58 protein-coding genes and 3 pseudogenes (2 of these 61 cut by a window edge) are annotated in these 55,630 nt (G+C 58.2%); 24 read left to right on the forward strand and 37 right to left on the reverse strand.

Translation table 11 applies throughout. The annotated features are described in order from the left end of the window. Nucleotides 1–918 carry the 5' portion of an ACR3 family arsenite efflux transporter gene (arsB, locus tag E3374_RS12510; RefSeq protein ID WP_135306281.1) on the reverse strand. Its footprint begins 249 nt before the window's first position, so 918 of the gene's 1,167 nt are visible here — the first part of the coding sequence; it begins with the start codon at nucleotides 916–918; its stop codon lies beyond the left edge, outside the window. Next, entirely contained in the window at nucleotides 911–1,309 is a 399-nt protein-coding gene (locus E3374_RS12515; protein ID WP_135306282.1) for an ArsR/SmtB family transcription factor, read from the reverse strand. Before E3374_RS12515 ends, arsB begins: the two co-directional genes overlap by 8 nt. Nucleotides 1,310–1,451: 142 nt before the next feature. Between E3374_RS12515 and E3374_RS12520 the strand changes: the two genes are divergently transcribed. Continuing rightward, nucleotides 1,452–1,871: a RidA family protein gene (locus E3374_RS12520; protein ID WP_135306283.1), complete on the forward strand. Its 420-nt coding sequence runs from the start codon at nucleotides 1,452–1,454 to the stop codon at nucleotides 1,869–1,871. A gap of 285 nt (nucleotides 1,872–2,156) precedes the next feature. On the opposite strand, the gene E3374_RS12525 is transcribed toward E3374_RS12520, so the two are convergent. Continuing rightward, nucleotides 2,157–2,642: a hypothetical protein gene (locus tag E3374_RS12525; RefSeq protein ID WP_121513335.1), complete on the reverse strand. Its 486-nt coding sequence runs from the start codon at nucleotides 2,640–2,642 to the stop codon at nucleotides 2,157–2,159. Then, a complete protein-coding gene (locus tag E3374_RS12530) occupies nucleotides 2,635–3,507 on the reverse strand; it encodes a ParA family protein (protein WP_128904668.1) in 873 nt (290 codons plus the stop codon). Before E3374_RS12530 ends, E3374_RS12525 begins: the two co-directional genes overlap by 8 nt. 493 nt (nucleotides 3,508–4,000) lie before the next feature. Here E3374_RS12530 and E3374_RS12535 point away from each other — a divergent pair, with 493 nt between their 5' ends. Further along, nucleotides 4,001–4,675 carry a helix-turn-helix domain-containing protein gene (locus E3374_RS12535; protein WP_136689351.1) on the forward strand — a complete coding sequence of 225 codons (675 nt, stop codon included), beginning with the start codon at nucleotides 4,001–4,003 and terminating at the stop codon, nucleotides 4,673–4,675. Beyond that, complete coding sequence (locus E3374_RS12540; protein ID WP_136689352.1) at nucleotides 4,672–5,367, forward strand: nucleotidyltransferase family protein; 696 nt, start codon at nucleotides 4,672–4,674, stop codon at nucleotides 5,365–5,367. The genes E3374_RS12535 and E3374_RS12540 overlap by 4 nt, the downstream gene beginning before the upstream one ends. An 84-nt stretch (nucleotides 5,368–5,451) precedes the next feature. Here E3374_RS12540 and E3374_RS12545 read toward each other — a convergent pair whose 3' ends face one another. Together E3374_RS12545 and E3374_RS12550 are read right to left on the reverse strand one after the other, a co-directional pair. Next, nucleotides 5,452–5,724 carry a hypothetical protein gene (locus E3374_RS12545; protein ID WP_136689361.1) on the reverse strand — a complete coding sequence of 91 codons (273 nt, stop codon included), beginning with the start codon at nucleotides 5,722–5,724 and terminating at the stop codon, nucleotides 5,452–5,454. A gap of 157 nt (nucleotides 5,725–5,881) precedes the next feature. Beyond that, nucleotides 5,882–6,316 carry a TRAM domain-containing protein gene (locus E3374_RS12550; RefSeq protein WP_136689353.1) on the reverse strand — a complete coding sequence of 145 codons (435 nt, stop codon included), beginning with the start codon at nucleotides 6,314–6,316 and terminating at the stop codon, nucleotides 5,882–5,884. Nucleotides 6,317–6,415: 99 nt separating this feature from the next. Here E3374_RS12550 and E3374_RS17455 point away from each other — a divergent pair, with 99 nt between their 5' ends. Then, nucleotides 6,416–6,766: a hypothetical protein gene (locus tag E3374_RS17455; RefSeq protein ID WP_211194969.1), complete on the forward strand. Its 351-nt coding sequence runs from the start codon at nucleotides 6,416–6,418 to the stop codon at nucleotides 6,764–6,766. Nucleotides 6,767–7,031: 265 nt separating this feature from the next. Here E3374_RS17455 and E3374_RS12560 read toward each other — a convergent pair whose 3' ends face one another. After that, on the reverse strand, nucleotides 7,032–7,664 hold the full coding sequence (locus E3374_RS12560; protein ID WP_248299483.1) for a hypothetical protein: 633 nt from the start codon (nucleotides 7,662–7,664) through the stop codon (nucleotides 7,032–7,034). Nucleotides 7,665–7,825: 161 nt separating this feature from the next. Next, the gene (locus E3374_RS12565; RefSeq protein WP_011222394.1) at nucleotides 7,826–8,674 is read right to left on the reverse strand and encodes a hypothetical protein; all 849 of its coding nucleotides are present in this window, start codon (nucleotides 8,672–8,674) and stop codon (nucleotides 7,826–7,828) included. A 112-nt stretch (nucleotides 8,675–8,786) separates the two neighbouring features. Between E3374_RS12565 and E3374_RS12570 the strand changes: the two genes are divergently transcribed. Both E3374_RS12570 and E3374_RS12575 read left to right on the forward strand, forming a co-directional pair. Next, entirely contained in the window at nucleotides 8,787–10,211 is a 1,425-nt protein-coding gene (locus E3374_RS12570; RefSeq protein ID WP_235007261.1) for a hypothetical protein, read from the forward strand. 371 nt (nucleotides 10,212–10,582) lie between these two features. Next, nucleotides 10,583–11,626 carry an argonaute/piwi family protein gene (locus tag E3374_RS12575; RefSeq protein ID WP_049938490.1) on the forward strand — a complete coding sequence of 348 codons (1,044 nt, stop codon included), beginning with the start codon at nucleotides 10,583–10,585 and terminating at the stop codon, nucleotides 11,624–11,626. Nucleotides 11,627–11,643: 17 nt separating this feature from the next. Here E3374_RS12575 and E3374_RS12580 read toward each other — a convergent pair whose 3' ends face one another. Beyond that, a complete protein-coding gene (locus tag E3374_RS12580) occupies nucleotides 11,644–12,207 on the reverse strand; it encodes a hypothetical protein (RefSeq protein ID WP_136689356.1) in 564 nt (187 codons plus the stop codon). A 218-nt stretch (nucleotides 12,208–12,425) separates the two neighbouring features. Between E3374_RS12580 and E3374_RS17895 the strand changes: the two genes are divergently transcribed. The 8 genes and pseudogenes from E3374_RS17895 to E3374_RS12610 all read left to right on the forward strand — a co-directional run bounded on the left by E3374_RS17895 (nucleotide 12,426) and on the right by E3374_RS12610 (nucleotide 26,114). Further along, entirely contained in the window at nucleotides 12,426–12,560 is a 135-nt protein-coding gene (locus tag E3374_RS17895; protein WP_006169676.1) for a hypothetical protein, read from the forward strand. Further along, nucleotides 12,557–15,847: an ATP-binding protein gene (locus tag E3374_RS12585; protein ID WP_136689357.1), complete on the forward strand. Its 3,291-nt coding sequence runs from the start codon at nucleotides 12,557–12,559 to the stop codon at nucleotides 15,845–15,847. The genes E3374_RS17895 and E3374_RS12585 overlap by 4 nt, the downstream gene beginning before the upstream one ends. Then, complete coding sequence (locus E3374_RS12590; protein WP_011222497.1) at nucleotides 15,844–16,461, forward strand: DUF7680 family protein; 618 nt, start codon at nucleotides 15,844–15,846, stop codon at nucleotides 16,459–16,461. Before E3374_RS12585 ends, E3374_RS12590 begins: the two co-directional genes overlap by 4 nt. A 15-nt stretch (nucleotides 16,462–16,476) precedes the next feature. Next, nucleotides 16,477–16,686 (forward strand): annotated as a pseudogene (locus tag E3374_RS17900) (DUF1156 domain-containing protein); the annotation flags it as partial. Between the two features lie 540 nt (nucleotides 16,687–17,226). Next, nucleotides 17,227–19,374 (forward strand): DUF1156 domain-containing protein, encoded by a 2,148-nt coding sequence (locus E3374_RS12595; RefSeq protein WP_248299486.1) that lies wholly within the window; start codon nucleotides 17,227–17,229, stop codon nucleotides 19,372–19,374. Beyond that, a complete protein-coding gene (locus E3374_RS12600) occupies nucleotides 19,375–23,013 on the forward strand; it encodes a DEAD/DEAH box helicase (protein ID WP_136689358.1) in 3,639 nt (1,212 codons plus the stop codon). 178 nt (nucleotides 23,014–23,191) lie between these two features. Next, nucleotides 23,192–24,220: pseudogene (locus tag E3374_RS12605) on the forward strand (Cdc6/Cdc18 family protein). A 637-nt stretch (nucleotides 24,221–24,857) separates the two neighbouring features. Beyond that, a complete protein-coding gene (locus E3374_RS12610) occupies nucleotides 24,858–26,114 on the forward strand; it encodes an orc1/cdc6 family replication initiation protein (protein ID WP_004594472.1) in 1,257 nt (418 codons plus the stop codon). A 454-nt stretch (nucleotides 26,115–26,568) separates the two neighbouring features. Here E3374_RS12610 and E3374_RS12615 read toward each other — a convergent pair. The 3 genes and pseudogenes from E3374_RS12615 to E3374_RS12625 all read right to left on the reverse strand — a co-directional run bounded on the left by E3374_RS12615 (nucleotide 26,569) and on the right by E3374_RS12625 (nucleotide 28,574). Continuing rightward, nucleotides 26,569–27,166 (reverse strand): annotated as a pseudogene (locus tag E3374_RS12615) (hypothetical protein). Nucleotides 27,167–27,259: 93 nt separating this feature from the next. Then, nucleotides 27,260–27,583 carry a hypothetical protein gene (locus tag E3374_RS12620; protein WP_004594473.1) on the reverse strand — a complete coding sequence of 108 codons (324 nt, stop codon included), beginning with the start codon at nucleotides 27,581–27,583 and terminating at the stop codon, nucleotides 27,260–27,262. A gap of 172 nt (nucleotides 27,584–27,755) precedes the next feature. Beyond that, the gene (locus E3374_RS12625; RefSeq protein ID WP_004594474.1) at nucleotides 27,756–28,574 is read right to left on the reverse strand and encodes a hypothetical protein; all 819 of its coding nucleotides are present in this window, start codon (nucleotides 28,572–28,574) and stop codon (nucleotides 27,756–27,758) included. A 227-nt stretch (nucleotides 28,575–28,801) separates the two neighbouring features. On the opposite strand from E3374_RS12625, the gene E3374_RS12630 reads away from it, so the two are divergent. Together E3374_RS12630 and E3374_RS12635 are read left to right on the forward strand one after the other, a co-directional pair. After that, a complete protein-coding gene (locus tag E3374_RS12630) occupies nucleotides 28,802–29,473 on the forward strand; it encodes a helix-turn-helix domain-containing protein (protein WP_049909607.1) in 672 nt (223 codons plus the stop codon). Beyond that, entirely contained in the window at nucleotides 29,470–30,165 is a 696-nt protein-coding gene (locus E3374_RS12635) for a nucleotidyltransferase domain-containing protein (protein ID WP_103992930.1), read from the forward strand. The genes E3374_RS12630 and E3374_RS12635 overlap by 4 nt, the downstream gene beginning before the upstream one ends. A 124-nt stretch (nucleotides 30,166–30,289) precedes the next feature. On the opposite strand, the gene E3374_RS12640 is transcribed toward E3374_RS12635, so the two are convergent. From E3374_RS12640 to E3374_RS12655, 4 genes are all read right to left on the reverse strand, one after another. Then, a complete protein-coding gene (locus E3374_RS12640; RefSeq protein WP_136689359.1) occupies nucleotides 30,290–31,219 on the reverse strand; it encodes an ArdC-like ssDNA-binding domain-containing protein in 930 nt (309 codons plus the stop codon). Nucleotides 31,220–31,306: 87 nt separating this feature from the next. Then, nucleotides 31,307–31,654, reverse strand: coding sequence for a hypothetical protein (locus E3374_RS12645; RefSeq protein WP_089649951.1), 348 nt, complete (start codon nucleotides 31,652–31,654; stop codon nucleotides 31,307–31,309). Between the two features lie 71 nt (nucleotides 31,655–31,725). Further along, nucleotides 31,726–32,727 carry a DUF6610 family protein gene (locus tag E3374_RS12650; RefSeq protein WP_011222476.1) on the reverse strand — a complete coding sequence of 334 codons (1,002 nt, stop codon included), beginning with the start codon at nucleotides 32,725–32,727 and terminating at the stop codon, nucleotides 31,726–31,728. A gap of 123 nt (nucleotides 32,728–32,850) precedes the next feature. After that, nucleotides 32,851–33,066: a hypothetical protein gene (locus E3374_RS12655; protein WP_089649990.1), complete on the reverse strand. Its 216-nt coding sequence runs from the start codon at nucleotides 33,064–33,066 to the stop codon at nucleotides 32,851–32,853. A 131-nt stretch (nucleotides 33,067–33,197) separates the two neighbouring features. Between E3374_RS12655 and E3374_RS12660 the strand changes: the two genes are divergently transcribed. Further along, the gene (locus tag E3374_RS12660) at nucleotides 33,198–33,404 is read left to right on the forward strand and encodes a heavy-metal-associated domain-containing protein (protein ID WP_049938502.1); all 207 of its coding nucleotides are present in this window, start codon (nucleotides 33,198–33,200) and stop codon (nucleotides 33,402–33,404) included. Here the strand turns inward: E3374_RS12660 and E3374_RS12665 are convergent. Further along, nucleotides 33,401–35,677, reverse strand: a complete 2,277-nt coding sequence (locus tag E3374_RS12665; RefSeq protein WP_103992929.1) for a heavy metal translocating P-type ATPase — start codon at nucleotides 35,675–35,677, stop codon at nucleotides 33,401–33,403. The genes E3374_RS12660 and E3374_RS12665 overlap by 4 nt on opposite strands. Nucleotides 35,678–35,808: 131 nt before the next feature. Between E3374_RS12665 and E3374_RS12670 the strand changes: the two genes are divergently transcribed. Further along, nucleotides 35,809–36,408: an ArsR/SmtB family transcription factor gene (locus E3374_RS12670; protein ID WP_136689360.1), complete on the forward strand. Its 600-nt coding sequence runs from the start codon at nucleotides 35,809–35,811 to the stop codon at nucleotides 36,406–36,408. Here E3374_RS12670 and E3374_RS12675 read toward each other — a convergent pair. Continuing rightward, on the reverse strand, nucleotides 36,355–37,176 hold the full coding sequence (locus E3374_RS12675) for a sulfite exporter TauE/SafE family protein (RefSeq protein WP_103992928.1): 822 nt from the start codon (nucleotides 37,174–37,176) through the stop codon (nucleotides 36,355–36,357). The genes E3374_RS12670 and E3374_RS12675 overlap by 54 nt on opposite strands. Nucleotides 37,177–37,279: 103 nt before the next feature. Here E3374_RS12675 and E3374_RS12680 point away from each other — a divergent pair, with 103 nt between their 5' ends. Then, a complete protein-coding gene (locus tag E3374_RS12680; RefSeq protein WP_011222470.1) occupies nucleotides 37,280–37,687 on the forward strand; it encodes a CopG family ribbon-helix-helix protein in 408 nt (135 codons plus the stop codon). A 3-nt stretch (nucleotides 37,688–37,690) separates the two neighbouring features. On the opposite strand, the gene merA is transcribed toward E3374_RS12680, so the two are convergent. Beyond that, nucleotides 37,691–39,145: a mercury(II) reductase gene (gene merA, locus E3374_RS12685; RefSeq protein WP_103992927.1), complete on the reverse strand. Its 1,455-nt coding sequence runs from the start codon at nucleotides 39,143–39,145 to the stop codon at nucleotides 37,691–37,693. Between the two features lie 78 nt (nucleotides 39,146–39,223). Here merA and E3374_RS12690 point away from each other — a divergent pair, with 78 nt between their 5' ends. Further along, nucleotides 39,224–39,568: a winged helix-turn-helix transcriptional regulator gene (locus E3374_RS12690; protein ID WP_089649946.1), complete on the forward strand. Its 345-nt coding sequence runs from the start codon at nucleotides 39,224–39,226 to the stop codon at nucleotides 39,566–39,568. 101 nt (nucleotides 39,569–39,669) lie between these two features. Beyond that, on the forward strand, nucleotides 39,670–40,224 hold the full coding sequence (locus tag E3374_RS12695; RefSeq protein WP_089649945.1) for a peroxiredoxin: 555 nt from the start codon (nucleotides 39,670–39,672) through the stop codon (nucleotides 40,222–40,224). A gap of 42 nt (nucleotides 40,225–40,266) precedes the next feature. Here E3374_RS12695 and E3374_RS12700 read toward each other — a convergent pair whose 3' ends face one another. The 7 genes from E3374_RS12700 to E3374_RS12725 all read right to left on the reverse strand — a co-directional run bounded on the left by E3374_RS12700 (nucleotide 40,267) and on the right by E3374_RS12725 (nucleotide 44,688). Continuing rightward, nucleotides 40,267–41,427: a hypothetical protein gene (locus E3374_RS12700; protein WP_240728576.1), complete on the reverse strand. Its 1,161-nt coding sequence runs from the start codon at nucleotides 41,425–41,427 to the stop codon at nucleotides 40,267–40,269. Nucleotides 41,428–41,593: 166 nt separating this feature from the next. Next, nucleotides 41,594–42,136 (reverse strand): hypothetical protein, encoded by a 543-nt coding sequence (locus tag E3374_RS12705; protein ID WP_200820959.1) that lies wholly within the window; start codon nucleotides 42,134–42,136, stop codon nucleotides 41,594–41,596. Then, nucleotides 42,133–42,798, reverse strand: coding sequence for a hypothetical protein (locus E3374_RS12710; RefSeq protein ID WP_103992925.1), 666 nt, complete (start codon nucleotides 42,796–42,798; stop codon nucleotides 42,133–42,135). Before E3374_RS12710 ends, E3374_RS12705 begins: the two co-directional genes overlap by 4 nt. After that, nucleotides 42,795–42,926: a hypothetical protein gene (locus E3374_RS17905; protein ID WP_268806888.1), complete on the reverse strand. Its 132-nt coding sequence runs from the start codon at nucleotides 42,924–42,926 to the stop codon at nucleotides 42,795–42,797. The genes E3374_RS12710 and E3374_RS17905 overlap by 4 nt, the downstream gene beginning before the upstream one ends. Then, on the reverse strand, nucleotides 42,926–43,612 hold the full coding sequence (locus E3374_RS12715; protein WP_103992924.1) for a DUF6166 domain-containing protein: 687 nt from the start codon (nucleotides 43,610–43,612) through the stop codon (nucleotides 42,926–42,928). Before E3374_RS12715 ends, E3374_RS17905 begins: the two co-directional genes overlap by 1 nt. A 78-nt stretch (nucleotides 43,613–43,690) precedes the next feature. Then, complete coding sequence (locus E3374_RS12720; protein WP_103992923.1) at nucleotides 43,691–44,245, reverse strand: DUF6166 domain-containing protein; 555 nt, start codon at nucleotides 44,243–44,245, stop codon at nucleotides 43,691–43,693. Beyond that, on the reverse strand, nucleotides 44,242–44,688 hold the full coding sequence (locus E3374_RS12725) for a hypothetical protein (RefSeq protein ID WP_011222459.1): 447 nt from the start codon (nucleotides 44,686–44,688) through the stop codon (nucleotides 44,242–44,244). Before E3374_RS12725 ends, E3374_RS12720 begins: the two co-directional genes overlap by 4 nt. A 137-nt stretch (nucleotides 44,689–44,825) precedes the next feature. Between E3374_RS12725 and E3374_RS12730 the strand changes: the two genes are divergently transcribed. Then, nucleotides 44,826–46,190: a restriction endonuclease gene (locus tag E3374_RS12730; protein WP_011222458.1), complete on the forward strand. Its 1,365-nt coding sequence runs from the start codon at nucleotides 44,826–44,828 to the stop codon at nucleotides 46,188–46,190. A gap of 36 nt (nucleotides 46,191–46,226) precedes the next feature. Here E3374_RS12730 and E3374_RS12735 read toward each other — a convergent pair whose 3' ends face one another. The 10 genes from E3374_RS12735 to E3374_RS12780 form a co-directional block, all read right to left on the reverse strand. Then, nucleotides 46,227–47,177 carry a helix-turn-helix domain-containing protein gene (locus E3374_RS12735; protein WP_103992922.1) on the reverse strand — a complete coding sequence of 317 codons (951 nt, stop codon included), beginning with the start codon at nucleotides 47,175–47,177 and terminating at the stop codon, nucleotides 46,227–46,229. A 44-nt stretch (nucleotides 47,178–47,221) separates the two neighbouring features. Next, nucleotides 47,222–47,806, reverse strand: a complete 585-nt coding sequence (locus tag E3374_RS12740; protein WP_011222456.1) for a hypothetical protein — start codon at nucleotides 47,804–47,806, stop codon at nucleotides 47,222–47,224. Between the two features lie 82 nt (nucleotides 47,807–47,888). Further along, on the reverse strand, nucleotides 47,889–48,284 hold the full coding sequence (locus tag E3374_RS12745) for a DUF7567 family protein (protein WP_011222455.1): 396 nt from the start codon (nucleotides 48,282–48,284) through the stop codon (nucleotides 47,889–47,891). A gap of 72 nt (nucleotides 48,285–48,356) precedes the next feature. Continuing rightward, nucleotides 48,357–48,722: a DUF7568 family protein gene (locus E3374_RS12750; protein ID WP_011222454.1), complete on the reverse strand. Its 366-nt coding sequence runs from the start codon at nucleotides 48,720–48,722 to the stop codon at nucleotides 48,357–48,359. A gap of 6 nt (nucleotides 48,723–48,728) precedes the next feature. Beyond that, a complete protein-coding gene (locus E3374_RS12755) occupies nucleotides 48,729–49,229 on the reverse strand; it encodes a PX domain-containing protein (RefSeq protein ID WP_011222453.1) in 501 nt (166 codons plus the stop codon). Nucleotides 49,230–49,337: 108 nt separating this feature from the next. Next, nucleotides 49,338–49,760: a hypothetical protein gene (locus E3374_RS12760; RefSeq protein WP_011222452.1), complete on the reverse strand. Its 423-nt coding sequence runs from the start codon at nucleotides 49,758–49,760 to the stop codon at nucleotides 49,338–49,340. A 120-nt stretch (nucleotides 49,761–49,880) separates the two neighbouring features. After that, entirely contained in the window at nucleotides 49,881–52,244 is a 2,364-nt protein-coding gene (locus E3374_RS12765) for a heavy metal translocating P-type ATPase (RefSeq protein WP_011222451.1), read from the reverse strand. Between the two features lie 59 nt (nucleotides 52,245–52,303). Further along, nucleotides 52,304–53,053 carry a helix-turn-helix domain-containing protein gene (locus E3374_RS12770; RefSeq protein ID WP_004594502.1) on the reverse strand — a complete coding sequence of 250 codons (750 nt, stop codon included), beginning with the start codon at nucleotides 53,051–53,053 and terminating at the stop codon, nucleotides 52,304–52,306. Between the two features lie 61 nt (nucleotides 53,054–53,114). Next, nucleotides 53,115–53,399 (reverse strand): hypothetical protein, encoded by a 285-nt coding sequence (locus E3374_RS12775; RefSeq protein ID WP_004594503.1) that lies wholly within the window; start codon nucleotides 53,397–53,399, stop codon nucleotides 53,115–53,117. A 37-nt stretch (nucleotides 53,400–53,436) separates the two neighbouring features. Then, nucleotides 53,437–54,099, reverse strand: a complete 663-nt coding sequence (locus E3374_RS12780; protein WP_103992921.1) for a DUF6735 family protein — start codon at nucleotides 54,097–54,099, stop codon at nucleotides 53,437–53,439. Nucleotides 54,100–54,283: 184 nt separating this feature from the next. Between E3374_RS12780 and E3374_RS12785 the strand changes: the two genes are divergently transcribed. Next, complete coding sequence (locus E3374_RS12785; RefSeq protein WP_211194970.1) at nucleotides 54,284–54,601, forward strand: hypothetical protein; 318 nt, start codon at nucleotides 54,284–54,286, stop codon at nucleotides 54,599–54,601. A gap of 6 nt (nucleotides 54,602–54,607) precedes the next feature. On the opposite strand, the gene E3374_RS12790 is transcribed toward E3374_RS12785, so the two are convergent. Continuing rightward, the gene (locus tag E3374_RS12790; protein ID WP_089649931.1) at nucleotides 54,608–55,447 is read right to left on the reverse strand and encodes a hypothetical protein; all 840 of its coding nucleotides are present in this window, start codon (nucleotides 55,445–55,447) and stop codon (nucleotides 54,608–54,610) included. A gap of 106 nt (nucleotides 55,448–55,553) precedes the next feature. On the opposite strand from E3374_RS12790, the gene E3374_RS12795 reads away from it, so the two are divergent. Next, nucleotides 55,554–55,630: the 5' portion of a DUF1889 family protein gene (locus E3374_RS12795; protein WP_089649930.1), read on the forward strand. The gene runs 691 nt beyond the window's last position; the window shows 77 of its 768 coding nt (coding positions 1–77); the start codon lies at nucleotides 55,554–55,556; its stop codon lies beyond the right edge, outside the window.

Below are 55,630 nucleotides of genomic sequence, written 5' to 3' on the forward strand. Positions count from 1 at the left end.
CGAGTAATCCGCGCCGATGCCCCTACCCATCCCGAAGCTGACGAGGAACATCACGACGAAGTAGATCGTCAGCGGGACGGCGATCAGGAGGACGTCACCGGGCGAGGCGACGATGTTCTCGCCTTGCGTGGCGAACATCACGATGACCGTAAAGAGGAGCGCAACGAGCGTGACTGGGTCGATCTTGGGGACCAACGTCTCGTCGTACCACTCCTCGCTCTTGGCTCGCGTGCCGATGTACCGCGTGAGGAACCCGCCGATGAACGGGATGCCGAGGAAAATAACGATCGCCTGGAACACCTGCATCGGCGTCACATTGAACGTCTCGATGCCCGCGACGAGCGTTTCCATCCCGAGCAGTGGCGGGAGGAATAGCCCGAAGAACCAGACGTAGACACCGTACGTGACGATCTGGAAGAGGCTGTTGAACGCGACCAGCCCAGTCACGTACTCCGTCGAGCCTTCTGCGAGTTCGTTCCAGACGAGGACCATCGCGATACAGCGGGCCATTCCGATGAACACGAGGCCGAGGAAGAACTCGGGACGAGCAGGCAGGCCAGGCACGAGTCCACTGAAGAAGATCACAGCGAGTCCGAACATAAGCGTCGGGCCGATCAACCAGTTTTGAATTAGGCTTAGTCCGAGCACACGCCAGTTGCTGAACACGGCCCGCAGTTGGGAGTAGTCAGCCTTCGCCAGCGGCGGATACATCATCGCGATGAGGCCGATTTCGACGAGATGGAAGTCCTGAATCGGCTGGGTTACCGACGGGGCGACGAATCCGAGTCCCACGCCGACGGCCATCGCACCGAGAATCCAGACGGTGAGGTACTTATCGAGGAAGTCCATCGACCGCGGGTCGCCACAGCTCTCACAGTCGCAGTTCGGCCCATGGTCGTGAGCATCGACGTTACTCATCGGTCACGCTCCCCTCGAGGACAGTGATAAGCGCGACAGCCCGGTTTGTTGCACGGTACTTCTTCCACCGGCCATCTTTTCGGCCCGAAACGAGTCCTGCATCGAGAAGTTTCGAGAGCGCGTGGCTGAGCCCGCTCTCGGTCACGTCGACGACCGCATTCAGTTCACAGACGCAGAGTTCCTCTTGTGCGGCAACGAGCACACGGACGAGCGTATATCGTGTCTCGTTGGAGAGTGCTGAGAGCACATCGAGTTCAGCGTTCACCTGCGCTGTCCCGAGTGCTGCTTCGAGGGTGCTGAGTTCGTCGAGGCGGCGCTCAACATCCTCGTTGCGACACTCCCCGAGTTCATCATCGAGATAGCGGCGAAGTCGTTCTGTAGTTTGTGCCATCAATATCGACTTGAGTAGATTCTCAATTAATTGTTGCGGTATAGCCGAGGTATTGTTCACTCAAGCGCCTCACAGTGCGGTGGTGCTCGAGAATCGAGAACAGACGGAAAACATTATACTTGAATATACTCTAAATCAAAATATGGAGGCGAACTCAGTGACCGAATCACAGCTAAGTCGTGCCAGTGAGAGTAGCCGCAAGCAGCGTGACGGAACAAAATTTATCGGCGGCTATGGCAAGAAAACGGGAGATTCGGACCTCCTCTTCATCGAAGGCCAACTGCCGGAGGATGGAGACCGGATCGCGAGCGATGCATCCCCTGTGCGTCAGCTCGAATTGTGTTTAGGAAACCTCGAAACCCAGCTTGAACGGCACGGGAAAGAAATGAGTGACGTTCTGCAGCTCACCCTGTATCTCGCTGAGATGGATGCATACGAGCGTGTGAATGACGCCTATGAGCAGTACTTTGATGAGACGTATCCAGCCCGAACGACGATCGGCGTCTGTGAACTGCTCGGCGATGCTGCAGTTACCGTGGATGCCGTCGTCGCCATCGAATAGAGCCGAGAGGTCGTTGCAGCTACCTTCACGGATAAGTTGGATCAGATAAACGGGCGATGTTCGCCACCGGTTTCATCCCGCCCAGTATCTGCCCAATTCTATACCAATAGAGTCGAGCGGAACCGTATGCATTGAGACTGCCAGTCTCAACTGTTGCGCGACCGCCGTTCGGACCCGGTTCTGAGAATAATCGCAAGACTGCAAGCAGATAGCTTGCTACACAATCTGCATAATGTACAATGCGCACAAAATTTGAATGGTGAGGAAAATCAGCCAAATCCAATGTTAGTCGTTCGTAGCTTGCTCGCTCAGCATCTCAACAACTTCCTGAACACGTTCCTCATCGGCTTCGATACCACGCTCCCGGAGGATCTGGAGGGCAACCTCATCACCGTGGTCCGCAATTACCCGGAGACACGCATCTTGAAACTCTCTTCCCTCAAACTCGGGAACATCAAACATAGAACACGCAGCAGTTACCGATGATCGCATCCGGGTGACGCCATCCCACGTGTCCTCCCGGACATAGAAGCCGTGCATATCGGTCTCATCAAAGGAGAAGGCCGGTCCACCGGTGGATTCGTCCACATCCTCCTCATCCTGCTCAGGAATGGACTCAGTCTCCGACTCTGTGTCCTCAGTAGTTATCTCTTCATCCGGTTGCGGTTCATCCTGGGCGTCAGTACGTTCGTCGTCATCCGATTCGGCTCCTTCCTCCGTTTGTTTGAGCTGTTCAGCGACGTCCCCGAAACGGTCGTCCTCATTAGGCATGGCTGTGTTCCTCCACGAGGTCCGCTAAGTGATCGAAATTCGGGATCTGGTCGCAATCTTCGTCGAACTCCGAGACCGGCATTCCTTGCTTGAACGCGCGAGAAATCGCGGTCCGTTCGCGAATCCCTGGCTTCGGAATACTATCGATGGTGCGTTCCGAATCATCGAGGGCATCGAAGATCTCCGGGTCCACACGAGCGTACTCGGGGACGAATGAACCGAACTCCCGGTTGAGATTTTCAACGAGAGTCCGATGCTCGTTGCGTTGTCCCATTGTTTCGCGAATCATATTCGGAGTGACTGCGAGGATATCCAACCCGATATTCTGCCGGATTGGGGAGATCTGGCGTTCAATCATCTTATTGAGGCCGTTGATCGAGCCAGCACGCGGGATTAGCGGGATTATGACGCGCTGGACGGCGATGAGGGCATTGTCGGAGAGTTTCCCACGGCCGCCTGCGGCATCAATTATCACGTAGTCGTATCCGTTTTGAATGAGCGGATCGACGACGTTCCGTCGAAGCTTCACGTCTGCGAACCGTTCGTCCTTCAGCCTCGTCTCGACGTTCTCGAGCTCGTTACTCGACGGGAGTAGGTGAACGCCGAAGTCCGTCTCGATAAGCAGGTCTTCGGGGTCCTCACCATCGATAAGGGCGTCACCGAGGTTCGCATCTCGGTCGTACGCATCGTCGTATCCCAACTGGGTCGTCATGTGCCCGTCCTTATCCAGATCCAATAGTACCGTCTCATGGCCACGAGCAGCGAGTCGATCAGCGATGTTGAGCGCGATCGTGGATTTCCCTACCCCTCCCTTGAGCAACGAGACAGCTGCTCCGGGGAGCCCTTCAAACTCGTCAGCACTCATAGCTCAGCACCCCGTAAGAAGCGGATTTTGTACATTTTGTAGGTAATGTACATTGGGTAGATGTTGAAGGTTGCGCGAGTTTTGTCGATAATGTACGTTTTGCACTGGTCATACGCGGTCAATGATGCTCGTCCATCTTAATTCTGTGCCAGACAGATTGCGTACGCCATCTACACAATCTACATTTTGTACATTACGTAGATTGTTGGCACAATCTCAATTGGCATAATCACCGTCGACCCTACGCAATCTACATAATTTAGATAATCAGCATTTCATACGCATTCATCACAATCTTTGCCACCCACACGAACCAATTGAAGAAGCCCAATTTACATTATCTACATTATTCACATTATGCAGATTGGCTATGAGATCTACATTCTTCAGTCATTCAATGGGAGAGTCCCGAGTGATAGAACTCAGACAGAGCCGTTCTACCCCGTCTTCTAGTAAGACCTTTAGCTGTTACCGGATTATTGGTAACTACCAGATGTATGAGGTTCTCGACGACACGGCGGCACAGACTATCCTCGCCATCGAGAGTGGTGACTCCATCCGCCGTGTCGCCCAACACCTCCACACGCCCTACGAGACAGTGAGACAGGCCGTCAATCGGCTGGAAGAGGCAGGCTACGTTTCCTATGATGACGGCCTCACTGTAGTCGACGAGCGCGTACGCGACGCAGCGCTCGAGCTCGTCGCTGCCAGCGCTGGCGTCAGTCCACCCTCCATCGAGGAAACATACGTCATCCCACAATTCGGTGACTGGCCGTTCGCGTTCACGCGGATCGACGCCGTCTACGTGTGGACTCAGGGCGGCTACCAAGTCGGTCGCGAGCCCAACGACTATCCACTGTTCCTGGCTGTTCGTGAGCAGGACGTCGACGCCTGGGAGGGGTTCTTCGAGTCCTTCGACCTCCCGACCGCATTCGAACGACAGCCCCGAGACGAGCTTAGCGGACCGCTACAGATGGTCCTCGAGCCACGCGCGTCACTCGATATCGAGCACGTCGAAGGGTACCCGGTGATACCGAGAGCAGAGACGATCGAGTACATGCGCGAGAACTACGCCCAGTTCCAGTCGGCGCTGGCGATGCTCGACCGGATGTACGAGGACCTTGACCTCGGCGTCACGTATCGAGAGACCGAACGGGCGCAGCCATGAGCTTCAACAACCGAAGTGACGCGCTCATCGAACTGCTCGAGGAGCTCACCAAAGAGGGCCACGAGTACGTTCTTGTTGGCGGCTACGCTGTCTCAGCATTCAATGCTCGCTTCTCCACGGACCTCGATATCGTCGTCGCGCCGGATTCCAAAGCTGACTTCGTCGAGTTCCTCGAACAGCGGGGATTCGAGAAAACGGACAGCCACGCCAAAGAATGGTTCTACGACACCGAAGTAATCGAGTACGAGAAGCGGCTCACGCCGCAGCAGCCGATCGGCTTCGATCTCCTGGTGAACGGACTCGCGTGTCGCCAGACGGAGGCACAGTGGTCGTTCGACTACCTGTACGACCACAGCCACCAACAGGAGGTGAGCGGAGGCACAGTGACGACGACAGCCAGAGTGATCGATGGGGCCGTCCTCGTGGCGGCAAAGCTCCACAGCGGCAGAGAAACGGACCTTCGGGACGTCCTGGCGGTCGCAGAAGAGAGCGACCTCAACGCTGTCACGCCTCACCTTCGGCGAGGGGACGACGATGCGCTACGGGAGCAGCTTGAGCGTGGACTGGAGATCATAGAGAGCGATGAACTCAAGCACGGGTATCGGAGTGACTTCGGGGCCTCAGCAGTCTCAGAAGAAACGGTCACCGCTCTCCAAGAGTATCTGTCTGCACAGATTAACCACCTGAGCTGAAGCGGTCGGGACCCCCTTGATCGGAAATGAAGATAGGGTCCTTCAGCGGTGCTTGCAGTCAGTCAAAAAATTGGAGGGGCGGTGTCAGTCGACCGTCGCTAACACACGGACATCCGTAGCTGAGTGTCGTTCCCGTTCAGTACGAGCACCATGCTCGCGGAGGAACTCATCAATACGGTCGGCAAGGGACTCCGCGTCCTCTCTATCAACGTGGACGATCAGCGTCGGATGTTCCTCGTCGCTGTTCTCAATCACGAGCGAGACATCCTTGAATTCGTCCGGCTGTCTATACGCCTCAAACTCATCGGCGACCTGGTTGGCCAGGTCGTCGAGTACCTCAATCGGTTCCTTTGTCATAGATTGTATTTCGGCTTTGGAAGGTTGTGTCATCGCGAGCGCGTGAAGAAAACGTGACGTGACTTTCAGAACCACCTCCATCAGACAAACGCGAACGGAGCCTTCTCACACCGATGGTTTACCGAGAAGAAGACCGATCCGCAGAAGGGACAACAGGTTAGAGTGCTCGCGGATCGCTATCGACAATGCTCGCAAACGCGACGTTCTCCTGAACTTGTTCGATTTCGACTGTTGGCTCGTCGCCGGGCTGAGCGCCGGGAACGATCACGACGTACCCCCGTTCGACTTTCGCAATACCGTCTCCTTGATCACCGACGGTTTCGATTGTCACGTCGCGCACTTCTCCCTCATCAACAGGAGGACCAGATGAATCATGGCTCGTGCTCCCCTGAGAGGCGGGATGCCGTGGGGCCTGTGGAGATGTTGATTCAGCTTCGGAGGAGGAATCAAGGAGAGCGATGCGGTACGTTTCATCACCGGTCAGCGCCCCGTGCTTGATCTCACTCGGAGGAATCTCGATGACGAAAGTGCCATCCTCCTCCTTAATTTTCGCAGTGAAAAGCGAACACAGGGAGTCTGATATTTCTACCATAACTGGGTTTGATACTGGATACAATTAATCGGTCTCTTTGAGAAGGAGCGAACTGGATCAGCTGTCCTCAGCTGGTTCTTCCCAAGGAATGTCTCGCTTATGGACTACAGCGAGCTTCGAGTCGTCATCATCTTCCATTGCACTGAGACCACGCTGGACGAGAGTGTGAACCTGCCCAGCAGACTCCGGGAACGAAAATTGGTCATCCTCCGCATCAGCACGGAGTTCCAGATAATGGAGGTACAACCTGAACGTCGTATCTGCTCCGATAGGCCACCAAATCGTCCCTATCTGCTCATCTACCTGATTGTCCCAATGCTCTATGAGTTCACGGATATCGTCGACGAGCTCCTCCCCAGAAGTGCGAAGGCGGAGGGAGTATTCCCGATCCCGCTCCATATCTTCGATTATATCCTGAAGGAAAGGCTCAGCCTCCAAGGCGGTAGGTGAGGTCTGATCCGCTTTTAGAAGGTGTTCTAACGCCCGAATTTCTTCACGCCGAGCGGCTACAGCGTATGCGACATTGTACTTGTCCTCGGGGAAGATTTCGTGCTGACTCGGTTGCTGTGCCTGAGGGACAGTATCCCCGGTGGATGAGCTAAATAAGGTGTCAAAGAGTCCCATACGCTTCGTCCGGACGGCACCCATAAGTACTTCCTGTCAGAGTGGACCTCAGCTCCGGCGACAGTGTACCTTCTAACCAGTCGTTGCGTAATCAGAGGATCTCGTGTGAATCCTGACCGACCTGGGAACGCGTATGAAACTCATCCAAAATATAGAGGATTGAAACATCAAATAATGACGTCAGCTGTTGCTGATATCGGACAATGTCTTTCTTATCTCCGGTCACAATACGCTGAAGCACATCGCGTTCTGCAAGCCCTATGGCGTCAAGAAGCCACTGAGAGTCTACTGGAGGTATCCGGGACTCTCGAATTCCGATGTGCTCCTTGACTAGACCGCGAGCGCGCTCCTGATTGTCATAAGTTGACGACATGACGTGGACAGCATCCATTAGTGCGTCTTTCCGCTCCTTTGCGTCGTGGAGAACACGATCTCGAAGATCTTCGACACACCGTTTCGCATTCCGTGGGGTGATTTCACGCGAGGAGAAGTAGTCCTGGAAGTGTCGAACAAAGTGTGGCTTGGCCTGACTTCGAACCTCAATATTATCGAAGAAAATCTCTAAGATCCTCTCAAAGGAAAGCCCATCGTAGCGCTGTAAATCGATTTCTCGGTTGTACATTGGGATATTATCCTCGACGTTCTCTTGAAAGTCTTCAAGAACGGTCCCGAACACGCCATCGGTATCGTCAGAGTCAACCTGTAGCTGATCGGGGTCAGACACAACTCGAGGCGCTCCTTGTGGACGGCTGCAATACTCGTAGATCACAAACTCACTCGTGAAGAGCGTGTTATGACCGTCTAGGATACGCTCTGCTTCTACGGCCCACCGATCGTGAGAAAACGTGAGTCCAATGAGGACGTTAGTGTCTACGAAGTATCGAGTCATTGGCCCGGATGGAGATCTTCGTGCGCAATTCCCCGGCGTTCAAGAATCGGAGCAACAAGTTCGTCAGCTGCACTCCGTTCAGATTCGAGTTCAGTCGGTAATCCAGAAAATTTCGCATCAAGGTCTTCCTCTTCGAATTCGTCAAGTTTCTGAATCGCAGAACTCCGAGCCTCCTCAAACGAGGTTATACCGAGGTTCCCACGAACCTCTTCCGGAGACATTCCCTGGGCATGCCGTTGAGCAAGCTCAAGTGCAAAGATACGCCAGAACGTTACATTCACCGTCATCAATCTGGAGGGATCAGGAGAATGCGAATGGAGTTCTCGAGTGACCGCGTTATACCACTTGATTAGTGGTCGATCGTACTCCGGAAATCGGTCGTTTGGAAATGATTCAAAAGTGTCGTGGACGGAGCTGAGTACTGATTCTCTGCTTGGGTCAACCTCAAAGAAATCGTGGTACTCCGTATGTAACGTTCGTATTTTCTTATCTAGCTCCCGAAAATCCCGCTGAACCTGATACGGCGCATCATCATACATTCGGTCTGTGAGCCATTCTAATCCATGTTCGTAATATTCAGAGAGAGCCTCTGAGACAACAGAACGTAGGCGATCTTCAAGTCCGGGCTCGTTAATACTCGCTGAGGGGACAGTCGAGGGCGTGGCTGGAGAGACAGTACCAAAGAGATACCAATAATACGGGATCGAGATATCCAGATTTCGCTCGGCAGATTTGACGTCAATACGGTAGAGGAGCTTGTGAAGCGACTTTTTCGGTAACGCATCCGCGGCCCCACGTTCGCGATTGAGGAGGCGCAGAGTCGTTCCCAAGTCCTCGCGATTCATTATCTCCAATATATACCGCTCGTTTTATAGAAGTACCGTCGGATCCCACTAGACTATCCAACGACTGAGGGAAAAGTAATTCACACGAGACTTCCTTGTAACGAGATACAACGTGCCCATCTACAATCTATATAAAGAGCGGGAAGGGACGGCGAGACGCGGGGAGGACTATAAGGAAGTCGTCATCGAGTACATGGAAGGGCTGAATTACATGGTCGAACGGGATTCAGCCTTCCACTCTACGCTTGACGATATTCAGTTTGTGAACAAAGCTACGGGCGATAAAGTGGTAGCCGAGGCAAAAGCGTATTCCACAGGCCTCAGCCCGAACGATTTTAGAGACGAATTGGCCCGGTATTTCCTCGAATATATCAAACAACCCCAACCCCACCGGTTTGATTTCTATATTTTTACGGAGACACTTTCTAATGACCAGCTCTGGAAAGCCCTGTTCGATCGTGATGTCACCGATAATCAGAAACTGGTCGACTTCTACGAAAAGCTCAAAGACAGCGTTAACGATGAGGTCGTAGATCGGCTAGATGATACTGATGTAGATGAGTTCCGAGATTTTGCTATCGATACCCATGTTTTCGTAGGTACATACGACGACCTCCGTCAACAAGCTCATCAGCTCGAGAAAACAGAACGGTTCCAGTACGAACCATATCTTCATTCGTATGAACCGGTTTCTGAGGAAACAGAATATGCGACGAATCTGTTTCAGGTAACCCGCTACCCAGAGACACTGTACATCATAGAGACGACAGAGGAAGCCGAATCTGCTCGCGTCTATAATTACAACAACGAAGCGTTCCCCATCAAGCTTCACGAGCGGAAATTATATTCGCTCGTTCATCCGGACCATCTTCCGGGGTCTACTCGTCATTACATACACGAGGACCGTTTCGAAACGCGAGAGTTCGAGAAGTTCCTCCGAACGCGGGCTCAAGAAGAGGAGCGTGAAAACATCGTAAGATCCCTTCTCAGGGGGATTTTCACTCTCGTTGCAAGAGATAACGATTGTCTCATCGACCGTGAGAAGGGAACAACCGTATACCCGGAACTGGATCGCAGACAGCACGGTACCGAACGAAAACTAGGTCGATCCTGGGTTGCAAAGGAGTTAGACTCCTACCCCGATGTCATCCACCGCGGTGTCAAAGTACGAGTACGGCGCTATGCGGGAGAATACTACTACGTTCTGCTACCCACACAGGTTTTCACTTCAGATGGTCGTCGACCTGTAACAGGCGAGCGTAAATCGCGGCTCCAAAACGACTTCTCGCCAAATCGTTTCCACGCCCAGAATAGTAAGTACGACCGCCAGCTGCGTGTCTGGGAAGAGCTGCTGATGTCCGATCAGACTCAGCTTGATCGATTTATGGGTGAAAAGATACCCGTCGTAAAGGAACTCGAAGTAACCAGAGTTGACTCGCTTTCCCTCAATGTCCGCCCGCCCAAAGACGGAGACGAACGTGATGAGCTCATCGAGTCAGCTTCTGATCTCGAAAACACAGGTGGAATTGAACAATGACGCCCCAAGATACCCCGTTCACGCTTCGTCACCTCGAGGAGCCAGAGATTCAGTTTGAAGGAGGTACTGAAACCTCTCCCAAACGAGGCCTTATCAGATATGGTCCACGCCTCTATGAGGAAGGACACCATACAATCAAACTCGGGATTATCGGCGATCGAGATTCAATCCGCCGGTTGACCGAACTACTTCATGATATGGAGGTCGGGATCCATCCAGGAACAAGTGATAATCCGTGGCAGGTTCCCTATCCCGGGCTAGGTAAGAGTTCCCCGCTCAATCTCTCTATTAATGCAAAAAAGGGCTGGAGACGCCAAATTCGTCGACGAGACATCCAATCTGTTACGAGTAAATCGACCCCCAGAGATCGGATGGAGCGATTCCTGAAGCTAGTGCAGAAAGACATAGAGATAATCGAACGGGATTCGGTTCAGCCGAACGCAATCATCGTCTGTATTCCGCAAGAAGTGATGGACGCGTGTACTCCTGAGAACCAAGACCATGCGCGAATCCAGTCGGAAGGTTCTGATCTGCGAAATCGAATCAAGCTGATCGGGATGGAGGCTCGAATCCCCACACAGCTAATTAAGCCATCCACACTTGCGATCCGTACTGACCGACAGCGAGCATCTCGGGCCTGGAATCTCACAGTTGGACTTCTATACAAGTCTCAACGAGGGCATCCCTGGAAAACTCGGCAGATCGAAGATGGGCACTGCTACGCAGGGCTCTCGTTCTACAGAGAGCGAGACGAAGGAGATGATGTAATTCGAGCTGCTCTTGCTCACGTCTTTCACGGACGGGACCATATTATCCTTCAGAGCGATCCACTCCCGGATATCACCGAGGACGAGAATGGGTCTCCCCACCTCTCATATGAGGCGGCTAGACAGGTAGGTGAGCAGATTCTGGAATACTACGAAGCTCAGAAAGGGACACGTCCCAGCCGGTTCGTCCTTCATAAGCCATCTGTCTTCTGGGAAGAAGAACGTGAAGGGTTGCTTGATGCCACAGACGGTGTTCGCGATTTAGATCTAGTCTGGGTTCGTAGGCGGCCAAAGGTCAGGTTGTTCCCACCTACGGATTATCCCGCCATGCGGGGAACCCTCCTGAGCGTCCCTGATGACGACGTCCACTATCTCTATACATCCGGATATGTCCCGGAAGAGACGACCTATCAGGGGAGTGGAGTACCATCACCGATTGAGATCCGACCTGACGAGATTTGTGAGACACCCTCGTTAGAGATCTGTAAGGAGATTCTCTTTTTCACAAAACTCGACTGGAATACATCGGACTACGCAATTCGGATGCCAGCAACCGTGAGTGTTGCAAAGCGTGTCGGTACAATCCTATCCGAAGTAGATACTGAGTCCATTTCAGAGGTTCGGCCACAGTATTTCTACTATATGTGAATCGGTGAGTGAGAGGCTTATTCGTCTGAATCAGAGATTGGATCTAGCTGATAACCAGCAGACCGCAGAAATTCGCGGATATGCTCAACCTCCTGCTTCTCTTCAGGGGAACTCGTCCCGAGTAGTTCTTCAATTACCTGCTCTCCATTCTCATAGAGAGTAATTGATTCATTGAAGGGGGTGTTCTCAAGTGGATCTCGTCGCTCATCAATCACGATCGGCTGCCACCCGCCCTGGTACTGGTATCGGTAGAGGGTGATAGTGCGGACGGTGTCTTCGTCGACGAAGAAGCTCGTTTGTTCGCGTTTGCTGGCGACCGCGAACTTCCCGCTGTCGAGATCCGCAGCAAAATCCTCGAAATTGTGGAACTCAGCAGGAACCGGCCCATCGACGACGTGAGTGATAATTCCCGGCCAAGTAAACCCATAGACACGCTCGAAGAAGCTGACACCATTGTCGTCGGGAGAATCAAACACGAGGAGAAGATCGCCCAGCTGGAGTTCTGTACCTGCTACGCTGATATGCGACGAATATGGATAGGCGTCGCCGTCGTCGAGGACTTCGATATCGGGCTTCGGCATATTGTCCGAGTCTGATCGGAGCTACAAAGAGATGGCTAATAGTTGGTGGATTGGATGTCAGATTGGCCAGAGGGGCGTATCATAGTCGAACTCCAGACCTGTTACACTAAACTCCTCTTTAAAATACCAAATGACTAAGTCAACTGTCTGTATACACCCTGATAACCTACTATGCAGGAAACTCAGGGAAGTGGACATTTCGTGATACAATTATGCCGATGATACGGGTACAGGACTGGACGAAAGAACAGCTAGAGGAGATCAAGGACGAGGAAGACCACACGTCCCTCGATTCAGTAATCAAGACGCTCCTCAAAGAACGCGCCAACGAAACTACCTCTACAAACGAATGAGCGATACGCCCACAACCACCGGCACGACGAATCGACCGCCGAGTATTTTCGACTCTTGCGAACCTCGCCAGGACGTTCTCACCGGCGAACTCGCCGAGGACCAATTCGCGGCTAGCCTCGCGGACGTCGCCCACAGCGACGACGCTCCTAATGTCTACGCTGACCCTCGACTCTTCTTCGAGAAAACCTACCCCACTAGCGGTCTGCAGGAGCTTCTCACTCGTCTCGCAACCCGTTTCGTCGGCGCACATAACGACGACTACACCGGCACGAACGGCATTCTCCGACTCGACACCAGCTTCGGTGGTGGGAAAACCCACAACCAGATTGCCGCGTATCACCTCGCAGAATCGCCGAGTGCTGTCCCCGATCTGTCTGACTTCATCCTCGACCAAGACATCGCCGACGAGTATACTGACGCCGCCGCACTCGGTCTCGACGTCAACACGGCTGTCTTCGTGGGTACACACGTCGACGCCGAGGACGCTCGCTCGAACTACGACGACCCTGACGCCCCCGCGACGAAGACGATGTGGGGCGAAATGGCCTACCAGCTGTTCGGACGAGAAGGCTACGAGTTCCTGCGCGAAAACGACGAGAACCGAACGCCTCCAGGAACAACCAAACTCGAGCGGCTCTTCGAGCGGAACGACAATCCGTCGCTCATCCTCATCGACGAAATCGCCGCATATCTCGAGCAAGCTGCCGCTGTCGAAATCGGGGATTCGACGCTCGCCAAGCAGACGAATACCTTCCTGATGTCGCTGCTGTCCGCGACGCAGAACAACGACAAGGTCACTGTTGTCCTCAGTATCGCGGACACCGCCTTCGCCGACCAAGCCGAAGACGTCCGTGGTCTCGTCTCCGAGACCATCTCTGAGTTCAACAGTATCAGCGACCGTGTCGAGGGCTCCATCACGCCGACGGAGGACAACGAAATTGCGGCTGTCCTGCGACACCGCTTGTTCGAGAGTGTCGCCGAAGATGGGCGCGATGCGACTGTTGATGCCTACATGTCTCTCTACACGGGTGATCGTGACTCCTACCCCGACAGTGCGACGAACCCGGAACACCGAGACCGCCTCGAAGACAGCTACCCGATTCATCCGACGGTCATCGATACACTCACAGAAGAACTGGACTCCCTCCCGTCGTTCCAGCGCACTCGTGGTGCGCTCAAGCTGCTCTCCCGCGCAGTCTACCGCCTCTGGCAGCACCAGAGCGACTACCAAGAACGCCACTTCGTCCGTCTGTTCGATATGCATCCCTCCGACGGGGACGTCCGTTCGACGCTTCTCCGGCTGTTCTCGTCGGTCGACATGGACTTCGAGGCCGCAATCAAAGCCGACATCTTCTCGGAAGATGGCACGGCGAACGCAGAGGAAGAGGACCGGAATTGGGTCAAGAACGGACACCCCCCACTCGGAACACATCTGACGACGGCAATTCTCTGGAAAAGCATCGTGAAGGGGGCCGACGGACGCGGGACTACACGCCGGCCTCTTCGACACGCGATTGCCAACACCGAAGTCGAGCTAGCGCACTACGACGACGCGCTCAATAACCTCCTTGGAGAGGGACGTCGGTCTGCGTGTTTCTATCTGCACGGAGACAACGGTGAGAAAATCCAGTTCAAGTCAGAGCCGAACCTCACGAAACTCATCGATTCTGTCGTCGAGCAGTTGCAAGATGGGCTCGCACGACGGCATCTCGAGGAAGCCCTCGACGAGGCACTCGGTCAGGGTAGTTTAAACGTGATTGTCGGACCGGAAGAGCCACACGAGATCCCGGATACGGCCGACGAAGCGCATCTGTGCGTGATGGACTTCGATACGGTCACCATCACGGACTACGAGACCGTCCCCGAGGCAATCCAAACGCTGTTCAAGAATACAGCATCGTCGAGTGGCGGACAGAAGACGCCACGGGTGTTCAAGAACAACGTCGTCTTCCTCGCGGCGAGCGCGAACGACGTGACCGACGCGAAGCGGACCGCAGAGCGCGTCGCTGCCATCAAACACATCCAGAATAATCTCGGCGACCAGTACGAGCTCAACACCGAACAGCAGGACAAGCTCGGTGAACGCCTCGATAGCGCGAAGGGCACGCTCGATCAGGACATCAAAAAGGCGTATACGCATCTCTACTTCCCGACTGGAGATGGCCTGGCTCATCGGAACGTCACCACCGACAGCACCATCCATCAGAGTGTCATCGAGAAGCTCGATGAAGCAGGCGCGATCATCCCCGAAGGAGAGGACGCCTACGGTGTTGACTGGTTCGAGGCGACGATCTGGAACGTCGGCTCGGCCTCGATGACGACGAGAGCAATCGAAGAACAGTTCGGGAAACGCCAGGATGCTGAGATTCTCCTGTCACCCATCCCACTGCGAAAGACGATCGCCCAGCTCGTCCGTGAAGACGGGTACGCCTACTGGGACGAGGAGCAGAAGACCGGGTACTACACGCCCGAGACGACCCTCACGGCAACCGATCACGAGCTCGACGACGCGAAGAATCTGCACGCGGGGCTCAGCTATCAGGACGTGAAGCTCTCGCAGTCGCACACACTCTACACCTCGCTCGATGAGCTGGTCGACGACGTCGGGAGTGAAATCGACTGGGAGGAACCCGACGAAGACGAAGAGCAAGAGGACGAGACTACTGACGATGATGAGGAGACTGGCGGCAGTAGTGGCGGCGGTTCAGGTGGCGATGACGACCCTGAGCCGTTCAGTAAACTCATCGAAGTTCGCACCTCTGAGCCCGCACACGTCTCTCGGGCCCTGCAGGAAATGCGGGCTGACATCGCGGATGAGCTTACCAGCGCTCGCGAGGAGTACGACGGACACCCTGACGAACTGACGCCCATCGTCGAAGGCGTCTGGATCCATCTGGACGGGGCTGATGCGTGGAAGGGCGCGTGGTTCACTGCGAACAAACTCAGCAACGATGAGGACTTCGCAGAGGACACGACGATGGACTTCGATTATGAAGCCAACGACGGAGCCGACTCGAAATCAGAGTTCGAAGTCGATTTCAATGGACGCCCGGAGGTCTTTGCGAGCCACCTCAGATTCAACATGGAGCCGGAAGATCTCGCGAATCCGGATGGCGGTCGTACCGCTGAAGCCGAGTTCGCGATTGAGTTCGACGAGGGCGATGACCGTCTCTATGGCGACACCTTCGACCTCCTGGACGAGCTCCTCGCGGTCGACAACGCATTCACCGTCACGATGCACACGCAGATCCGTGTGATCGAATCCAGCGAGGTGACTCAAGTATGAGCCAGGGCATCGCCGAGGGGAATTCGTTCGCCTTCACCACCGGCGCCTACGGGAATCGACCGACGTTCGTGTTGACGCGTGATCGGGTCGACGACCAGCACGAAATCACGCTCTACGAGCTGGCGCCCCGTGATATCGCGACGGCTCGACGAGAACGGTTCGAGAGAGTGCAAAAAGCGGTAAGCGTCTCAGTACGTGAACTGGAGGAGGCCATTGTCGGCGACCGTTCTCCGTCCGAACTCCCCGGGGCAGATGACGCAGCGTACGATTGGGATGACTGGTGTGCGATTCGTATCGCGACGTTACGCGGCGGGGCGTTCAACGAGGTTAGTTTCCTCATCGAATCCACCTTCCGTGAGCTGAGTCTTGATCCCGAGACCGTCTGTACAGGCGACCCCGCAAGCGTCAGTCTCCCCGAAGCGGCCGGTGTTCGGCTTTCGATCGCGTTCCGTGCGATGAAGCCAATGCGACGCCGGGACCGTCTTCGTGAAGTCGCAAAGGGAATCGACCAGATGAGCCTGGGTGAATGCTACTACTGGCACGCTAAGGCTCGCTCGCCGTCCTCGCCCAGCGGTACGAAAGCACTTCGCGTTTTGCTCGCCGACCACATCTAACGAGATTTCGATATTATGAGCGACTCCCACACGACATCCGAGACCGAATCTGAATCTGACGACGAGTACACCTCGCTGGCAATCGAGGGCGAACTTCCCCTGAAGGCAGTGGGGATTGAGAATCTCAAGGAAGCGAATCCGAAGCACATGCCGCCGCACCGGTACATCCACCCGTGGTTCGCTCGCCGCCCCACCCCTGCGGCTCGTCTGGCGATTCTTGGATCGGTAATGGAGGAGGGAACGAGTGCGGATGAACTGCTGTCGCTGATGCAGATCGGGCCAGACGGTCTAGAAGAGAACATCAGCGAGTACGTTCAAGAGCGCAAGACGACTGAAGGACAGCGTGACGGGACACTCGGCGAGTGGTACGGCTATCCGAGACCGTTCACACAGTCTCCGACCGAAGACGAGCTGGCAGATCTACATACCTCGTTGCGAGAGACCTGGGATGGCGAATTACCGACTGTTCTAGATGCGACTGCTGGTGGCGGAGTGATTCCCTTCGAGTCCATCCGCTACGACTTGCCCACCATCGCGAATGAGCTGAATCCCGTCCCGTCGGTGATCCTGAAGGTGATGTTAGAGTACGCGCCGGAGGTCGGATCGCTCGAAGATGACCTCTACAAATGGCGCGACCGAATCCAAAAGAAGGCGAGCGAGGAGCTCGACGATCTGTACCCTACGAAGCGGGATGGCCGTGAAGTGCTGGCATCGGCCTGTACGTACCACATTCAGTGTGAGTCCTGTGCTGGGACGGTCCCGTTGATGCCGAAGTGGTGGCTCCACAAGCGTAGCGCCGGCGAAGGCGTCGCGATCAAACCACACTACGAGAACGGGGACGTGTCGTATGAATGCGTTGAGCTCACAGAGAACTCGAACACTGACTTCGATCCGTCGGAGGGGACAGTATCGCGCTCGGACGTAGAATGCCCCCACTGTGGTGTGATTACCGAGTACGAAGAGACTCGGGAACTGCTGAAGAACGGCGAGTTCGAGTACCAGATTTACGGTGTCAAGTACGACGATCCCCGTGGTGGTTCAGGGTATCGGGCGGGTGACGACCTCGACCAGCAAGCCCTCAAGCGCGCCGAAGAGCGTATCGAATCCGACTTCGAGCTGCTCACTTTCCTGTCTGAAAAGGTCGAAGTGAGTAGTCGTATCACCGATCCGGCGACTTACGGGATGGAGGAATGGCGAGATATCTTCAATCCGCGTCAGCTGGTCTCCCATTACGAGTACTGTAACGCATTTCGAGAATGCGCTGAGGAGATTCGTGAGGAATACGATACACGCGAGGCAGAGGCCATCCTGACGATCCTTACGATCTCTGCCAGTAAGATGATTGATCGGAACTCTCGAATGTCTCCGTGGGACACAGGAAGAGGATATCCTGCGAATATGTTCATGTCTCACAACTACTCGTTCCGTCGAGTGTTCTGCGACAACAATTTAGTCTCTGAAACGATGGGGTACGAAGATACCTCGCGGAAGGTGATCGACTGTTACGAGCAGCTCGTTGAGATGGCTGCGGGCCGAGACGCAGCAGAGGTGTACTGTGGGGATGCAGCTGATCTCACGTCGAAAGTCGGAGAGGGTTCTGTCCAAGCTGCAGTCGTTGACCCCCCATACTATGATAGCGTCATGTACGCCCAACTCGCAGATGGCTTCTACGTCCTGCAGAAGGCGTACTTGAGCGACGTCCATCCCGAGTTCTTCACCTCAGAACTAACCAACAAGTCTGACGAAGCTGTTGCGAATACCTCCAGATTCGAAGGACTGGAAGGTGAGAAGTCAAAGAAGCAACTCGCAAAAGAGGACTACGAAGAGAAGATGGCAGAAATCTTCTCTGAACTCTACGAGACTCTTGAGCCCGGCGGCGTCCTGACAATTATGTTCACACATAAGGAGACCGACGCCTGGGATACGCTGTCGATGTCGCTCATCGAAGCCGGGTTCACAATTACCGCGACACACCCGATCACAAGTGAAATGCCAAACCGCGTCGTGATGCGCGGGAGCCAGAGTGCTGACAGCACAATCCTCCTCACGGGACGGAAGCCGTTGCACGAGAAGGAGGATACTGGCGGGGCGACGCTCTGGGACGATGTGAAATCTGAGACACGGTCCGAAGCAAAGAAAGCTGCACGAGAGCTTCTGGACTCCGGTCTGAGCCTCACCAAGACGGACACGATTATCGCAGCGTTCGGTCCAACTCTACGCGTCTTCGCCGATAACTACCCCGTCGTGGATAAGAAGGGGGAGGAAGTCCCGCCCCGCGACGCACTTTCAGCCGCCCGCGACGCCGTCGCGGAAGTTCTCGCCGAGCGGTATCTGGACACGAAAGGCTTCGACGATCTTGACGGGCTGACGCGCTGGTACGTCCTCTCTTGGCTAATTTACGAAACAGACACGATGCCCTATGACGAGGCTCGACAGCTCGGAATCGGCGTCGGTGTCAACATCGACGACGTGAAACGGGACACCAAAATCTGGGGGAAAAGCAGTGGTGATGTCCAGCTCAAAACCCACAGCAACCGAGTACAGGACATCGTTCGTGTCGAAAACGGAGAAGACGTCTCCAGCCGCAAATATCCCGTGAACCCGACTGATGAACGCTTCAGTCACGGCATCGATGCAGTCCATTCTGCCATCCACGTCTACGAAACCAAAGGTCCAGAAGCTGCCTGGGAGTGGCTATCCGATCGTGGTCTGAAGAATGACGAGCGGTTCCGGACCACCGTCACTGCCCTCCTCGAGGTGCTTCCCCAAGAACACGAAACTGCGGAAACCCTTCGCGATATACTCTCGGGGCGCACGGGCGAATACCTCGATATCGACATCAGCAACATCAATCTCAACGTTCGAGGAGAGGACGACGAAGATAATCAGGCAGCACTCAACGAGTTCGAATAAATGACCCTCAGGGACGTCTCGTGGGAGCCGGTGTACGAGAGCGAGTTCCGGACCAACCGGACGCTCATGGAGACGTTCTACCGGCCATTCCTCAACGAGGTTATCCGCTACGACCGGCTGGCCGGCTATCTGAGTCTGCGTAGTCTGGCGCACGCTCTCGAAGGGGTTGACTCCCTCCTCGAGACTGATGGAACAGTACGTGTCATCGCTGGAGCCGATCTCCAGAAGCGCGAGAAGGGAGCGATGTTCCCTGACGCAGATGAACCCCTCGAACCGTGGGTTGAGTCCCAACTCACCATCATCGCGACCCTCCTCGACCGCGGCGACCTCCAAATCAAGGTCGGCGACCCCAAAGGCGGTGACGGACTCTTCCACCCGAAGCTCGGCATCGGTGTCGATCGCGAGGGCAACAAGATCAGCTTCGAGGGAAGTATCAACGAGACGCTCAGTGCGTGGCAGTACAACTACGAACGCTTCAAAGTTCATCGCTCCTGGAGTCGCGGCGAAGCGAAGTACGTCGAGGAAGACGTCTCGACGTTCAACGCACTCTGGAACGGTTTCCACCCCTCCGTCGATGTCTTCGAGCTCGACGAAGCTGCACGCCAGGACCTCATCGACTGGAAGGACACCGATGGAACACTTGAGGAACACGTCGAGCGGGTCCAGAATCACGACCCCCAAACGACGGTGCCCGAAGACGATACCGCTGGCGTCGTCTCGGTCGCCGGACGAACACCGGGAGGAATCCATCTCGCAGAGGAAATCAGTACTGTCACCCCCTGGCCCCATCAGCGAACGATCTCCGATACAGCAGTCAGTATCTACCCGAACAACCTCCTGTTCTGTGACGAGGTGGGCCTCGGCAAAACCATCGAAGCAGGCCTGACCCTCTCACGGCTGATGCAGGTCGGAGAGGCTGAGCAGGCGCTGTTTCTGGTTCCTGCAGGGTTGGTACAGCAGTGGCAGAACGAACTCCTCGACCGCTTCAATATCCACGCCTACTATCACGAACGGTCCTACGACGGTGATTACATGATCGGTCCTCTCGGAGACGCAGAGGACCACCGTATCCCCACATCCGGAGCGGTCGACGCCGATGCCTGGGAGAACACGCCGATTGGTTCGTTCGTTACGGAGAGAGATGAGCCAACCGTCGTAATCGAGTCGTGGCATACCGCCCGCCGCGAAGGTAATCAGGGACACGTCGCCCCACGCATCGACGAGAACGTGTGGGACCTCACAGTCGTCGACGAGGCACACAGTGCTCGCGAGGAGACGAAACTCTACGACCTGCTCGGACAAGCCGAGGAGGCCTCCCGGTGTCTCTACGCTCTCACGGCGACGCCTATGCAGCTGAATGTTGGCGAGCTCTACGATCTCCTTCGACTGTGCGATCTTCCAGAGGGTTGGGACGACAAGGACCGATTCGTCGAGTTCTTCGAAACACGGCAGGCACTCGAGGACAGCCTCAGCACCGTCGGCTCTCGGTATCAGAATATAGCCGATGGACAGCAACAGGTTCTCCAACAGTTCCAGAAAGAGCTCGATCTGGAGGAGGACGAAGGCCGACCGAGAATTGAACGGTTCGGGAAACTCATTCACGAACATCTCACGTCGAATCCCGGCTACGACGAGCAGGCGAAGGCGCTAGTCGAGGCGACGGACACGGAGTCAATTCAACAGCGGAAAGCCCTCGAGAAACTCGTCGGCGTGCGCGAAACCTCCCCTCGCTTTGACGATCCTCGCTCGCTCATTTTCGACTGTGGGCCAACGGAGTGGAGCGCACTTGTGGAAGCTTCTCAGTGGGCGACACCAGTTCAGTCCCGCATCTTCCGGAATACTCGAGCGGTCTTGGAGCAGTGTCAGGATCTGGGGCTCCTCGACGATACGGTTCCGACTCGGGATGTCGAGACAAAACGTATCGAGCTGGGTGACGCAGCCCCGCTGTACGATCAGGTAGAGCAGTATATTGATGAGACGTATAAGCAGTCGCAGAAAATCCTGACAGGGAAGGAGAAGCTCGCGTTGGGCTTCGTGATGACCACGTATCGTCAACGCCTGACGAGCAGTCTACACGCCATCAAGCAGAGCCTCCAGCGCCGGATGGAGAAGCTCGACGAGAAGGTTGAGGACATGACCGAGGAGGTCTCCGAGCTTAGTAGGGACGCCGGAGTGACGGAAGCGACCATCGACGAGGCAATCGGCCAAGCATCCCTCGACGCCTATCAGCCGAGTAGTCGTGGCGCGGCTGACGTGATTCAGGCGGAGCGGACGGCCCTCCAAGAGTTCGTGGACGATCTCAGGCAAGCCCACACCGACCCGAAGGTAGCGCAGCTGCGCCGCGACATTCGCTCACTCCGTCAGAGCGCCCGTGATAACATTATCATCTTCACGCAGTATCACGACACCCTCGAGCATATCCGTGAGACGCTGACAGACACGCATCCAAACGTCGGTACGTACAGTGGTGGTGGCGGGATGCAGTACGACGAAACAACCGGAGAGTGGGTGAACGTCGGTAAAGAGGCGATCAAGCGCGATTTCACTGACGGGGATACCAATATCCTGATCTGTACAGACAGCGCGAGTGAGGGGCTGAACCTCCAAACCGCGGATGCGCTGATCAATTTCGATTTGCCGTGGAATCCGATGCGGGTTGAACAACGCATCGGTCGAATCGACCGTATTGGCCAGAAGAACGAGGTCGTGAAGATCATCAACTACGCCTATAAGGACAGCATCGACGGCGACATCTACGAGGAACTGGAGGGACGGTTACAGCTGTTCGAGAACGTGGTTGGGCCGATGCGTCCGGTACTGAACAGCATCGAGCAGGACATCAAAGACGCCGTTATGGGTAGTTCCGGATCGGATGACACCAGAGAGCCAAGTGAGCAAGTCGTCGAAGAAGCGGACTCACGGGCAAAACGTGCCCAGGAGAAAGCCGAGGAGACCGGGCTAGCAGGTGAGCCAGAAGAGGTGGCGACGAAAGAGGCGATAATCGAGAGTTCCGGACTTGACGGGTGGGAACCCTATTGCTATCCCGCATTCGATGAGATCGGGACCGGTGATCGGTCGTATGAACCGTTGGTGAGCTTGGAGACGATCGAGACGCAGATTACGCAAAGCGACCGCCTCGAAGAGACAGAATGGTCGTTTACTGCCCTCCGGAACCATGACCGCGCCGACGACTTCGAAGATATCGTCGACGATGCATACGTTCTGGAACTGCCAGAGGAGGATGCAGTAGCAATGCCGGAGTCGCTCGGAGAGACAGCTCAGGCAGAGCTTGGAGGGGGTAGCGGTGTTGTTGTGACGTTCAACCCAGAGATTGCTGAGCAGTTCCCGTCGATTCGGCTGCTCCTACCTGGAGATCCACTATTCGAAGCGCTCGTCCGCGAAGCTGCCCCAACAGAAGTCGATAATGTGGAGTTCGTCTGTGGTCAGCGTGGAGAGAGTGGATCGTCTGTTACCCGAAGTAGTCAGGTCGCCGAAGCCAAACAAGCGACTGTTGTAGAACCAGCTGTAACGAGTGAGAGTGTGAAAAATCTCCTCGGGGGGACGAACTCGGTCTCAGACATTGACGATGCAGAGCAAACTGTCCTGAACTGGTTATCCCAACTTCCAGCTGCAGAGTAGAGGCACTTTCGGGGACGGAGGGCTTTCCGGAAGTTCCCGGAAGGACGAATCTTCCACAAACAAAACCGCCGGACGTCACCGTGATTGAGGTAGCTATCAAGCCGTCAAATGGGGTAATTCCGGAAGCAACCCGGTCACGTTTTTAGTACTAGCCAGAAAACCAGTCTATCAAGCAAAGATGATCCGCGATGCTCGCGTTCTCCGCGCCGGGTTCGTCCCTCGGGAAGTTGAGCATCGCGACGCCGAGGTCAATCATCTTTCGAGCGTTCTCGAGCCGATCACAAACGGCAAACCTGCCGATTCGGCCGTTGTAACTGGACCCAGCGGCGCCGGCAAAACCTGAATCGCGAAATTCGTCACTGAACGCCTTCGTGAGGAAGCGCTGGATGTTGAGAGTACCTATGTGAATTGCTGGCGCAACTATACCCGATTCCGAACACTCTACCAGATTCTCGACGACCTCGGCGCGACCATCGACATCCACCGGCAGTCGACGCCGCATGATGAACTCGTCGACCGCCTCCAGCAGCATGACGGCCCGCGAACCGTCGTCATTCTCGACGAGGTCGACCAACTGGAGGACCCCAGCGTCATTTACGACCTCCACAGCCTCCCGCAGTTCGCAATCATCTGTATCGCGAACAAGGAAGAGGAGCTGTTCAGCCGCGTCGACGACCGCCTCGTGAGCCGGCTGCGCTCCAGCGAACACGTCCGGATGGACAAGTACCACGACGAGCAGCTGTACGACATTCTGCGTGCTCGCGCCAAGTGGGGCCTCAACGAGGACGTCATCACCGACGACCAGCTTTACCGAATCGCCGACGCGGCCGCCGGCGACGCCCGCCTCGCTATCGGCATCCTTCGAACAGCGGCTAGCAAGGCTGACCGCGAGAACCAGGAGCGGATCACCAACGACATCCTCCTGGACGCCGCCGAGGATGCCCGGGCCCAGATTAAGCAGAAGAGCATCGATTCACTCACGCCACACCAGCGCGTCGTTTACAACATTGTTCGCGATCACGAGCCACTCGGGCCGAGCGAGATTCACGACCGCTATACCGAGAAGGTCGACGATCCTCGGACAAAACGGACAGTGCGGACGTATCTCTCCAAGATGGTCCAGTACAACCTCGTCGATGCGGAAGGCACGAGCCGGGACCGGGAGTACTCACTCGTCGGTTCGGAAGCTGCGTCGCCGATGCAGTAATATCCTGTCTCCGATTGGGTGAGATCGAGCGGCAATCAAGCGAACCCTTGCGGAATCGCGAAACGCCGAAATCACGGGATACTAGTACTGAGTGCCGACTGCGAATCGAGCATAGGCCATGAGTAGTTAACCAACAGACGGTTAATACATACGATTTGTTGGTTAACCGAAAGAGGTCCACGGTCATCATCGACTGGTGTCGGGAAGGGTAGATTTCGACTGGAATATCGGCCAGGCAACGATGGTAGCAGGGAGAGGGCGACCAGAGTTGCCAGTATTGCCAATAATACCGTCGTTTAAGTACCTCTCTCACTCCACCATTGCCAGTAACGAGGGGAGAATGGACGGGAGGGCAGAAACTGTCACGTCTCTAGTCTAGTTACTGTTATCTAAACCTACTGCAACTAGTGGAGTTTTCGTTAGTGCGGGTATGGTTTAACGTACAATGTATTAAGAGTATCGCTAATTAGAGAGGGGGTCGTTGACCCCCTCCAGTTGTTGCAAAGGTTTACTGGCAATAGTGGAGTGTGTGTGTTTTATAAGTGGATGCGACACTGGCATAATTGGTTCGAGTGGTGGGTTAGTGGTGATACTGGAACCCATGGTTTTATGATGGTTCTTCGTCTTGAGTCCGCCTATGGGCCGATTCAATCGAGAATCGTTCATCATCCAAGACAAAGACGTCCTCCGGGATGATTACCAGCCAGAGACACTCGAGGAGCGGGACGAAGAACTCGACGAATATGCGGCCGCTCTCCGTCCCGTCATTCAGGGCTGGCAACCGAACAACGTCTTTCTCTATGGCGTTACCGGCGTCGGGAAGACAGCTGCTACGCACGATCTTCTTGAGGAGCTGCAAGAATCCGCCGGAGAGTACGACGACGTCGATCTCAACGTTATTGAACTCAACTGTACTGGCTGCACCACATCCTATCAGGTAGCGGTCAATCTCGTGAACGAGATTCGCTCTCCTTCTCACCCTCTCACCACAGTCTCGTCTTCGCGCGAACCGATGAGCGAAACCGGGTATCAACAAAAACGCATCTTCAACGAACTCTACAACGACCTTGAGTCGATCGGTGGGACTATTCTCGTGGTTCTGGACGAGATCGATAACATCGGCTCGGATGACGATATTCTGTACGAGCTTCCACGAGCACGCTCGCAATTGGATCTCGATGTGAAAATCGGTGTGGTCGGCATCTCGAACGACTTCAAGTTCCGAGAAAACCTCTCTCCGAAAGTCAAGGACACTCTCTGCGAAGAGGAAATCTTGTTCCCTCCGTACGACGCGACTGAACTGCAGAATATTCTCAAGCACCGAGCCGATATCGCGCTCTACGACGATGTCCTCGAATCAGATGTAATCCCATTGTGCGCAGCATTCTCTGCACAGGACTCGGGATCTGCTCGGCAGGCATTACGGTTACTCCGGAAAGCAGCTGATATCGCCGAGAACGACGCGATGGCGGGTGGAGAGGCGAAAATCACCGAAGACCACGTTCGGGAGGCCGAGCATCAGATCCAACGACAACAGGTTGTCGAAGGGATGCATTCGTTGACCCGGCAGGGGCAATATGTATTGCTGACTGTCTGTCAGCTAGCGGCAGAGGGAGAAACACCCGAACGGACGAAACTGATCTATGAGCGCTATCGAGAGGTTCTTCGTAATCACGGCAGTGAACCACTGAAACGCAGGCGAGTACACGACCACCTGTCGGATTTGAGCCTCCACGGGATCTTACGGTTGGTCGACTCGTCGAGTGGACGCGGGAACTACAACGAATACGAGCTTGATGTCTCTCTGTCGTCGGCCCTCGACGCACTCGAGAGCGAACTAGGTGAGCTCAACGACATTCGTGAAACTGCCAAGCGGCATCGGGTTCTGGAGTGACTTCTCAACCGCCAACACCAGTACTGCCAATACCCTCTCCACTTTTGCCAGTAACCGCGCAACCGTCAGTGCCAGTTTATCCAGTACCCTCTCCGGTGTTGCCAGTAACTCCCTGCCCCAATCAATCCGACTAGTTACTACCAGGACCACCGTTGCCAATTTCATCTAATAGCGTCTTACCCTCCGATTTTACTGGCAATAGTGGAGTGTCTGACAAAATCTAAACGACATTTCATTTACGAGCATTTGCAATCGCTCTCCAGTGGACTACTTATCCCGTGAGGGTTCGTGGTTCGAAGACCCAATCTTGCACGGATTCACCCCCGCACTTACTACTCGAAAACGGGGGATGTCTTCCTGTTCGAGTTCATTTGTTGTCTGGGCCATCGGTGAACAGGATTTCGTGGAGAAACGACAGAAACGTCGGGGGTGGGAGTAACCGATTCGTCTCTGTCTACGGGTATTCCTGATCACTCACGAGAGCCTCGGTACACTCGACGAGGTCGTCCTCAGTCGTCCACCGGCAGAGACGCCTAGCATCGTTGAGCATCTCGAAGATCGCGGTCTGCATTCCACTGTAGGGACTCTCGACGGCTACGTTTGTGTCGATCGCGTCCACATCTATCGTATTGTACGTCGTGTTTGAACACGTGCGTCTTCGCGAAGTACTCCTCAAGGGCTGTGAAGTAGCCCTGCTCGACGAGGAAGCAGCCCTGGGCGTGTTCGGTGACGCCCAGGATGACGTCTGTATGATCGGCGAGCAGCCGGAACTTGAGGTAGGTATTCGTCCACTCGCTTCGAATGTCGATCATCAGGAACGCGTACGCACCGGGCTGTCGGTTGAGGCGATCTTTTACGAGCTGGAGAGGACGGATTTCGGGTTTCCCGTAGCTGCCGAGGACAAAGTACGAATTCTCAGCTGAGAAGATCGGCGTGAGCTCCGCAACACTCTGTTTCAGCGCTTCGTATTCTTCCGGTGTGGGTGAGGCTTCGTGCAGATACTCGTCGGCTTTCTCGACGAGTTCGTCGACAGTGACCGGATCCTCACTCATCAACTCGGGACTTCTCTCGTACCCTGCGTCTTTCACTTCGCAGACGGGGTGTCTCCCCGAACAACTGGCCATCCGACTGAGGTACTAGTCCGTCTACTCGTCCGGATTTACTGGGGATTTGTACTTTGATTTGACGCGATCTCCTTCCCGCCACTGCCAGTAGTAGTAGCGGTTGTCGTTGATCTCCTTGATCGTGATCGTCGCCTTCGTCGGGACATCATCGGGGAGGTCATCGGGTCGCTCGTCGATCTCGTCTTCCTCCTCCGCTTCGGCAAGGCGGGCCTGGCGCTCGCGATGCTCGGCGAGGTCCTCGGCATAGTGGGCAACGTCTCGGAGCAGCTCGGGTGAATAGTCGTTGAGTGTGTCGATGACGTCGGTGGGGAGGTCCGCTGGGGGCGTCGGTGGCTCGTAGGACATGGGCCGATCTGTGTTAACCAACACAGGCGCAAACTGCATAGTTTTGTTGGTTAAGTTGCTGCCAACTGTTCTCACCGGTTCTCCAGCAGCCGTCTCACTACTCGAAACTCTCCATCAAGGAGTTTCGTCTGATGTTACAGTAGCCTCGGGAGATCTCGAACGCTGGGCGATCCTACGAGTTCGAGGGGAGACGCCCATCAGGTCGTGGGACCCGCCCCTGCTTGATCTCCTGATCGACTCGCCGGAGGTGTTTACAGCCGCCCTCGGGCGTACGCTTCCGCCAGTCTGGACACGTACACGACTCGCTGATCACGTCGACTTCATACCAGTTTCCGGACGCCGATCGGACCTCATAGCGGCCACCCTTTTCGAGCAGCGAGACGGCCATCGATTCGTCGACGGCACGGCTGGTTCGCGGCTCGAGGTCGTCGTGCTGGGTTGAGTGCTCCGTGACGACCATCCGATCGCGTACGTCGCCGGTGCGGCCGCCGTCTGGGGCAACCGCAGCTTCGGGATCCTGGAGCCGATTCGCAACCAGGGCCTCGACCGGATGCCCCTCCGGCCACAGATAGTGGACTTCCCGCCGCTCGCGATGGTCGTAGGAGCCACAGGCGGCAGCGCTCCCAGTCCAGACACGCCACGCCCCGAGTGCTGCCATCACGTCGACGATGACTCGCGGAACAGCGTCGTATTCGTCGGGGTAGAACACCCGGAACCGAGTACATGCCTCCTGCGGCGGAACCGTCTCCCACCACTCGACGTCGTCGTCCCAGCTGTTGCACATCGCGTCGTCCTCTCCGTAGCCGACAGTCACGCCGTCAATCTGCGGTACTTCCACCGATGTGTCGTCAGCCTCTCCTTCGAGCAGCCGAAGGACGGCGTACCTGAGATACTCGTGTTCCGGATGGTCCGAAGATTGGGCGACCTGCTCATGGTGCTCTGCGACTCGCTCTGCCTCGTCGAGAACGGTCGTTAGATATCGGTCGGTCATAGTTCGTGGAGACGGGACTGCGCCTCCGCCCTTCGGCGGGCGCTGAAAAACTTAACCAACGAATAGCGATCCATCGTATCCTCTGTTGGTTAATTCATCTCCGCTCAAATTCTGAGCCGGATCGGATTACCGGAGCCAAGAATGGTATATCTGTATAGAGATAATTTTATAGGGAATACGGGGGACAAGACTAATACCGTTAGATGCGATACCAATAACTAGCGATGATGGAGTACGTCGACGAGACCGCGGCGAAGATCATGGTCGCGGCCCGGCCGGGTGACTCGATCCGGCGAATCGCCCAGAAGATCGACGGCTCCTACTCGTGGGTCTACGACTGGATCGAGCGGTTGGAGGACGCAGGCTTCATCCGGCGTGAGGACGGCGTTTACATCGAGAATTACGCTGTCAGGGATCGCTACTACGATCTCGTCGCGGCCATCTCTCGCGCTGTTCCCCCCTCGATCGACGACGGCTACGTCATTCCGCACTTCGCCGGGATGCCCTTTGCGTACACGAAAATCGACGGCGTCTACGTCTGGACCCACGGCGGCTATCAGATCGCCCGCGGCCACGACGACTATCCGATCTTCATCCAGGTCGCCGATCAGGACGTCGAACAGTGGACGGCGTTCTTTGATGAGTTCGGGATTCCGAGCCGGATTGAAGAGCGGCCGGATGCGAGCGACTACGACGCGACCGTCTCGTACGTGTTGTTCCCGACGAGTGGGGAGATCACTCGCGAGTGGGTCGACGGCAATCCGGTCATTCCGTTGGACGAGACAATCGAGCACATGTTGGAGTACCGGGTGAACTACGAGCCAGCGTTGGAGATGATCGCCGACGAGTACGACCGTGATATCGACGCGTCCCACGAGGATCCGCGTCTCAATGCATGAGCCTCGGCGAACGCGAAGACGAGCTGCTGGACACCCTGGAGACAGTCATTGACGCTGACCTGCCGTACGTGCTCGTCGGTGGGTGGGCGATCGCGGCGTTCAATCAGCGCTTCACCACGGACGTCGACGTCGTCATTCCGGCACAAGCGGTCGACGACTACACCGACCTTCTCACCGCCCGCGGCTACGAGAAAACGGCCGACGTCGAGCGAAACGAGCTCTACGAGGGCCGTACTATTCGATTCACGAAAGACATCGGGAATCCGGTTCGGTTCGACGCGATGGTGGACGCGCTGGGCTGTCGCCAGACGGAAGCTGAATGGTCGTATCGCTATCTGGCCCAGCACTCCGTCACCCAGGAACTGCGAACCGGGCGCCCGGTAACAGCCAGGATTCCGGAACGGGAGTTGCTGTTTGCCGTGAAACTTCACAGTGGCCGCAAGGCAGACTCCCGGGATCTGGTGGTGCTGGCTGCTGACGCGGATTTCGACCGGATCGCGACCCATCTTCATCGCGGGGTGTCCAAGAAGCTCGCTGGTCGCATCGAGACTGTTCTCGACCGGCTCACGTCGGAAGATTTTGCGGACGCGTTCAAAGGGGTCTTCGAACAGCAAACGGTTCCCGAACAGGATATCGATGCCGTCGTTGAGTTCCTTCGTGACCAGCAGCGCCGAATCGATTCTGAACTATAACATCGACTGCCGGTGGGGTATGTCTTGAGACCGATCGAAACACGCAGGGTCGGACGCCGAACGAATTAACCAACAGAGTGGGATAGTACCCTCCGGCGTTGGTTAACAGCCGGGAAGGAGGTGTTCAGCCGTCTACAACTGTCCCGATGACCTCCTGCGCGGTCGAACTGATCCGGCCGAGTCGCTCCTGAATGCTCTCCGCATCGTCGTCCTGCCACGCGGCAAGATAGAACGCTGATCCGCTCGTATCTAGGTTGAAATACCGCCCGACGATGTACGCAACGGCTTCGGCTTCGACCTCGCGTTTTGCACGCTCGGGTTCGTCGTCGACATCGAAATGGAGCAGTGCGTGGGCGTACTCGTGAATCAACGTCACGGCGAGATCGGCCTGATTTGAGCGGGCTTTCGCTTCGACGACGGGTTGGCATCCGTGGAGAGTCCGGTGTTTGCAGACGCCTTTCGCGTCGCCATGCTCCCACTCGGCAGCGTCGACGACACGGACGTCGATATCGAGCGTAGCTGCTGCATCAAGGAGCGCTGGCACCAGGTCGTCGGCGTCACCAGCTGCCTCGGTTTCCAGCTCGGGGAGCGGTTCGCCCTCGGTTTGAGACACATCGAAGACTGCCGTTGGTTTGAATCCAACCAGTCCTTTCGACCACTCCTCGGGCGGCGTCTCGTCGTACTCACAGTCACTGTCCTCGTGGTAGCTCGGCGAGTTCTCGCATTCCGGGCACTGCTTGGTGATGATCGGCGCCCAGATCCAGATGGCCGACTCACCCTCCTTGACGTGGCGGTCGAACTCCTCCTGCCACGTCCGGTAGCCAGCCACCCGGCTCGCCTCGGGACACTGTCGCTTGATGAGGAGCGTGTTCCGATAGGAGTAGTCGTGGAAACGACTCTGGACATCGAGCCACTCTTGGAACTCTTCGCTGGCCTGCGCGTCGTCGACGCCGGCGACAAGGTCGTCGATCCACTGTTCGATGGTACTGTTCATCTCGTCTGATCGCGTGTCGGTCTGGTCGAAGGAGACCGACGAGTCTCTGGTCGTAGACATCGTGATCACCGAATCGAATTCACGGCGACTGCGTCTGTTCAGACCGCACCGCACCCTTCAGGGGCGTCCAAAAAACCGCTCTGTCGGTTAGCGGAGCTCGTGACGTTCGTCTGCAAAGCCGACCGTAACGAGGTACTCGAGGAACTCGTCGAACTGCTCGACGTCACTGGGCGTGTCGGTCGCAAGATGACGCGCCCACTCGATGGCCCACTGGAAGGCGGGATCCGTGCCGCCCTTGCCGTGAATGTACCACCACCGGGCCGCCTTGAGAACCACTATGGGATTCGTCGGCGGCTGCTCACCGGCGAGCCCACGGGTGATGGATTCGATTTCGTCGGGGACGTCGGCTGGATCGACCTCCGCTGATTGCGTGTTGTCGATATCGACGGGAATATCGTCGACCGAGACGTTGTCGGGACTCTGTTGTTGACTCACTGGAAGTCACCTCTGAGAGCTTTCGAAGGAGCCCTCGCCCTCTCTGGGGGCACGAAAAACAGGTCGCGAAGTCACGCCGGCGGGAGGTAGACGCTCTGATCGCCGGCGATTTCCTCTAGATTGTTCCGATGACGGTGGCTGAAGTAGCACTCGTAGCTGCAGTATCCACAGATTGCGCCGGTATCGTACTCGGCGACGTACGGGCCGCGGCGGGTTCGCCAGACGTTCGTCCCGCACTCGGTACAGGCGGCGTCCTCGAGATCGGCAGGGCTCGGTCCCTCGTACTCGACGTTGAGCCCCTCGTCTTGCGGTGTCGTTTCGGGCCAGATTCCGTGCGCCCTCCAGAACTCACGGACCCGAGCGAGGCTGTGGCGCACCGTCTTTCGGACGGTGACGTGGTCGGCGTCGCGACCGCTGTCGTCCCAGCCGTCGGCCGTCCAGAACTCACCGAACTGTGCGCCGCGATGCAGCCCGTTCCAGTCGACGCCGACGATATCGGCCGGTGGCTCGTCAGTGAGTGTCGGTCGGGTCAACTGTCGAATAGCGTCGAGCTGCTTGGGCGGACTCCCGCCGAGAATGTGGACGCGCCGCCCTCTCCAATCGGCTGGATCGGAGAAATCGTGGGCCAGGCGGTCGGCGTATCCCCGTGAATACCCGAGGACGAGGTTCTCAGGTATCGCGTCGATCACCGCCCGCGACTTCGGAACGACGATGAGCTCAGCTTCGGGGTAGCTCGCTTGGATTTCACGAGCAGCAGCGACGTGGGCGTCGACGTCGTCGATTTCGTCGACGTCCCCGATGACCCCGACACGTGGTTCGTACTCGAAAAAGCGGTCGACGAACCGCTCCAGATCGGGATCCCGAAAATCGTTGTCGAGCATCCCGACAGGAATCTCGAGGTTCAGGTACTGGTCCGTCTGGTACCCACAGTCTTCCCGAAACCCGGGGAGAAATCCGAGGGCGAGAGAATCGGCGACGAATGGGGCTCGATGGAGGAACGCCACATGGTCCGCTTGTCTGGCGACAGCGATGTCGCTAGCCGTGCTGGAGTCTGGACTCAAACCGAGGGACATAACGGAACTCGCGAGGCGGCTGTTGGTCGCCCCGCGCCCATTCAGGGGCCCGAAAAACCGCGGCACAGCATATTAACCAACAATAGGGAAACTCACGCGGAGTGTGTTGGTTAAGGACAGCGCTTACCCTTCGTCCTCACGCAACTCTTCAGCTTTCCACTTGAGCCGGCGCAGAATCTGCGTTCGATTTTGGTGGGCGTTCTCGTAGGCTACACACTCTTGCAAGGTTTCCATATCGGGAATCGTCGCGATCCCTGCCTTGATCAGGCCCGTGTTCGGTGCTTCCAGACGCTTCTCTGGAGGGAATTCGTCGCTCTCTTCGTCGTCAGTGGTTCCCATCTCAAAGAGCCTCCACCCCTTTGGGGCCGACACAAACAACTCTCCGGACGATAATGTCCACCTCTAATAGAGATGAAACCGATACAACGGTTACCGTAATGGTCATTCCCCGCGAGTGTTTACAGGCCCGCATGGAGCGAAAGACGATCTCAGTCACCGGGATGTCCTGCAACGGGTGCGAACAGAACGTGGAGACCGCCCTGCGAAACCTCGATGATGTGAATCGGATCGAGGCCGACCACGAAGCTGACACGGTCGACGTGGTCCTCGAGGATGGAGTCTCAGACGACGACGTGAACGCGGCAATCGAACAAGCTGGCTACGACGTAGTGGCTTAATCGGCTGTCACTCGGCCGTCTCCACGCTCGCCGTCGGTGCGGTCGTCGAGGGCGAACTCGGTGTTGACACCCTCGCCGGAGAGGAGCTGACCAGCGAAGCTGTTGGCGAGGACGGCCGAGACGGACAGCACCATCGCGAGCATCGCGAACACCGGGTGAACGAGCCCCGTGGTCGCGGCGGCGACACCGACCCCGTTGAACGCGAAGGCCGTCGCGAGGTTCTGACGGGTCTTCCGGTAGCTCTCGTTCCCGATCTCGTAGGCGTCCATCACGCCACCAAGCCGGTCGCCCATCAGGACGATGTCCGCCGATTCGATGGCGATGTCGGTCCCGGCGCCGATGGCGATCCCGATGTCGGCCTGCGTGAGTGCGGGAGCGTCGTTGATGCCGTCGCCGACCATCGCTACGCGGTGACCCTCGTCCTGCAGGCGACCGATCTCTTCGCGTTTCTCGTCGGGCAGCACGTCGGCCATGACGCGGTCGATACTGACCTCCTCGGCGACCGCGTCTGCGGTGCGCTCGTTGTCTCCAGTGATCATCACGGGCGTGATGCCGGCGTCTCGCATCCGTTGGATGGTCGCAGCGGCGTCGCTCTTGACCTCGTCACCGATACCGATCAGACCGAGTAGGTCACCGTCACGAACAACTCCGGCAACGGTGAGGCCGTGGCCCTGAAGTCGCTCGATGTCGTCGCTCCCCTTCGACAGGTCGATCCCCTCGTCGCTGAGCCATCCCGGTTTCCCGACCAGCACGTCGTCGCTGGCCACGGTTGCCCGGACGCCCTTGCCGGTCACGGAGTCGAAATCATCGGGGTCAGCGTACTCGACATCTTGCTCGTCGGCGAACTCGAGGATCGCATCTGCGAGCGGGTGTTCAGAGAAGGCCTCCGCGCTAGCCGCAGTCGTGAGTACATCCACCTCGTCGGCACCGAACGCGACGACTTCACTGACGGCGGGTTCGCCGACGGTGATGGTGCCGGTCTTGTCCAACACGATGTGGTCGACGTCGGGAAATATCTGGAAGGCGTCACCGGAGCGCATCAGGATGCCGCGGTTCGCCGCCTTCCCGCCACCCCGAATTAGGGCGAGCGGTGTCGCCATCCCAAGCGCACACGGATAGCCGAGGACGAGAACCGCCAAGGCTGCGAACGCCCCGCGCTGGACGTTGGGGGCTGCCCCCCACGCGAGTGGTGCGACCACCCAAAAGAGGAACGAGAGCGCGGCGATCGTCAAGACGCCGGGGACGAAATACTTGAGCACGCGGTCGGCGAGCTGGATGATGCCGGGCTTCATCGCCCGCGCCTCCTCGATCTCGCGGGCGACCTGGTTTAGGAACGCGTCCTCCCCGGTTGCAGTTACTTCGATGAGCAGCGTCCCGGTCTCGTTGACGCTGCCACCGATCACCGCGTCGCCGGCGGCCTTCTCTTCGGGAATGGACTCGCCGGTAGCGACCGACTCGTCGACCATCGATTCGCCCTCGACGACCGTGCCGTCGACGGGGATGTTTTCGCCGGGCTTGACGCGGACGCGATTGCCAACGTCGAGGTCGTCGACAGGGACCTCCTCGACATCACCGTCATCACTGACGCGGCGTGCCGTGTCGGGCTGGAGGTCGAGAAGGCCTTGGACGGCTCGGGAAGCTCGCGTGCGGACGATGAGGCTGGTGTACTCCGAAAGGATGTGATAGGTGGTGATGAACACGGAGACGGCGAAGAAGTGAACGGTCGGGAAGCTCGGGAAGACGAACAGGCCAAGCAGTCCACCCACGAGTCCGGCGAACGCGCCCGCTTCCAGGAGGACGTGCTGGTTGAAGATACCCCGGCGCACGCTCTGGAAGGCTTTCTCTTTGATATAGCGGCCGGGCCCGAACATCGTCCCGAGTGCCAGCCCCAGAGTCACCAGATCCATCCCGAGAGATGTTGACTCGAAGCGCCCCATCACGAAAATCATCCATCCCATCAGGGCAGCGATAACGATGGATGCGCCACCGGCGATGAGGAGGCGACGCTTGCCGTCGGAGAGTTCGGCCTGCTGTTGCTCGTACCGCTTCGCTTTGTCAGGGTCGCGGATGGTGTACCCGAGGTCTCGGAGCGTGTCCTTTACCTCGACCTCGCTCAGCAGGTCGTCGTCGTATTCGACGAGAACTTCCTCGTGGGCGAGACTCACGTCGACGTCCTCAACGCCGTCGGTTCGACTGTAGGCCTTCTTGATGCTCTCGGCACAGAACGAGCAGGACATCCCCCCGACGTTGAATTGGTCGTGTGTCGTTCCCATCGTACCTGTTGGTTATCGTGCGACGCGGATAACCATTATGACGAGAGTTATAGCGGTCTCGATATCATACTACCACTGTCGTTGGAATGGCGTTACTCTTACTGTCGTTGTCCGTCTATGTCGTCACAAGAATGACGCTCCTCGAATCTGACGTGCCGATCCGCGAAGTCGTGACGACGGACCCGGAGAAAGCGAAGGCACTGGAGAACGATGTCCGGGTGAAGATCCTCGACATGCTCGCAACCGAGGAAATGACGATCGAGGAGATCCACGACGAACTGCATCGTCGTGGCGAAGAAAAGGCGGAGACGACGGTGCGCCACCACGTGAACGTCCTGAAGGATGCGGGGATGGTCGAGATTGCCCGGCTCGAAGAAGCTGGTGGGGGGACGCGGAAGTACTACAAGTCGAACACGCGGATTTTTTCGTATGACCTACCAGAGGACGCTGAGCAGACGCTCGCTGGGGCGCAGGAAACCGCGGCAGCCGAATTAGCAGGGCTCGTTGAGACGCTCTATGGGGAGCACGGCGACGACATCGAAGCGGTGGCACGAGAAATGAAGCCGTGCGAGTACTGTGCAACACAGCATTACGAGGAGTTCGTCCTCCGTGAACTGCTAAATCGCGCGCTTATTGACCTTACTGAGAATGGGACGCTGGAGAGTGTTCGGCGTGATTCAGAAGACGCCGGCGATGAAGCCGAGTCCCATGACGATGAGGACGGTCGCTGAGAACAGCGGCAGGTACGGTGTATACCGCTCGACTGTTTCTTCGTACTCCTGATAGCCGGCGATGAGGAGCATCGTTAACCCGACAATGCCGACGATGACCGTCAGCGCATACGCAGTCATCAGCTCCAGACAGTACGTCGAACCGGCACAGAGGCCGATAATCTCGAATTCTTCTTCGTGAGCGAACCCGAGGACGAATGCGAACCAGGCGATTCCGAGGAGTCCGCGGTCGGCGTCAGGAGCCGGATCGGTCCCGTGCTCGTGGGAGTGCCCTCCGATTTTTCCAAGCCGAATTTTCACCCGTGTAAGGAGCCCATCCGGGGAGTGTTCGTGCGTGGGTGGCGTGCCGTGACTGTGGTGGCTCGACTGCTCCTCCGTATGCTCATCGTGGTCGTGTCCGTGGCTGTCCTCGTGCTGGTGAGAATGGCCGTGCGTGTACTCTCGAATCCCGAGTCCGATGAGTAAGACGCCTGCGACGATGCTGACTGGACCGCCGATGGAAACGCCGCCAAGAATCGAGATCGGCTCGTTCACTTGGGTCAGCTGAAAGTAGGATTTCGCGTAGAAGAACACGCCGACCATCGCCAGACTGCTAATGAGGTGGCCGATGCCGATCAGCGAGCTGGCGGCGAGTCCGTAGAGCCACTTATTGGATTGATCGAGTGCATAACTCGCGGCGACCGGCCATCCGTGTCCGGGCTCGATGCCGTGCACGAATCCGAGCGCAATCGCGCCGACCAACAGTGGAAACGCCTCGCCGTGGAGCATTCATATATTCCTCTATCCCTGCGCTGTATAGCGGTTGTTAAGACTGAAACGTGAATTCCGTAATAATCGAGGGGTCAAGACAGTAGGGGATCAATTGGGGAGTATGCGCACGAGCTTGAACGTGTCTGAGGACATTCTCGAGGAGTTCGACGAGACATGGCAGGCTGAGGGGTTGGACTCCCGCTCGCGGGCGATTCGTGAAGCGATGCAGGAATACATCGAGGGACATTCACAACTCGAGGAGGTTTCAGGCGAGGTCGTCGCTGTACTGGCATTCGATTACCAGCACCACGAGGTGATTCACGATCTCCATTCGGCCCAGCACCAGTTTCAGGACGTCATCGAAACGATGAGCCATACCCACCAGGGCGAGTGGTGTTTAGAGACCGTCTTCTGTCATGGCGATGCGGCGCGGGTGCGGGAACTCGTGTATCGGCTCCGTGATTTCGATGGGGTTGGTCGTGTGAAGACGATGCTCCTCCGCAGTACTGCGCCGGCCGACCCGGAGTGAGATTCACTCGATACAGCAGCTCATCGTCGATATGTCCCGTCGGAACGCCTGACAGGCCTGTTTGAACGCCTCGGAGAACGTCGGGAACGGGTGGACGGTGTCGATGATGTCGTCGACCGTGAGGCCGAACGTCACCGCAAGCGTGGCTTCCATAATTATGTCGGCGGCACGGGGGCCGACCATGTGGACGCCGACGATCTCGTCAGTCTCGTGGTGTTTGACGACTTGGACGAGGCCATCCGTGTTCTCGACGGCCTTCGCTCGCGGGACATCCGCCATCTGGACGGTTCGGCACGAGCAGGTGCCGTGCTCGTCCATATACTCGCGTTCTGTCGTCCCGACTGCGGCGACTTCCGGGCTGGTGAACACGACTGCTGGCACCGCGTCGTAGTCGATGCTGACGCCCTCGTTGCCGAACGCGTTCTTGACGGCGTGATTGCCCTCCTTGGCGGCGACGGTCTCCAGTTCGGGCTCGCCGATCACGTCGCCCGCCGCGTAGATGTCGGGATTCGTCGTCTGGAAGTACTCGTCGACACGAATCGTCCCGTCGGGGTTCGTTTCGATCCCAACCGTTTCGAGGCCGATGCCCTCGCTATTCGGCTGGACGCCGGTCGCGACGAACAGCGCGTCGCCGGTGACCGTTCGCTCGTCTCCGTCGATGGTCGTTTCGACGGCGACGCCTGACTGAATCGCTTCGGCGCCGCCGTCGGCTGCTAGCGTGCGGACGCGCTGGAAGTCGTTGCCGGTGATCACCTCGATGCCCTCCTCCTCGAATGCACGCTGCATCTCGCGACCAAGTTGGCCTTCCATGTCCGAGAGGACGCGGTCGGAGCGCTGGAGAACCGTCACGTCGATGCCGACACGGTGCAGGATCTGTCCCCACTCCAGCGCGATGTATCCCCCACCGAGCATTAGGATACTCTCGGGAAGGTCGCGCTCCTCGAGGATGGTCTCACTCGTGTAGTAGTCGACGTCGTAGAGGCCGTCGATGGGCGGCGCCCACGGTGAACTGCCGGTCGCGACGAGGGCCTTCTTCCCAGTAATGTGTGCGCCCTCGTCGGCGCCGTCGACGACCTCGATGGTAGTATCGTCGACCAGCTGGCCGTACCCCTCGTAGATGTCGATCTCGAAGTGCTCGGCGACGTCGACGTAGTTCTCCTGCCGGAACCGCTCGACGAGTTCGTCGGTGTCGTTGAGGGCGGCGGCCCAATCGACGGTCGGCTCCTCGGGGTATCGAACGGCGTCGAAGGGGTTCTCCGACGCTGCAGCTCCGCTCTCGGCGACGGCAAGGAGATGCTTACTCGGAACACAGCCGACGTTCACGCACGTCCCGCCGATGGGCAAGCCGGTATTCACCATCGCTGTCGAGAGATCGCGTCGACTCGCTTCGGTGATTGCGGCGAAGGCTGCGGCGCCGCCACCGAGAATCACGAGATCGTAGTCGGCTGTCTGAGTCATCTGTGCCTATACTTTACGACGGGAAGTTCTTGTACTCCAGAGTCCGAAGCTATGGAGTAGGTTGGAGGCCACGAAGCTATGGCAGACACTACGTCATCGGCGCCCGCGTGCGATGTCGAGGGGACGTGCTACTGTCCGCTCACGGGTGTCATCGACACGTTGAGCCGGAAATACGCGATGCAACTCGTCAGCATCATCGGCGCACACGATTCGCTGCGGTTCGCGGAGATTGAGGAGCACCTCCCGACGGCGAGTACCTCGACAATCTCGAAACGACTCGACGAGTTCGAGGAGGCAGGACTCGTCTCACGGACGCAGTACAACGAAATTCCACCACGCGTCGAATACGCGCTAACTGACGAGGGTGATGAGATTCGTTCGAGATTAGAACCGCTTCTTGAGTGGGCGACGGCGAACTCCTGACGTACGGACTTTAGTGAATTTCATCCCACATCAAGTGGTGAGCAATTCAGATCGGAGTGCTGACCCAATGACTATCCTGTCTTCGTGTGCTACTATGTCGTATGATAAACGAGGGAGCGTCTGCACCGTCATTTACTCTTCCGGGTCTCCGTGACGGAGAACAAACCGGGTACTGCTTGGATGAGTCAACAGCCAATGATCGGGCTGCGTTGCTGGTATTTTACCCGTTTGATTTCAGTCCTATTTGTACAAACGAACTGTGTGCGATTCGCGATGCAGAGTGGTTTCAGCTAACGCCCGCTCTCGATGTCTGGGCAATTTCTGGTGACAGCGTCTACGCCCATCGAGCATTCGCCGAGGAATACGGCCTCAATTTCCCGTTACTTAGTGATAGTTCCGGGCGGGTTGCCGAGTCATATGACATCTGTTATGATGAATGGGAGAACCACGAGCGCGTCCCGCAGCGTGCCGTGTTTCTCATTGATTCCGAGCAAACGATTCGATACGCCTGGGCGACAGAAGATGCACTCGAGAAGCCGGATTTCTTCCCGGTTAAAGACGCTCTTGATACGCTTGAAGCGGAACGTGATGAATTCGGTCCTGAGGATGTCGAATTAGTAGTCGAATATAACGAGGAACCGGAATCTCTAACGTAGACTGCTATTTTAGGATTGTATCAGTGAACGCCGCTCCGACAATCAGCTCATGGCATCTTGGAACCGCTCACGAAGCGCGTCCTCGCGCTCCTCGAACTGGTTGACCTTCTCTTGCAGATCGTCGCTGATGCGCTCGATGCTCGCGAGCGCGCGCTCGCCGGCGAGCGACGCCTGCGACCCGTCATCGCCGTCTGTCTCCAGCTCCTCCTCGTAAGCGCGTTCGACGCGCTCGATGGTGCCCTCCGGGTTGAACAGGATGTCGTTGGCCGTGCGAACGTAGCCGTCCAGCGACGCACCCTCCTTGCCTTGGAAGAAGTGGGTGAGCGCGTACGTGGCGCCGGAATGCAGCGTCCACATATCGATCTCGACGGGGGAGGTCGCGTTGGCCTCCGCATCACTCGCAGCGCGCTCGGCCAGGTAGTCCGGGAAGCCCAGAAGACTGTAAAACTCCGTGACGGTGAACGGGAGCTCCGAGAAGTCGAGGTCGATGTCCTGGGCGTCCCGGATGAACTCGAATAGGTCGTCGGCGACGAGTTCGACCTGTGCGAGAAGCTCCTCCCACCAGGTGCGGAAGTTCCGCACGTCGCCGACGTGTTTGATGACCTCCTTGTCGGTGAGCGAACGCATCGTATTTGAACAGTACCCGTCCTGGGCGAACCCCTCGACGTAGACGGCGTGCTCACCGAAGAAGTCGTAGCCCGACGTGACGCCCATCGTGATCGGGTCCGACCGGCCGGGAAGGCGCACTTCGAGGCCGTCGAACATGATGTCCATATGGACCTCGCCGCCGCCCCGGTAGCGACGAATCTCGCCGAACATCACGTCACCCAGCGGCGTTCGGTCGATAGTCTCCTCCCGAAGGACCTCCTCCAGAGGGCCGTAGACGTCGACCGGGTTGATGATCGAGTACGAGTCGGTCGGAATATGGAACAAAGAATCCGTTTCGGCGTCCTCCTCACGGGCCTGCTCTCGAGCGCGACTCGGCTCGACGAGCGCGTTGAACCGCTCCGTCTCGACCCACTCGTCGGTGTACGGATTCTGGTACGCCACGGTCGTCTCGACGGCCTGCGGGAGGTCGCGGATCGCCTCAGCGAAGCTCACGGTGTCTTTGCCGCCGTGACGCTGACGATACCACTCGGGTAGTTCGGTGTCGGTACGTCCATCGACGCCTGCGAAGATGGTTCTCGACTCTGGGTCTTTCATCGTAGTCACCTCGACGCAGGAACGCTCATCGACGGCTGCCTGCATCGTCTCGCGCCCTGCGCCCCTCTGCCGGGCGCAACAACAACACCACGTTAACCAACACTAACCTAGGAAGCGGCTGTCTGTTGGTTAATCGAACCACCGTCGGGAAACTGTCGCACTGTCGTTACTCGGTGCTGGAGCGGCGTAGCCGAACCTGCTCCGGGTTCGGAACCCAGGGATGGTCCTCCCAGCAGTGAAGGGCGTGAGCATGGGGCGACTCGAACTCGGCTCCGCAGGATCCACACTCGTAGACATCGTCGGGCCAGGGCTCACTGACGTACATCGCTGTCACCGTCGTCCCAACCGGCTCGGGAGCTCCGCTTCGCTGAACGTACCGGTAGCCGCGAACCGTCCGTTGACGGATCGCTGTCCGGGCAATCTCGGCGGGTTTGCCGTCGGGGAGATACACCCAGCGAACGAAGTCGTCGACCGACTCCTTGGCCGAGGGCTGGAGGATGAACCACCGCTCGTGGGCATCCCGGAACAGGTAGCGTTCAGTTCCCCTGTTTTGGAGGTACACCGGGTCACCTTGGCCGGGGATGAGTCGCAGCCCCTGGGCCGGTGATATCGGGTCCAACAGTCGCTCGACTACAGATGGATCGCGCTCCGGCTGGTTGTCCGAGTCTTCCTCTGCTGCAAACTCATCGAGACGAGCATTCGTAGTCACGGAGCCCACCGTCCGAGTGAGGACTGTTCCCGCTCAGACTCATCAGGAACTTCACAGAGGAACCGCCACTTCGGCCGCTCTCGGATTTGCTTGTCGGGCCGGTTACCTGCCTGTCCGGGTTCCGTTTTCCCGGCGCAGTGCCAGCCCTTGTCTCTGAGCGCTTTAATCATCGAGCCGTCGAAGTCAGCTCGCACGAACGTCAGCAGAAGGCGAACGCCTCGCCGCCGACCGTGCCGACGCACGAATCGTTCCATCGACCGGGCGAGGGCGGCGGAGGCGAGATTCGGGAAGTCGACGCCGATGCAGATCCGTGCTGCCTCGACGATCTCGTCACCCTCGTATCGCGTGCCGTCGTAGTCCAGCGAGCGAATCAGTGGATAGCGCCACGTAATCGCACCCAGTAGCTGGTCCTGGTAACAGAGCCCGTGATGAACGAGGTTCGTCCGCGGGACACTGTCCATATAGGAATGATGGGCTTCGTAGATCGCGCCGGCGACGTGCCGTGGGATCGATTCGATATGGACGCGCTCTGCGAACCGCAGGCCGAGCGGCGCCGTGACCGGCTGGCCGTCGCGATGAATGGGACACGAGCACCCCTCGGGAGTGCGCGTGTACTGGAACCCGGTACTCCGCCGCTGGCCGGGAGAACGTGTCTGAGTCACGAGTCGGTGCCGTCAGTCTGCTCTTGCCAGTCGTTGTACCGCTCCAGTTCGCGACCGATTTTCTCGAGCGCCTCGACCCCGCGTTCGAGCAGCTGGTGGGTGGCTCGTGACAGCCGAATTGTCTCCATCAGCACTCCCCCTCCGGTGGCTCGATGAGGTTGTTGCTCTCGTCGACCAGGGCCCGGATGGCCTGCTCGACATCGGCATCGTCCGAAACCGTCCGGCTCGCCAGGGGTGCCGGATAGGCGCGATCGCCCTGATTACAGAGGACGGCCAGCCAGCCGTCGGTTCCCTCCCCAAGCACGATGTAGTGGTCGCGATCAGCCCGCTGGAAGACTCGCCGGTCAGGGCGAGTGACCGTTCGCCAGTTCTCGGGGAGTGTCGGTGACGGCCCCCCGCCGTCGGGAAGGGCGACGACGTCGTCGGCGATCGTCGCCATCGCCGCGTCGATTTCTTCGCCGGTGAGGTGCCAGCACGCCGCCGGGCCGTCACACTCGAGCTGGCTGATCACGCAATTCCGGAACCCAATGTAGTGTTCTCTCGCGATCTGGGCGTCGTTGTAGTAGTCGAGGAGGAGCCCACAGGCGAGCTGTGCGGGCCCGCTTCCAGCGTATCCCCACTCGAAGCCTGTCGGGCTGTGGTTGACCAGATCGAGACTTCGATCGGGAGTGAGACGCTGGTGTTCGGAGAGATTCAGAACGACGGCCTGGCCGTCGATGCGAAAGCCGACGTATTCGACGGAGTCGTCGCGACGGTTAGCGAGCGCTTCTGTCTGGACTACGTTCGACGTGGTGCGTCGGGCGTTCCCGTTCATCGGTACGTTGCGGGAGTGGTGACCCCCGCACCCCTCTCGGGGGTTCTACAAACAGAGCCGGAAACGCCCTCACCGTCCCTACTGGCTAGCTGCGGGGAACTCGAACCCGCCGGTGTCGGTCTGTGACTCCTCCGAGTCGGTAGTTTCTGATTGGACTGCCTGGCGGGCGTCTTCCAGTTCCTCGCGGCGGTCGTCGACGCTCTGGTGGATGCTAATGTCGTGCTGCTCGCAGAGCGCTCGCTCGACCGCGAAGGTCATCTCGTCGAAATCGACTGCCGTGATGTCGACGTCCTCCGGTGAGGGCGTCTCATCAGCCACGTCGATGTCTCGCGACCAGGTATCGGCCGAAATGTCGCTGGTCGGGAGCCGCCACTCGTCACCCTCGAGCTCTTCACGCAGGTACTGCGCGAACTCCTTGTAGTGGTCGAGTGCGATCTTCTTCGTCGCTGAATCGGCCAGCAGCGCGATCGCGAGTTGATCGATGCAGGCCTCGTCGGCCTCCGGTCCCCAGTCGAATCCACCAGGAGCGCGGCGCAAGACGTGGAGGTGCTTGTCCAGTACGTCGCCATCGGGCGTGTACACCAGCTGTCCACCCATACAGCGTTCACCGCGGTACGCTCGGCCGCCGGTCATCGGAACCCACCCTCCCAGTGACCCATACCTCGTGGTCGTTCTGGGGGCTGGCGGGGGAAGGAATCCGACGGCCGACGGGCGGTATCTGGACCAGGTCCGGCTCCCTGATTGCTCCCACTCGCGGCCTCGGTTGGTCGGGGCCCGACGTACATCGGTTTTCGCGCTTGACTTCGCTCCGTGACGACCTCCCGATGGAGCATCGTACAGAGCTCCATGACGCTCTTGGCGAGGTCGAACGCCGCTGCTCGCGACCGGAGGTCGTGCTGACTGAAGAGGATCGTCCCATCGGCTCGATCGATCCGGACCAGCCAGTCCGAGGGTTGCTGGACGTGGCAAAGGACGGATTTCGAGAACTCGTAGGCGAACACGAAATGGTCGTCATCTGTTCGGCGTTGCAACCACCAGTTGTCGGGGGCGCTCTCGCTGTTGCTCTCAGAACTCATCGGTAATCCGGGACGAATGTGTCGTCCCGCACCCCTTGCGGGACGAACAACAACACCAGCGCTCACGTCGTCGCGACTTCGTCGCCACCGTCGGCAACGTATATAGTCATAGCAAGATACTGTCCAATTACATTCGGATGGCTGTACTGGACGACCTCTCGGGATTCGAGTTCGAGGACTTGATGGAGGACGTCTTCCGGAACCTCGGCTACGAAAACGTCCGCCAGGCCGAGCGGACGGCCGACGAGGGGCGCGACGTCATCATGGAGGAGATCGTCGACGGCACGCGACGGGCGATCATCGTCGAGTGCAAGCACACCGGGACGGTCGGCCGGCCGGTCGTCCAGAAGCTGCACTCGGCCATCGCGACGTTCGACTTCGACGGCCCGAAGCGAGGGATGGTCGCCACCACAGGTCGATTTACGAACCCTGCCGAGGAGTACGCTGACCGGCTCCAGCGGAACGACGATCCCTATCCCATCGAGCTGATCGACGGCGAGGACCTTCGGGAGATCGCCGACGAAATCGGTCTCGATCTCTACAACGGGCGCATCGAGATCCTCTGTGACGAGACGCTCCGACCGTACGATCCGGCGGCGGATGTCGACGCACCTGTCCAGGAGGCGTTCCGCGACATTGAGAACATCGAGGCCGCGGATCTGCCGGTGCCGCACTCGCAAGTGACGTTCCGACCAGTGGTTGCGATCACCGCCGACACGAACTCTGTCTTCGAGACCTCAGTCGGTGTCATCCACCGGATCAACGACCGCACACAGTTCGTTGTCCACGCTGAGCGCGGCCATCCGAAGGTGGCCGACGACGAAGTCGCGACGCTGGTCACCGAGAACTTCCACGCGACGGTCCCCCTCGATACCGGGCAGTTTACCGAGGTATTCGACGACGTCGACGAACGACGGTTCGGCCAGACCCAAACGGAGTACAAGGAGTGGGCTGTTGACCGCCTCCAGGATTACCACACGACGACGGTGACCTACACCGGCGACAATAACGTCACGTACAACAAGACCTGTGAGCCGAATCTCTCGGACATCTCAGTGCAATCGATTGAGCCGGTGTATCTACCTGAGGTTCGGCAGACGACAGAGATACTGGAGTACTCGTATCCGTACGAATACTATGCTGCTGGCCCCTCACGGGTCACTCTGGAGGACGGGATTCATCGCTGCGTCCACTGCGAAACGAGCGGCGTCGACGAGACGTACACCTACTGTCCGAACTGCGGGGCGATCGCCTGCGACACCCACATCAAGACCGAACGGCTCGAAGGGGAGCCGGTCTGTACCGGCTGTGCGGTGACCGAACGGTTCGCGCTGAAGAGGAAGTACTTCTACGACGAGGAGAACCTCGACGCGTTCCGCAAGGAGTACGCCGAGATGCCCCTCCACGAGAAGGCGATGGAGAACAAGCTGCTTGCTGGAGGGAGCGTGGTTGCGACGCTGCTGCTCGTCGTCGGACTACTCGTGATCGGCGGCATCATCTAACCCATCGAAATTTTCCGCCAGACTGCGTGGTTGGTGTTACGCGACTCCGTACTGGTCTTTGAGTGCCATATATTCGTTCTTTTTTGGGAGGATGACTGGCAGATCATCTGTTCTGTCGAAGTCGCCCTGAAGTGGCCGATACAACGCTTTCACAGTGGGTTCCAGGTCGTACCACTGTGCGGTCTCGACGAGTGTCTCCTGATCGATATCCTCCGCCTCGATCAGCAGCATCGAATAGCTGACCCGCCTAGATCCGCTATCCAGAAGGAGCGTATGGCATACGACTTCAGCAGGCGTTAGGTCTTCGTCCGGAGCATACCAGAACGGAGGCTCGCCGGCGAGGAAAAACTGTAGACCATACGCTGTAAACCGACCCAGTCCGGTCATCTCCCAGTCCGGAGCTGCTTGGAGTGCGTCCGTATCCTCGTCGGTCTGCAGGCGAACGAGTGCTCGCTTCGGATCGCACCACGCGATCGTGGCACTGGGAGCGATTTCCCGGACTCGGGCTCGATGTTCGTGCTCTACAGTAGCCCGGGCGAACGCCAACAGCGGCGAGACTTCGTCATGAAGGGCGTACTTCGAATCAGATCTGGAGAGTAGTGCTCGGTGCTTGAGCGGTGATAACGCGCTGTGGACACCTTGTCGAGTGATTCCGAGCCGGTCTGCGATACCAGCGATGTGTCGTGGTCTATCGAGATACCAACACACGCGGAGTGTGGCTGGGGAGAGCAGTTCCGTCCAGTCTACGTGGCTGAACTCCGACTGCAGCGTTCGATACGCTTCGGTAACTGGATGTTCCGCGATGCGGACACGACGCTGATTGCTGGACCCACGGGTTTCTGTGAGCAATCCCGCTGCGAGCAATTCGTTGAGTACGTCGTACAGATGTTCTCGTGAATATCCGGTTTCGGCCGCGAGTTCCGCCGGTGTTGCTTCACGGCCGGTACTCAGCGCGTCAAGCACGGCGAGTCCGGCCTTCGAAATCATCTGGGTCTTTCTAAACCCTAACTATATAAATACGATTTGGGATTTTACTTGACGACTGCTTCGTCCCGGACCAGTTCTGCGAGCGCGTCCTCGAGCGACCCGTGGAACTGCCAGCTCGCCTGCTCGAAGGCCTCGTCGGTCGGGCCGTCCCAGCGGGGGAACGCGGAGTGACCGCTCACTTTGACTGTCCACTCGGTCGGCTCGTCGAACGGGTTCTCCGTCGGGAGTTCGACGACGTAGAGGTACTCCTCGTCGCCGTGGATGCCGTCGGCCGGATTCTCGACGCCGTGGCCCAGCAGGAACAGCGGCTGGTCCAGGTGCTCCATATTGGACGGCTCGAGGAGATCCGCTGGCTGAGCCGCGTCGATCGTTCGCTCTGGGTCGCCATCCAGGTAGAGGTCGACCGTCGAGAGCTTGTCGAGGAACACGAAGGTCGCCGCCGTGTAGCCCGGTCCCCGCTCTGCGCGGGTCGCATCGAGAAGCTCTTTCAGTTGTGCGAGATCCCGGAGGACGCTCCCGGGATACCCGTCCGAATGCCGGTACACCTGCGCGACGCGGTCGGCGCTGCCATCTGTCTCACCGGTCTGTTCGACTCGTTGGACGAATCGGAGTTGGCTCCGTGTCGACATCGGTACTCGCCGGCGCGTGTGCGCCGGCACCCATCGCCGGCGCTGAAACAACACCACACAGTCGTAGCGGGATTGCAATCCGCTACGCGAGATGTGACACCTCGTCTGGTTCCTCCACGTCGTCGAATTCACCACGCTCGACCGGCTCCCAATCCTCCCCAGGTGCTGGACTCCACCAGTCGATCTCATAGGCACCCGGTGCACCGAGGATTTTTGCCCGTGCCGAGCCGTCAGGCAGGTCGCGGCGGAGCTTCTCGTCGACGTGAAGGTTCCACGTTGAGTCGGTGTCGAAGCACGCGAGCACAGCCTCCTCGTAGCCACGGTCTTCTCGAGACTCTTGGAGGACGACCTGCGTGTTACAGTTCTTGCAGAACACTCCCTCGAAGGGAATGTGGGTGAACACTTCCTGCCCGCAGACGGGACACCAGAGGAACTCGAACAGTGCCTCGCTGTGTCGGTCGAGTACTTCGAGACTCATTGTTGGACCGACCCGGTTCGACCGGGTCACTCTCTCCGCCCCGGCCGAAAAACACCCTGCGTGTGTACGTCCTCAGCGTTCAGGGCCGTAGACGATGCGCGAGGGGGCTTCGTACCCACAGTCCGGACAGTCGTACCAGCGCTGTACCGTCGCTCCATCAGCTGTCTTCTCACCGACGAGGACGTCGTCGTTTGGACACTCCGGACAGTTCAGTTCGGGCGCTGGCCGCTCCCGAAGCGCATCCCGGAACGTTGTCGCCTCCTTCGTCTCGAAGCCTCGCGACCAGATCGGGTAGCCGTCGACGAGGATCGCTCCGCGCCACTTGTACCGGTATGAATCCGGCGCCCGGTGTAGAACAGCTCGCGCTCCAGTCTCGGTGTTTCGATACGCGAGTGTTGGTGAGCGACTCTCTCGTGACCAGTTGGTGATTCGTGGCATCGTTGGTCAGAAATGAACGTCTGCGGGGACGATCCAGAGCGTCTGGCTGTCCTCGTCTTCCTCGAGGACTCGGTCGAGCTGGCCTCGATGCCGAATCCCCTGGGCGTGCTGGTCGTACATCGGGATTGAGGGCCCTTCGTACGCGCCGACCTGGTGGAACGCGTGGCGGGCGAGGTCCTCGTCGCGCATGATCGCCTCGTCGCTGAGCTCGTCGAGCGCCTCCTTCACGCGGTCGAGATTCCGCTGAAACTCCTCTTTCGTGGCCTTCCAAGCCCGGTCGAGCAGTTCACCGCCCTCCTCTGAGTTGATGGGGGCCGCCGTCGGCAGGTCACCCCAGCGGGCCTTCCCGGCGACCGTCGTGTCGTCTTCATCGAACGTGACGTAGTAATCAAACACGGCGCAGCCGTGGGGATTCGCGCCGACGAGACGGTCGAAGACTGCTTTCCCCTCGACCAGGGCGTCGTGCTGTGTCGGTGCTTCCACCAGCGCGTAGATGACCATATGCATCTGGTTCACCTCGGAGTGCCGACTCACCGGGCGCCGCTCGGCGCTGTCTGCTCGGTGCGCCGGCACCCATCGCCGGCGCTCGAAAAACCTCGCTTCGGGAGACCGCGTTCAGGAATCGGCAGTCTGCTCGACGGTGATCGTCAGGTCGCCCGACTCGTAGTCGGCCTCGAAGTCGGTGCTGAACGCGTCGGAGTCGTAGGCGGCGTGGTAGGCACGGTGCAGTTCGAGCGACCCGGTCGCCTTGAAGTGGAAGAACGCGGCCGCCGTGTAGGGTTGGCTCTGGGTTTCGATCTGCGTCTCGACAGAGGCCGGGAGCGCGATTTGTGGTGTGTCCGTATCGATACTCGTAGCGAACGCCTTCGCTTCCTCGACGGTCGCCTGCGAATGTGCGGGTGTCTCGCCGGTGAGCACGTTTACCGGCGTCTCGGTATCGTCAGTGAACAGGACATCGTGGAAGGTGCGCGTCCCGAGGACTGCGTCGGGACTTAACTCGCAATCGTGGAGTGGATCGTCGTCTGGATTCTCGGGCATCAAATCAGAGCCTGCGGTGGGGCTCAGTCTCTACTGCCCCAGACAAACTGCAAATTGTCTCGATAGAGCGCAGGAAAGTCGCGAAAGAGGAGCGTCCTGCCCGCACTTCCCGCCGCAGAGTCAGGTGTCGGAGAACCGATCGGGCTCGATTCGCGACAACCGCATCGCGTTCCCGGTGACACCGAGGCTCATCCCCATATCACCGACAACGACCGCCAACGCAACGCTGACCAGCCCCAGTGGCACGCCCAGCGCGAGCAGGAACTTCACGCCGAGACTCGCCCAGATGTTCTGCCGGATCACCCCGTTGGCCGTATGCGACAGGTCGTACAGGTACGGGAGTTTCCCGACGTCGTCGCCCATCAACGCAATATCGGCCGTCTCGAGAGCGGTGTCGGTGCCGGCCGCGCCCATCGCGATGCCGACCTCCGCGGTGGCGAGCGCGGGCGCGTCGTTGATGCCGTCACCGACCATCGCGACATCACCGTACTCTGCCTGTAACTCCTCGACAGCGTCGACCTTCTCGTCGGGCAGGAGTTCGGCGCGATACTCATCGACCCCGACCTGCTCGGCGATTGCGCGGGCGGTGCCCTCGTTGTCGCCGGTGAGCATCACCACGCGCTCGACGCCCAGCTCGTGCAGGCGTTCGACGGCCCGCTTCGAGGCCGGGCGAACCTCGTCGGCGATGGCGATCGCACCCAGCAGTTTCGACTCCGTCCCGACGATAACGACAGTCTTGCCCTCCCGCTCCAGCGCGGAGAGGGCATCCTCGGCGAACGCCCCGTTCTCGCCCTCGGTCGCCTCTTCCGTCATAACGCCGCCGTCCGTCTCGCGGCGTGCCCGAGCGAGGTCGAAGCCCAGTTCCTCGAAGAGCGCGGGCTTGCCCGCATAGTACGTCTCGCCGCCGATCTCGCCGCGGATGCCCTTCCCAGTGAGGCTCTCGAAACCCGTCGGGTCGGGCAGGTTGCCCACGCCCGCCTCCTCAGCACGGGCGAGAATCGCCGTAGCAATGGGATGCTCACTGCGCTGCTCCAGCCCAGCGGCGCGACGGAGCAGATCGTCCTCCGTAGTGTCACCCACCGGAACGACGTCGGTGACGGCGAGTTCGCCCTTGGTGAGCGTCCCGGTCTTGTCGACGGCGACGGCGTCGACCTCGCCCATCGCTTCCAGGTAATTTCCGCCCTTGATCAGGACGCCGTTCTTCGCGGCGCTCGTGATGCCCGACACCACCGAGACGGGTGTGGAGATGACGAACGCACACGGGCAGGCGATCACCAGCAGCGTGAGCCCACGGATGAACCACGTCTGCCAGTCGCCCGCGAAGGTGAACCCGTAACCGGCTAGGTCCACCGCCACCGGATCAGCGATAACCAGCGGCGGGATAGCGGCGGTCAGGATTGCCAGCACGACGACGAGGGGTGTGTAGTAGCCGGAGAAGCTGTCGACGAACTGCTCAGACTCGGTCTTCTTCGCCTGTGCGCCCTGTACCATTTCGATAATACGCGAGAGCGTCGAATCGCCAGCGGTCGAGGTGACCTCTACCTCGAGGTACCCCTCTTCGTTGATCGCGCCGGCGTACACCTCGTCGCCGGTGGTCTTGTCGACGGGGACGCTCTCGCCCGTGATCGGCGACTGGTCGACTGCACTCTCGCCTTCGATGACCGTCCCGTCGAGCGGAATCTTGTCGCCAGGGCGGACGACGACGGTCTCGCCAACGTCGACCTCCTCGACGGAAACGGTCACTTCCTCACCATCGCGACGGACGGTCGCCTCGTCGGGCGAGAGTTCCATCAGCTCGCGCAGAGAATCCCGTGCCCTGTCCATCGCATAGTCCTCGAGCAGTTCGGCGATGCTGAACAGGACGGCCAGCGTCGCGGCCTCGACGAAGTAGCCGATGCCGGTTGCGGCGATGATCGCTGTCCCCATCAGGAGGTCGATGTCGAGGCTTCGGTTCTTCGCGGAGTAGTACCCGCTGCGGACGACCGGGATGCCACTGGCCGCGACGGCACCGAGGAACAGGACATCTGCGATGTGTAGCGGGTAGTCGAGGATGCTCGCTATCGCGACGTTCTGGCCGGTGAGAAGGAACTCGAAGACTAGACCAAGGATGACGAACGCTGCGCCGAGCCACGTCTTCTTCGCGCGAGAACTCGTCCAGACCTCCGAAGGTGGCGCGATATCGACGCCGTCGGCAGACTCGTCGGTTTCGTCGTCTGCTCCGCCGATCACGTCATAGCCGGCGGCTTCGATCGCCGCGACGACGTCGGCTTTGGTAGTCCGGTCCGGATCGTACTTGATGGTAGCTGTCCCGGTGGTCGGCTGGAGCGTGGCCTCAACGACGCCGTCGACGCGCTGGAGGCTCTTGTCGACTTTTTGCGCACACGACGGACAGTCCATCTCGGGGACCGTGAGACGGGCAGTCAACTCCCGCTGCCCGCCGCCGTTCGGTGGTCCCGCTGTATCCACATCGGAATTCTCTGTCATCACCTCACGGTAGGAGCGGGAGTTCGATATGTCTTTGTTGGAATATTCCAACCGCGGTGTCAGTGCGATGCCAGCCGTTCTTCCGCTACCCGCTCGCCGGCGACGTGTTGCTTCGCCAAATGTTCTTCCGCCCGACGGAGCCGGTAGGTAAGTGTTGACCGAGGCACGTCGAGATGCTCGGCCAACTCGCCGACATCGACCTCGCGGGGCGACTCGTAGTAGCCGTGTTCGACGGCGGCTTGGAGGGCGGCTTCCTGCGCCGGGGGTAATCCGCTCGGTGTTTCGTCGCTTCCTCCAGCTGCTGTCGTCGTGTCCGCGGTGCGGAGCATCTCCATCTGAGCGCATTCTTCGACGGCAACCTCGAGGGAGTCGAAGAATGCCGCCACGTCGCCGTCGCCCGAGTGGATGAGTCGCCACGTGTAGTGGCGGCCCTCATGACGGGTCTCGAACAGCACGCCGTCCCCGAGATGGTCGCGGGCGATGTGGGGAACCGAGGCGCAGGTGGGGGTTCGCTCCCAGTCGGAGTAGAGGACGAGCGTGTCGTCCGTGCGGTCAAGGACGCGGGTGGTCTGGGTGGCGCCGCAGTCCTCGGTGGCGAGACAGTCGGCGTAGTAGTCGCTGTTTCGAAACGCGTCCTCGATGGCGTCGAGTGCGTCCGGAGTGCCGGTGGCATGGTCGACTCGCCAAAGTTGGTCGGCAGTCGCGTGCAACGAAAGCGAGCGGACACGGGCGTCGGGGTAGTCGGCAAGGGCATCCGCCACCCTATTGCACCCCGGCTCGTATTCGAGGGCGAAGACGAGTTCGCGCATACCCCGTCTACGGCCTCCTCCGACATAACCAATGGCACGGGACTACGTCTACTGGTGAGCATCAGATCACGTCGTTCGGGTCGTGGACCTCCTGCATTCGCTGCGCTTCGGCCGCGTATTGGTCCTGGAGATCGGGGTCATCAACCGTGCCGAGATTGCCGGGCCCCGCATCGACTGCCGCTGTCGTATCTCGAATATCGGTGAAGGACGTGAGTGCCCGCTCTTTCCGATAATACTGTTTGCCGTCGGGTGTCGCGTAGGTGAGGATGATTAGGTTCTGTTCATCATCGGAGTAGGTACGTTCGACGAGCCATACTCGCACCTCGTCATCAGCCCGATCTGACATATCCAGACGTTCGTGGGGACTCAGAAAGGGATTGGCGTTATAATCGGTCGACTGACGCAGTTTTCGACGGTGATTCACCACCAGGGATGCGCAGTTCCTGGCGCTCGCCGACCCACTCGCCGAGCTTCTGTGTGAGGTACTGGCGAGCGGTCGACTGGGTGAACACACCCTTGTCGACCATATCGCCGACGACGTCCTTCAGTGCCTGGAACTGTCCCTTCAGGTGCCCGTCGCCGACCGGCTCGCCGTCGTGCCATCGGACGGTCGCGAGCGCGCCGTTCCCGACCGTCTCACCGTGGTCGAATGTCTCCGAGTCATACTGCAGGCCGAACCACAGCGTCCGGTAGGCGGTCACCTCGAAGGTCGGCGATACCACGTAGAACGCCTCGTGATGGAGGTAGTCGAGATGGTCGGTGATGATCTCCTCGAGCGTGAGCCCGGTGGCGCGGGGCTTCGGCTCGACGACCGTCGACGGTCGGTCCTCGCCGGCGAGGTAGCCGTCGACGGCATCTGCCTCGAGGCCATCGGCCAGTTCCGCCAGCAGCTGTTTCGCCCACTTGGAGTCGGTCTCGTCGCCACCGAACGGCGACTCAGCCGAAATCCGGTGTTTGAGCTTCAGGTTCGCAGCACCCCAATGAGAGTAGTGAAGCGTATACTGTCCGTCTGTGCGTTCGTACGCAACGAGTGCGCGGTGTCCCATTTGAACACTCACCTCGCAGGGCGACCCACGACTGGATCGCCCCGCAACCCTCCCGGGGGACGAACAACGCTACCAGGAGTTGCCAGCGAGGGTTCTTTATTCGGGATGAGTAGTGAAATCGGGGCGGCTAAATCGGCAAGTAGAATTGCTTAGTTATTTGAACGAAGTCAGTGTAAATGCGTGTATGGATATTGACGCCGGCGAGTTCAAGAAGAACATAGAGAAGGCGTTAGAGGAGCAGTCAGGGCTCCGGATGAACGAGCAGAATGAGATCCCGTTCGAGCAATTGTTCACAGAGGAGTTCATACAGCTGTACACAGAATTCGACTCTTTCGAAGCGTTGCTTGAGGCAAGTCAATGGGATGTTGAGGACGAGGACGATTTCGAGGCCATCCCGGAGGATGAGTTCGATACCTATGTCGACGAGCACACGGATTTCCCATCGTGGGAAGTTATGTCTCAGACTGCGGCTCAGCGGTTCCTTGAACGTCAATTTAACTGAAGTGGGTTACTGACTGACCTGCCGCCCGAGCTTGGTGATCTCCGCCTCACTGTACCCGCCGTCACTCGAATTGATGTAGGCTTGTGTCTCGACGTATCCTTTCTCTCGGAGCAACCAGAGGTTATGATCTACGACGTCTGACGACCGGCCAACTGCCTCAATCAACTCGTCACGATCAACCTGTGGATAGGTAGGATCCGATCGGTATGACTGGAGTAACACGTCCAGGATTTCATCCTGAACCGCGTCATCCAACAAGAGTTCCTCACCCAACTCTTTTGCTCGCCACAGCGTCGTCGGTGTAATCGTCAGTGACCGCTTCCCTGGCCGCCGCTTGAAGAACCCATCATCCTTTGAGAACCGCCACACCTTATCGATCACGTCCTCATCAACGTCCTCGAATTCATCGTTGAGATAGCTGCGTAGCCTTTCACCTTGTGGACTCGGCCAGAACGTAAACGGCTGCTCTGTAAATCTACGATATGACTCACGGATCAATTCATTCTGGACCCGCCGCTCGGTCGCCGATAACCCCTCTGTCGCACCTACGTCATACTCCGTCGATGCCCCATCTCCATCCCCATTCACCACATCGTCACTGGTATCGGACCGCTCAGTCCCGTCCACGTACTCGCCAGCATCCTCCGGCTCGACTCTATTGTTCGACGTGTTGTGGACTTGGATCGCTAGAATACCCAGAGTGCCTAACATACCGATCACACCAGCAATCTCCACGAGCGAAAAAGGTGTATAGACGGTTCCGATTCCTGCGAGAATCAAGGCAGCAAGCCAGGCAAGGATGAGCTTCCCGATGAACCGCTCAGTCACGTACTGCCCAACCGACATCCTATCACTGCAAGTATTCACAGACCAGTATTATAAGTCGTAGGAGAGCAGCCTCAATCAGACATACCCACCTGATTTTTCAAGAGTTGCTGAGAAGTACCGAATTATGAGTCAAAACGACAGGACATCTTGGTTCATCGATTCCGAGGGGCCAAATGAGGAGGCTGTCGAACTGGCCTTCGC

It is taken from the genome of Halorhabdus amylolytica, from assembly GCF_004944975.1.
GTDB lineage: Archaea > Halobacteriota > Halobacteria > Halobacteriales > Haloarculaceae > Halorhabdus > Halorhabdus amylolytica.

Excerpts from the sequence above, each read along its gene's own strand:
- E3374_RS12515 (WP_135306282.1), bottom strand. The coding sequence starts at position 1,309 with ATGGCACAAACTACAGAACGACTTCGCCGCTATCTCGATGATGAACTC.
- E3374_RS12520 (WP_135306283.1), top strand. The coding sequence starts at position 1,452 with ATGGAGGCGAACTCAGTGACCGAATCACAGCTAAGTCGTGCCAGTGAG.
- E3374_RS12525 (WP_121513335.1), bottom strand. The coding sequence starts at position 2,642 with ATGCCTAATGAGGACGACCGTTTCGGGGACGTCGCTGAACAGCTCAAA.
- E3374_RS12530 (WP_128904668.1), bottom strand. The coding sequence starts at position 3,507 with ATGAGTGCTGACGAGTTTGAAGGGCTCCCCGGAGCAGCTGTCTCGTTG.
- E3374_RS12535 (WP_136689351.1), top strand. The coding sequence starts at position 4,001 with ATGTATGAGGTTCTCGACGACACGGCGGCACAGACTATCCTCGCCATC.
- E3374_RS12540 (WP_136689352.1), top strand. The coding sequence starts at position 4,672 with ATGAGCTTCAACAACCGAAGTGACGCGCTCATCGAACTGCTCGAGGAG.
- E3374_RS12545 (WP_136689361.1), bottom strand. The coding sequence starts at position 5,724 with ATGACAAAGGAACCGATTGAGGTACTCGACGACCTGGCCAACCAGGTC.
- E3374_RS12550 (WP_136689353.1), bottom strand. The coding sequence starts at position 6,316 with ATGGTAGAAATATCAGACTCCCTGTGTTCGCTTTTCACTGCGAAAATT.
- E3374_RS17455 (WP_211194969.1), top strand. The coding sequence starts at position 6,416 with ATGGACTACAGCGAGCTTCGAGTCGTCATCATCTTCCATTGCACTGAG.
- E3374_RS12565 (WP_011222394.1), bottom strand. The coding sequence starts at position 8,674 with ATGAATCGCGAGGACTTGGGAACGACTCTGCGCCTCCTCAATCGCGAA.
- E3374_RS12575 (WP_049938490.1), top strand. The coding sequence starts at position 10,583 with ATGGAGCGATTCCTGAAGCTAGTGCAGAAAGACATAGAGATAATCGAA.
- E3374_RS12580 (WP_136689356.1), bottom strand. The coding sequence starts at position 12,207 with ATGCCGAAGCCCGATATCGAAGTCCTCGACGACGGCGACGCCTATCCA.
- E3374_RS17895 (WP_006169676.1), top strand. The coding sequence starts at position 12,426 with ATGATACGGGTACAGGACTGGACGAAAGAACAGCTAGAGGAGATCAAG.
- E3374_RS12585 (WP_136689357.1), top strand. The coding sequence starts at position 12,557 with ATGAGCGATACGCCCACAACCACCGGCACGACGAATCGACCGCCGAGT.
- E3374_RS12590 (WP_011222497.1), top strand. The coding sequence starts at position 15,844 with ATGAGCCAGGGCATCGCCGAGGGGAATTCGTTCGCCTTCACCACCGGC.
- E3374_RS12595 (WP_248299486.1), top strand. The coding sequence starts at position 17,227 with ATGCCGAAGTGGTGGCTCCACAAGCGTAGCGCCGGCGAAGGCGTCGCG.
- E3374_RS12600 (WP_136689358.1), top strand. The coding sequence starts at position 19,375 with ATGACCCTCAGGGACGTCTCGTGGGAGCCGGTGTACGAGAGCGAGTTC.
- E3374_RS12610 (WP_004594472.1), top strand. The coding sequence starts at position 24,858 with ATGGGCCGATTCAATCGAGAATCGTTCATCATCCAAGACAAAGACGTC.
- E3374_RS12620 (WP_004594473.1), bottom strand. The coding sequence starts at position 27,583 with ATGTCCTACGAGCCACCGACGCCCCCAGCGGACCTCCCCACCGACGTC.
- E3374_RS12625 (WP_004594474.1), bottom strand. The coding sequence starts at position 28,574 with ATGACCGACCGATATCTAACGACCGTTCTCGACGAGGCAGAGCGAGTC.
- E3374_RS12630 (WP_049909607.1), top strand. The coding sequence starts at position 28,802 with ATGGAGTACGTCGACGAGACCGCGGCGAAGATCATGGTCGCGGCCCGG.
- E3374_RS12635 (WP_103992930.1), top strand. The coding sequence starts at position 29,470 with ATGAGCCTCGGCGAACGCGAAGACGAGCTGCTGGACACCCTGGAGACA.
- E3374_RS12640 (WP_136689359.1), bottom strand. The coding sequence starts at position 31,219 with ATGTCTACGACCAGAGACTCGTCGGTCTCCTTCGACCAGACCGACACG.
- E3374_RS12650 (WP_011222476.1), bottom strand. The coding sequence starts at position 32,727 with ATGTCCCTCGGTTTGAGTCCAGACTCCAGCACGGCTAGCGACATCGCT.
- E3374_RS12655 (WP_089649990.1), bottom strand. The coding sequence starts at position 33,066 with ATGGGAACCACTGACGACGAAGAGAGCGACGAATTCCCTCCAGAGAAG.
- E3374_RS12660 (WP_049938502.1), top strand. The coding sequence starts at position 33,198 with ATGGAGCGAAAGACGATCTCAGTCACCGGGATGTCCTGCAACGGGTGC.
- E3374_RS12665 (WP_103992929.1), bottom strand. The coding sequence starts at position 35,677 with ATGGGAACGACACACGACCAATTCAACGTCGGGGGGATGTCCTGCTCG.
- E3374_RS12670 (WP_136689360.1), top strand. The coding sequence starts at position 35,809 with ATGACGCTCCTCGAATCTGACGTGCCGATCCGCGAAGTCGTGACGACG.
- E3374_RS12675 (WP_103992928.1), bottom strand. The coding sequence starts at position 37,176 with ATGCTCCACGGCGAGGCGTTTCCACTGTTGGTCGGCGCGATTGCGCTC.
- E3374_RS12680 (WP_011222470.1), top strand. The coding sequence starts at position 37,280 with ATGCGCACGAGCTTGAACGTGTCTGAGGACATTCTCGAGGAGTTCGAC.
- merA (WP_103992927.1), bottom strand. The coding sequence starts at position 39,145 with ATGACTCAGACAGCCGACTACGATCTCGTGATTCTCGGTGGCGGCGCC.
- E3374_RS12690 (WP_089649946.1), top strand. The coding sequence starts at position 39,224 with ATGGCAGACACTACGTCATCGGCGCCCGCGTGCGATGTCGAGGGGACG.
- E3374_RS12695 (WP_089649945.1), top strand. The coding sequence starts at position 39,670 with ATGATAAACGAGGGAGCGTCTGCACCGTCATTTACTCTTCCGGGTCTC.
- E3374_RS12700 (WP_240728576.1), bottom strand. The coding sequence starts at position 41,427 with ATGAAAGACCCAGAGTCGAGAACCATCTTCGCAGGCGTCGATGGACGT.
- E3374_RS17905 (WP_268806888.1), bottom strand. The coding sequence starts at position 42,926 with ATGGAGACAATTCGGCTGTCACGAGCCACCCACCAGCTGCTCGAACGC.
- E3374_RS12715 (WP_103992924.1), bottom strand. The coding sequence starts at position 43,612 with ATGAACGGGAACGCCCGACGCACCACGTCGAACGTAGTCCAGACAGAA.
- E3374_RS12720 (WP_103992923.1), bottom strand. The coding sequence starts at position 44,245 with ATGACCGGCGGCCGAGCGTACCGCGGTGAACGCTGTATGGGTGGACAG.
- E3374_RS12725 (WP_011222459.1), bottom strand. The coding sequence starts at position 44,688 with ATGAGTTCTGAGAGCAACAGCGAGAGCGCCCCCGACAACTGGTGGTTG.
- E3374_RS12730 (WP_011222458.1), top strand. The coding sequence starts at position 44,826 with ATGGCTGTACTGGACGACCTCTCGGGATTCGAGTTCGAGGACTTGATG.
- E3374_RS12735 (WP_103992922.1), bottom strand. The coding sequence starts at position 47,177 with ATGATTTCGAAGGCCGGACTCGCCGTGCTTGACGCGCTGAGTACCGGC.
- E3374_RS12740 (WP_011222456.1), bottom strand. The coding sequence starts at position 47,806 with ATGTCGACACGGAGCCAACTCCGATTCGTCCAACGAGTCGAACAGACC.
- E3374_RS12745 (WP_011222455.1), bottom strand. The coding sequence starts at position 48,284 with ATGAGTCTCGAAGTACTCGACCGACACAGCGAGGCACTGTTCGAGTTC.
- E3374_RS12750 (WP_011222454.1), bottom strand. The coding sequence starts at position 48,722 with ATGCCACGAATCACCAACTGGTCACGAGAGAGTCGCTCACCAACACTC.
- E3374_RS12755 (WP_011222453.1), bottom strand. The coding sequence starts at position 49,229 with ATGCATATGGTCATCTACGCGCTGGTGGAAGCACCGACACAGCACGAC.
- E3374_RS12760 (WP_011222452.1), bottom strand. The coding sequence starts at position 49,760 with ATGCCCGAGAATCCAGACGACGATCCACTCCACGATTGCGAGTTAAGT.
- E3374_RS12765 (WP_011222451.1), bottom strand. The coding sequence starts at position 52,244 with ATGACAGAGAATTCCGATGTGGATACAGCGGGACCACCGAACGGCGGC.
- E3374_RS12770 (WP_004594502.1), bottom strand. The coding sequence starts at position 53,053 with ATGCGCGAACTCGTCTTCGCCCTCGAATACGAGCCGGGGTGCAATAGG.
- E3374_RS12775 (WP_004594503.1), bottom strand. The coding sequence starts at position 53,399 with ATGTCAGATCGGGCTGATGACGAGGTGCGAGTATGGCTCGTCGAACGT.
- E3374_RS12780 (WP_103992921.1), bottom strand. The coding sequence starts at position 54,099 with ATGGGACACCGCGCACTCGTTGCGTACGAACGCACAGACGGACAGTAT.
- E3374_RS12785 (WP_211194970.1), top strand. The coding sequence starts at position 54,284 with ATGGATATTGACGCCGGCGAGTTCAAGAAGAACATAGAGAAGGCGTTA.
- E3374_RS12790 (WP_089649931.1), bottom strand. The coding sequence starts at position 55,447 with ATGTCGGTTGGGCAGTACGTGACTGAGCGGTTCATCGGGAAGCTCATC.